Source organism: Thioalkalivibrio sp. AKL17 (assembly GCF_000377885.1).
GTDB classification, from domain to species: Bacteria; Pseudomonadota; Gammaproteobacteria; order Ectothiorhodospirales; family Ectothiorhodospiraceae; genus Thioalkalivibrio; species Thioalkalivibrio halophilus.
In genome coordinates, this window is sequence record NZ_KB898766.1 from 1 (window position 1) to 55,444 (window position 55,444).

Below are 55,444 nucleotides of genomic sequence, written 5' to 3' on the forward strand. Positions count from 1 at the left end.
GGGTCGGTCCCGGCCGTCGGGGCAGCGGTTGGGCTTGATCGGCCAGGGGGCTGGCCTCCTACGGGGGTTGGGAAACGGTAGGAGACCGGCCCCGGTGGGGTAAAGCCGTTCAGGGCGCTGCAGTCACGCCGCAGTCGTCGATCGGGTCGCCGATGTCACCGGAGGAAGCGGTGGTCAGACTGAAGGCTTCTCCGGACCCGTCAGCCGCGATGTTGAACTGACTGCCATCCCAGTCGTCGACCAGGCCCGTTGCATCGCCACATGCAGTGATCGTTACACACTGATCGTTCTCCATCGCGCAGGCCCCGACGTTGATCGTGTTGGCCGAACTCAGGTTGCTGGCCTGGGCCTGGAGCGTGCGCTCTTCGGCCTCGTCGGAAAAATCGATGAAGCGCGGGGCGGCGACGGCGGCCAGTACGCCGATGATGATCAGCACGATGACCAGTTCGATCAGGGTAAAGCCGCGGGAATGGCGGGCCTGCGAAAGGCGGGCGGGGTTATGCATGGTGCTTCTCCCTGGAAAAATGTCCTTGCATGGGCAGCGCGGCGGTCTCCGCACCGTTCGTTCATTGGAAAGCTAACATCGAATGTGACGCAGTTCCAGAAATCGACTTGACACGCATCAACAGTCCCGGTCAAAGGGCTGCGCCGGCCAGGTCCCACATGGGCAGGAAGATCGCAAGCGCGAGCACCAGCACCATCGCGCCCACGATGCTGATGAGGATCGGCTCGAGGGCGCTGGAGAGGTTCTTCAGTTCGTAGTCGACCTCCTGCTCGTAGAAGCGGGCGACCTCCTCCATCATGTCGTCGACCTGGCCGGTCTCCTCGCCGACCGCGATCATCTGCAGCACCAGCGGGGTGAACAGGCCGGTGCCGGCGGCCGCCTGGCCCAGGGACTCGCCGCGCTCCAGGGCCTCGCGCATGTGGACCACGCGATCGGCGACCCAGGCGTTGTCCACGGCGCGGCCGATGGAGTCCAGGCCCTCCAGGATTGGCACGCCGGAGCGTGTGGCCATGGTCAGGGCGCGGGCGAAACGCGCCAGCAGGGCCCGTTCCAGGATGGACCCGATCACCGGCAGGCGCAGCTTGATCCGGTCCCACCACAGGCGGCCGTCACCGCTGCGGGTGTACTGGCGGAACCCGAGGACCGCGGCCACCATGCCCCCGAGCATCCACGCCCAGTAGTCCAGGGTGAACGCCGAGGTGGCCATCAGGATGCGGGTGGGCAGCGGCAGCTCGGCATCGAAGCGCTCGAACATGCCGGCGAAGGCGGGGATGACCACCACGTTGATGATCGCAATGGCGGCGAGGATGGCGGTCAGCACGAAGATCGGGTAGCGGGTGGCCTGCTTGATCTGCTGGCGGGTCTCGCGTTCGCGTTCCAGGTAGAAGCTGAGCTGCTCGAAGGTCTCTTCCATGCGCCCGGTGTCCTCGCCCATGCGCACCATGTTGATCAGCAGCGCGGGGAAGACGGCGGAATGCTCGCGCATGGCCGCGTGTAGTTCACGGCCGGCCTCCAGCGATTCGGCGATGCCGCGCAGGGCGGCGGAGAGGCGGGCGTTGTGGGTGGTCTCGGCGATGCCCTGCAGCCCCCGGACGATGGGCACGCCGGCGCGGGTCAGGCTGTGCATCTGACGACAGAAGAGTTCCAGATCCTCGTGGCGCGGGCGCCCGCCCCGCATGCGCAGGCCCGCGCCTGTCCCTTCGCCGGAGGGATCGGTGACCGATTCGATCCCTACCGGCGGGGTGCCGCCGGCGTTCAGCCGCCGGGCCAGTGCGGCGGCGTTCTCCGCCTCTGCCCGTCCGCTTTCGGTGCGGCCGTCCGGCGTACGGATGCGGTAGTCGAACAGGGGCATGGCGGCTCACTCCCGCAGCGGGGCGTCCGGCAGGACCAGGCCCGGATCGTCGTCGCCGAAGTCGGGGCCTTCCTCGGTCGGCGGGGCCGGGGTGTCCGTCTCCGGTTCCGTGCCCTGCGCGGCCCCCGTGGCCCCCGGGTTGCCGATGTCATCATCCAGGCGGGCGGATTCGCCGGCGATGCGCAGCACCTCGTCCAGCGGGATCAGTCCCTGGCGGGCATAGTCCAGGGCCACCTGCCCCAGCGGGCGGAAACCGCGCGCCAGGCGCGCGGCGTCGGCGAAGCCCTGATGGTCGTTGGTGCGCAGCGCGGCGGCCATGTCGCCGTCGATTTCCAGCAGTTCGTAGATGCCGATCCGGCCGGAAACCCCGGTGTTGTTGCAGCGGTTGCAGCCGGTGCCGCGCTGCCAGCGCGCGGGGGCCTGCGGGCGGTCGTCCAGCGGTTCCAGCGCGGCCAGCATGCGCGGGTCCGGTTCGTGGGGCTCGGCGCACTCCGGGCAGACCCGGCGCGCCAGGCGCTGGGCCAGCACGCCGATGACCGAGGGCGCCAGCAGGTACCCTTCCACGCCCATGTCCAGCAGGCGGATAGGAGTGGAGATGGCGTCGTTGGTGTGCAGTGTGGACAGCACCAGATGGCCGGTGAGCGCCGCGCGTACGCCGATCTCCGCGGTCTCCTGGTCGCGCATCTCGCCGACCAGCACGATGTCCGGGTCCTGGCGCAGGGCGGTGCGCAGGACGCGGGGGAAGTCCAGCCCGATACGCGCGTTCACCTGCACCTGGCAGATCCGGGGCAGGCGATATTCCACCGGGTCCTCGACGGTGATGATCTTCTTCTCCGGATCGTTGAGCTCGCGCAGGGCGGAGTACAGCGTGGTGGTCTTGCCGGAACCGGTGGGGCCGGTTACCAGGATCACCCCGTGCGGGTCGCGCAGCAGGCGCCGCAGCGGTTCCAGCACGTGCTCCGGCATGCCCAGGCTGTCCAGTGACAGCACGCCGGTGGACTGGTCGAGCAGGCGCATGACCACGGATTCGCCGTTCTGCAGCGGCAGGGTGGACACGCGGACGTCGATGGAACGGTCGCGCACGCGGATGTTGAAGCGGCCGTCCTGTGGCAGGCGCCGCTCGGAGATGTTGAGCCCGGCCATGATCTTCAGGCGCGAGACCAGGGCCCCGGCGATCTGGCGCTCCTTGAACTCGTGTTCGTGCAGCACGCCGTCGATGCGCTGGCGCACGCGCAGCACCCGGTCGTCGGGTTCGATGTGGATGTCCGAGGCGCCGGTCTGGATGGCGTCCTCGAACAGGGTCTGCAGCAGGCGGACCACCGGGGCGTCCACCTTCATCTCCGCCTCCACCAGCTGGTCGAGGTCGTAGTCGCTGCGCGAGAGCTCCTCGGACAGCTCCTCGGCGACCCGCGAGATCGCCTCGGTATGGCGGAAGACCCGGTCCAGGGTGGCCAGCAGGTCGTCTTCGGCGACCACCGCGATCTGCGGGCGCTGGCCGAGCTGGCGGGTGATTTCGTCCTGGGCGAACAGGTCGGTGGGATCGGCCATGGCCACCAGGATGCCGTCGCGACCCTCGGACAAGGGCAGGGCGCGCAGGCGTCGAGCCAGGGTCTCGGGAAGCTTGCGCGCGACTTCCGGGTCGAACTGGTAGCGCCGCAGGTCGACCTGCGGGACCTGCAGCTGGTCGGCCAGCACCTCGACGATCCGGTGACGGTCGACCAGTTCCATGTCCACCAGCACCTGCCCCAGCTTGCGTCCGCTCTCCTTCTGCCGCTTGAGCGCCTGTTCCAGCTGGCTCTCGTCGATGTACCCGTAGTCGATCAGCAGATCACCGATGCGGATGCGGCGCATCTGTTCCTGCAGCGCCCCGGCAATGTCCTCCTGGGTGCAAAGACCCATGTCCGTGAGGACACGCCCCAGCTTGCGGCCGGAATCGCGCTGTTCGTCCAGGGCCTGCTGCAGCTGTTCCTCGGTGATGACCCCGGTATCGACCAGGGTCTCGCCCAGGCTGCGCGTGCGGCGAGGGGCCGGCGCCCTGGTCGCCGCTCCGGTGTCGGAGGGCGTGTCGGATTCGCGGGGCGGCCGGTCCTGGTCGCCGGATTCCGGCTTGCGGAAAAAACGCATGGAGCTTCCTCGTAAGGCCGCCCGGTGCGGCATTGGGACGGCGAATCCGTGACAGGTTGCCCAAACCCGGGCGCTGCGACAACCTTGCGGTCTCCCGGGAGTGACCTCCTCCGTGGCCTCCGGCGTGCGCGCCTGTCGGCTATTCTCCTGTTATATTCCGAGATATCCGTCGCAATTCGAGTCTTGCATGAGCCCGCGTCCGCCGCCCGCCCCGATGGCCGGATTCACCCTGTTCGAGCTGGTGCTCGTGCTGCTGGTGCTCGGCGTGCTGGCCGTGGTGGCCATCCCGCGGATCCCGGCCGGCTTGCTGGGGTCCGCGCCCGACCTGCAGGCCGCGGAGGACCAGCTGGTCGGCGATCTGCGCCAGGCGCGCGCCGGAGCCATGGTCTGCGGGCATAACCGGGCCGTGGCGGTGGATTTCAACGGGGGGCAGTGGACCATGGACGGCGCCCGTAACTGTCTGGTCGCCAGCCTGAGCGGCCCGCGCAATATCTCGGGCGTGTCCGTCTCGGGTTCCGGCTTCGAGTTTCGCTATCCCTTCGGTGCGCTGGATCCGGACGCTGACGTGCCTCTGAGCCTCGCCGGTGGCGGGGAATCGCGCACGGTTTGTGTGCGGGCGCTCACCGGGGCCGTCGAACGAGGGGGGTGCTGAATGATCGATCGACCGGGGACCGGAGCGCGCGCCGCCGGACATCGCTTCCGCGGCCTGACCCTGATCGAGCTCGTGGTGGCGCTGGTGATCATCGCGGTGGCGATGGCCGGGCTGGCCGGGACCTTCGCCCTGCTGACCGGCGTGGCGGGCACCGAGGACGCGGAGCAGTACGCGCGCGAGGCACGCGGCTGCGGCGAGGCCCTGCTGGCGGTCCACGATGGACCGGGGCTGGATCTGCAGACGCAGTGCGGAATCAGCGATGACCCGGATGCCTGGGCCGAGGAGGATTCCGCGGGGGCCGACGTGCTGGCCGGCGCCTGTCGGGACGACGTGGACCTGGAGGTTTCATGTCGGGTGATACCCGCGGCGGATGTCCCGGAGGACAACCCGCTCAGCCAGGTCGAGATCCGCCGGGCCGGCGGCGGCATGCCCGTGCTGTTCCTGCAGTTCCCGCGCGAGGACGATGGATGATGCGCCGCCGCGGGTTCACGCTGCTGGAGCTGGTGCTGGTGCTGATCATCCTCGGGGTGATCGGCGTGGCCGCCGCGCGCTTCCTGGGCGGGGCCGTGGAGGCGATCTTCGTCACGCGCGAGCTGACCGATACCCAGATGGAGTCCGGAGCGGCGCTGGATCGTATGGCGCGGGATCTTCGCGGAGCAGTGAGCGTGGATGATTGCGCGGCAGGTTCTTTGACCCTCAATGGCGGCGACCTCGAATACGTGCGAACCAACGGGCGGCTGGAGCTGAACGGCGTGCTGCTGGCGGGCACCCCCGAGGATCCTGTGGACCGGTTCGACTGCACGCCGACCGATGTCGGCCGCCTGTACGCCCTGGAACTGGAGACCGAGAGTGGCTATGTCGCGCAGACCCATGCCTATCACCGGCGCTGAAAACGCGCCCGCGATCCCGCGCGGCCAGCGCGGCAGCCTGCTGCTGGTGGCCCTGCTGCTGGTGGTGCTGGTGGCCGCCATCGCCGTGGGGGCCGCGTCGCTGGTGGGTTCCGGTGCGGCCACCGGCGCCGACCGCGTGCTGGGGGAAAAGGCCCTGTTCGCGGCCCAGAGCGGGATCCTGCGCATCAGCGAGGGCGGGCTTTCGTGTGACGAGGCCCCGTCCGGGGCCGGGGAAGGGGCATGGTTTTACTGCACCCCGCCCGGCGACGCCGGATGCGGGGGGGACAATCGTTCCCGGGTGCGCGGCTGGGCCGGCGCCGAAGTCGAGGAAGATGCCCCCGCCGTGCACAACATCTGCGTAAACCTCGCTGCGGCCGGAGGCGCGGGTCCGCCCTCCGAATGCGCCGAGGACCATGAGGATGCAGGTGAATGGGACTGTGCATTTGATGACGATGACATTGATCCGGGACAAGGTGGTGCCACGTTTCAGAACATGTATGTGGGCGAGAACGTGCGGCTGACAGGGGTCGGGAACTGGACCATTGAAGGCGAGGTATGTCTTGCTGATGGCGTATCCCTGCAAGGGACACCTGATTTCAGAGGGAACGTGTACTGGGAGTCGGCGGAAGACACCAGCGGGCAGGCTCGCGACTACGACGCCTGCGTCTACGTAGCGGGTGCGCTGGATGAAGATCTCAGCAGCGATGACTGTGACGGGGAGTCGACGCTGGATGCCTGGTGCCCCCATGCCGAAGAAGGCGGCTCCGGCTGGGGGTATTCCGACTGAGGGTTGTTACATCTCCAGGGTGCGGTGGTCCACGCCTTCCCAGTCGCGCATACGCTCGCGGCTGCGCCGGATCTCGTCTTCCCAGGCCTCGCCGTCGTCGTCGACCACCACGGGGCGCAGCAGGATGACCAGTTCGTTCTTGCGCTGCTCCTGGCGGGTGTGGCGGAACAGGCCCCCCAGTACCGGCAGGTCGCTCAGCAGGGGCGTGCTGGCGATGATCTCCTCGGTGGTGTCCTGCATCAGCCCGCCGATCACGATGACCTGACCGTTCTCGGCGCGCACCACGCTGTCCGATTCGCGGATGGACGAGCTGGCCAGCGGGAACGAGTATTCCCGGCCGTCGAAGCGGAAGCTGGTGACCTGTTCGCGCACCTCGCTGACGCTCGGCTGGACGTGGAGGATGACGTCGCCGCTGCCGGCGACCTGGGGCGTGACGTCCAGGGCCACGCCGTCGAACAGCGGGGAGAACGTGGGATCCGGAAGCAGGCGGTCGGTGCGGGCGTCGCCGGTCCCCGTGCTCTCGGTACGCAGCTGGAAATCGGTGATGTAGGTGCTGTCGTCCCCGACCTTGATCACCGCCTTCTGGTTGTTGACGGTGGAGACCCGCGGGCTGGACAGGACGGTGAGGTCCCCCTGGGTTTCCAGCAGGTCGAGAAAGGCGTTGAACCCGGTACCGCTGTAGGCCGCGGTCAGGATACCGCCCAGGGCCTCGAACTGGCCTCCGGTGACCTCGCCGATGGTCCCGATGTCGCCCTCGATCGGCGTCCGCCGCGAATCCGCCAGGGATCCGGGGCTGGCCTGCCCGATCCGCAGTTCGCCGCCGGCGATCTGGTTGAGGCGTGACCAGTTGATCCCGGCCTCGAATTCCGATCCGAGCGCCACTTCGACGATCTTGGCCTCGAGGATGACCTGACGCTGCGCGGATTCCTGCACGGCGTCGAGGAACCCGGCCACGTCGCGGAGTTCGTCCGGGCGCGCACGCACGGCGATCACGCCAGTGTTGGGGCTGGCCACCACCCGGCGGCCCTCGCGGTCGTTGCCTTCTTCGCCCAGCACCAGCATCTCCAGGGAGTCACGCAGGTCACCCCAGAAATGCGATTCGGAACTGGTGCGGATGGTCGTCCCCGAGGTCTCCGGCTCGTCCTCGTCGGCGGCGAGCTGTCCGGCGCTGACTTGCAGACCGGTCTGACCCTCGCGGTTGACGTTCAGGTAGTCCACGAAAAAGGTGCGGGTCTGCAGGCCGGCGGGCCCGACGCGAAAGGTGGAGCCGCGGCGGGTGATCGCGTAGCCGTGGGTCTCCTCGACGATCTCCAGGATCTCCGGCACGGTCACGGCATTGAGCTGCAGGCTGATGCGGCCCTCCACGTCGGGGTGCACGACCATGCCGTAGGCGGTGTCCTCCACCAGCGTGTAGAAGAATCCGCGGGCCTCGGCATCCTCCACGCGCAGGTCGAACACCGGCTCGTCGGGGGGGATGTCGGGCTCCGCGAGCGGCGGCTCCCCGGTGTCGCGGGCCGCCGGTTCCGGGGGCGGTGTCGGGATGGGCCGGGGCACCGGCCGTTCCATGTCCTCCAGGCTCTGCTGGGTGCGATCGCGTGCATCCGAGCCCAGTTCGCCGGGGGCGGCGCAGCCGCCGAGGAAGGCGATGGCGGGGGTGAGCAGCAGCCAGGGCAGGGCCGGGAGCCGGATCATGGGTGTCTCCTGAGTTCCATTTCGACAGGGGGGGTAACGGACAGACGGTGCTCTTCGCCATCGGTGGTGCGAACCACGATACCCCGGGGTTCGATGTGCAGGATCTCGGCGCGGTCGACCGTATCGCCGATATGCACCTCACTCTCGCGGCCATCCGGGTCTTGAACCCGGGCCACGTTCCGGTCGCCCTGCAGCCGCACCATGATGACACGGAGCTCCGCGAGGCGGGTGTCGGGTTCTTCGCGGGCTTCGGCGGCGTCGGGAGCGGGGTCCGGGACGGCAGCCGGCTCGGGCGCGGTGAGTACTGCGGGCAGTCGGGTGGGGTCGGCCAGTTCTTCCGCCACAGCGGAAGAGGCCCCCCAGGCCGGGAAAAGCCCGCAGGCGAGGATCGCCGGCATCAGGAGGGAGCACCGATTCATGGCGTGTCCTCCAGCCCGTCCAGGTCCATGGCGTCCATTGCTAGGCGCAGCCGGGGCGTGCCATCCACCAGGGTCAGTTCGGTGTCGCCCCACAGCCACAGCACCGGCATTGCCTCCAGATGGCGTATGTAACGCAGGAGGCTCAGGTAGTCGCCGGTCATCGCCAGCTCGATGCGGTGGCTGCGGATGCGGATGCCGGAATCCTCTCCGCGCGTCATGGTTTCGGGACTGCGGCGAACCAGGGTGTCCAGCCGGATGTTCCCGCGCTCCGCCAGCAGTTCGCGCAGCAGTCGTGCGGTGCGGTCGGGGCCGAGGAGATCCTGCGCGGCGGTCTGCAGGCGCTGTTCGATCTCCGCAGCCTGTTCCCGTGCCTCGCGTTCGCGTTGCCGGAACATCTGCAGCGGGTCGTCCTGTACGGCGATCTCGCCGGTCTGTTCCAGCAGGGTCCGGGTGTCGGTACGGGTCTGTTCGATGCGCTCGTCGAGCTCTGCCAGGCGCTGCTCCTGAGGGACCACCGCGAACTGAAAGATCAGCAGGAACGGCGTCAGCAGCACGGCGCCGTAAAGCAGCAGGCGTTCGCGCCCGGAGAGCGCGCGAACGCGTGTATCCAGCGACTCCAGGGCGGCTGCGACGGGCATCTTCAACGGGGTGTCCTCCCGGGCCGGAAGACGAACCTCAGCGTGTCTTCCCCGGCGTGCAGTTCGAACTCGGGCTCGCCCTCGTGTGCGCCCGTTTCTCCGAGTACTTCCAGATAGGGCGGCAGGTCATCGGCCCGCAGGGCGCGGCCCTCGATCGCGAGTTCGCCGGTGTCGCCGTCGATATGCATGCGCTCGATCCAGATGTTCGTGGCCTCGGGGCGGGCCGCCGCCCGGGCCAGACCGGTCAGGGGTTCCGCCGGGGCGGAGGCACGGGCCTGGTCCAGACGGGCCTGCAGCAGCGCCTCGGCTTCCGCCAGTTGTTCGCGGCGAAGTTCGGCCCGTTCCGCGGCGGCCTGTTCCGAACGAACCTCGGGTGTGTCGCGCAGGTCCCGGAGTTCCATCAGGCGTTCCTCGGCCGCCTGCTGTTCTGCGCGTGCCGAGGCCAGCTCCTCGGCGCGTTCCTGTGCCGCCCGGTATTCCACTGTCCACAGGAACAGACCCAGCAGCAGCGAGACCGCGAACAGGAGCAGCAGGCGCCAACGCGGTGGCCATTCGCGGCGGAGGTCGAGTTCTTCCCGATACAGGTCGAGGCTCTGGTGCATGTCAGCCGCCTCCGGCAGCGTTTTCCGGGGGCGGGGCGGGAGATGGCCCCGGTGGGCCGAACGCCGCGCCCAGTGCGCGGGCGCAGCCGGCTCCGCCTGCCGGCAGGCCCTCCGCAAAGCGGCTCAGCGGGATCCAGCGGGCTTCCATCCGGAGCTGGCTGCTCAGGTAACCGAGGGCCTCGTCCTCCACCGGCATGTCCCCCATCACCGCCAGGTTCCGGATCGGCGGCAGGGCGAAGTGGCCGTCGTAGTAGTCCAGCGCACGCTGGATCTCCAGCAGCAGCGTGTCCGGGCCGCCAGCGCCGTCGTCATCGATGGCCACGTCCACGTGCCGCGCCACGAACAGGTGGGTGCCGTACACCAGCAGGATGGTGGCGGAGCGGGCTCGCGCGTACAGGAGCACCAGGCCGCTGACTGCCTCGGGCAGTCGTGCCGCAAGATTGCGCAGGGCGAGTTCCGGGAGCCCGACGCTGGCCACGCGCAGGCCGGCCCGGCGCACCGAGTGAATGGCCCGGCGCACGTGGTCCGCCGGGGCTACGGCCGCGAACACCATGGGTTTTCCGTGGTGGCTGACCCCGTCGCCCATCGGGCAGAAATCGATGACCGCGTGGGTGACGTCGAAGTCGACCAGGTCCGCGACCTGCCAGCGGATCGCTTCGCGCCGTTCTGCTTCCGGGACATCGGGCTGCTCCGTGGGCAACAGACGGAAGGTCCCCTCGTCCAGGACGAGATGCGCGGAATGGCGGCCCAGCCGCTGGCGGCGGACGGTCTGTTCCAGGGCGTCCGGGTCCTCGTGGGTGTCGCAGTACGCCGCATCCGGTTCGACCCGCGCGAGCCCGAAGCCCCGGTCGTGGCAGGCAAGACCCAGGCATCGGGGGGTGCGGTCCCGGAAGCGGCCGAGCAGTCCTTTCATGTGTGGGTGTCCGATCGGGTAATGGGCCCGTTGCGCCGGTCGCGGACGGCGACTGGCCACAATTATGTGACGCAGTTTGCAGTATTTCGAGGGTGCTTGTCTTCCCTGCGGGCCGGGATCCCGGGGCGGATCGGCAGGAGGCCAGCCCCCCGGCCGATGTCGGCGGTGGGCCGGTCCCGGTCGTCGGGGCATCGGTTGGGCCGGATCGGCGAGGGGGCTCGCCTCCTACAAGGGGGGTGTCGATGGGTGCCCGGTTGGTAGGAGGCCGGCCCTCCGGCCGATGTCGGCGGTGGGCCGGCCCCCGGTCGTCGGGGCACCGGATGGCCTGGTCGGTGCGCTACCCGGAAGCGGGGCTATTGCAGCACTTCCTCCTGGAAGCCCTTGAAACCGCCTTCCATGAAGTAGTAATCCTCGATCCCGTATTCTTCCAGGGTGTACTGGAACGCCTTGATTTCGTGCCCGGTGATGTCATACACGAGCAGCGGGGCGTCGGAGTCGCGGGCCTGTTCCAGGTAATCCTCCAGGGCTTCGGTGTCCCCCGCCGGGATGTTGGTCTCGGAATTGAGGAACAGACCGACCTGGTCCTGTTCGAACGGGCGCCGGATGTCCAGCACCCGGGCATTGTCGCGCTGCGCGCGCTCGGAGAACTCCATCGGCGGCAACAGGCGCTCGCGGAATTCGTTGAAATCGATCAGATCGGCCCGTTCGATCGGCGCCTCCCCGAACAGGGCGGTGTCCTCGGGGTAATTCTCGGCCCAGTCGAAGATGCCGTAATCCATGGCCATGGCGTCGTCGAAGCCGGCGGCCTTCATGCGTTCCACGGCCTGGTAGCTCATGAAGCAGGTATGGCCCCGGCAGTAGAAGGCGACCGGCTTGTCCGGGTCCTCTTCGTGGATCTCGAGCACCTTGTCGACGAAGTCCTCGTCGTCGATGCTCACGTGCCGTGCGCCGTCGATACGCAGGGTGTCGTATTCGTAGCGCGTGCGTACGTCGATGACGTGGATCTCGTCGCGGGCGTATTTCGCCGCCAGTTCCTCGAGATCCAGGGCGTCCACGTAGAAATAGATGGAGCGTCCCGGCGGTTCGTACCCCTCGGCCTCGGGATCGAGTTCCATGTCACCGGGCTCTGCGGTGTCTCCGGTGCTGGCGGCAGCCTGACCGGAGAGTGCCAGCAGGCCGGCGGAGAACAGGGCGAGAGTAAGGCGAGAGGGCTTGAAAAACATGGCGAACTGCTCCATGAAAGGTCGACTGCTCCCACTCTAGACACTTCAGCGTGTGGTTTCTACTCCGGGCCGTTTCCTTTGCGTGGCTGGAATGCCAGGACCGCGGAATTGATGCAGTAGCGCAGTCCCGTGGGCGGCGGACCGTCCGGAAAGACATGCCCCAGGTGCGAGTCGCAGGCGGCGCAGCGTACTTCGGTCCGTTCCATGCCCAGCGAGGCGTCGCGGTGTTCGGAAACGGCCTCGGCGGTGACCGGCGCGGTGTAGCTGGGCCACCCGCTGCCGGAATCGAATTTCGTCGTGCTGTCGAACAGCGCAGCGCCGCACACCGCGCAGTGATAACGACCGGAGGCCTTGTGGTCGTGGTATTCGCCGGTGAACGGCGGCTCGGTGCCCGCCTGGCGGGCGATGCGATACTGCTCCGGGGTGAGGCGCCGGCGCAGTTCGTCTTCGTCGACGGGGGTGTCGGGATGCGGGTGGTCGGTCATGTCGGTGCCTCCGCGGAAATTAGTGTTATCTTGCGAGCCGGTTCCACCAGCGAAGCGAATGGCCACGGGCGAGGAGACCATATTGAGCTGTCCGGACTGTGAACGCATCAACGTCCTTCCGACCGGTGCGGGGACTCTCTACCTTGCGCCGGTGCTGGCGCATACCCGTGCCACTCTGCGCCAGCGGCTGATCGAGGAGCGCTTCCCCTGCAGCGAACCGGCTTCGGGGATCCTGGCGGTGGCCGTGGATCCGGAGCACGACCTGGGGGCGACCCTGTCGCGTCTCGACGAGGCCCTGAGCCATTCGGAGCAGAACGGGTGCCGCGCGACCTTCGTCCCCGACGGCGAACGCTTCGGCGTGGAGCACCTGCAGGATACGCATCTGCTGTCCACGCTGATCGCCCGGCACAATGCGCGCGATCTGGCGGCCATACTCGCCAGCGATGCCCTGGACTTTCATTTTCAGCCCATCGTGCATGCGGCCCGGCCGGATCAGGTGTTCGCCTGGGAGGCGCTGGTGCGGGCCAGCTCGCCGGCGGGGGGGGTGATCCCGCCGAACATCCTGTTCGATCAGGCACGGGCGGCGGAGATGATGTTCCATCTCGATCGCGCGGCGCGTATCAATGCGATCCGCCGTGCGACCGAGCGCGGAATCCGCGACCAGCTGTTCATCAACTTCAATCCCACCGCGATCTACGACCCGGCGTTCTGCCTCGAAACGACGGTGCGCGAGATCCGCGGCATCGCACCGGATGTACCCGCCCCCGCGGGCTTCGTGTTCGAGGTGATCGAGAGTGACCAGATTACCGACACCGAACACCTGCGGCGCATTATCGATCGCTATCGCAACGCCGGTTTCCGGGTCGCCCTGGATGATCTCGGCGCGGGCTATGCGTCGCTCAACCTGCTGTCGCAGCTGCGACCGGACTTCGTGAAGATCGACCGCGAGCTGGTCCGCGGCATCGACGCCGACGAATATCAGCAGAAGATCCTCGGCAAGATCATCGAACTGGCGCGCGAGCTGGACATCCGTATCGTGGCCGAAGGGGTCGAGACTGCGGGTGAATGGCGCTGGCTGCGTGATCGGGTCGATTACTGTCAGGGCTTTCTGTTCGCGCGCCCGGCGGCCGAGCCACCGGCACCGGTGCATCCCGATCCCGAGGTGCCGTAGGAGGCCGGCCCTCTCGCCGATCAGGCCCATCCGGTGCCTCGACGGCTGAGGCCGACCTCCCGCCGACATCGGCCGGAGGGCCGGCCTCCTACGGGGTGTCGATGGGTGTCCGCTCGGCAGGGGGCCGACCTCCTGCGGGTTGTGGAGGCGTCCATGTGCACATTGGACCGGGCTTCACTAAACTGAGGACCATGACGACTCTGCCGCATGATGCCCGCAATCCCACGCTGGAAGCGGCCGCCCAGCTGCTGCGCGATGCCGAGGTGCGCTATCAGGGGCGCACCGTTGGCACGGTGGCCAGCCTCGACAGCCGCGCCCCGGCGGAAAACTATGCCGACTGCTTCATCCGCGACTTCGTGCCATCCGGGCTGGTGTATCTGCTGCACGACGAACCCGAGGTGGTGCGCGATTTCCTCGGCCTGATCCTGCGCATCCGCGATACCCAGGAGGAGATCGAGGGTCACCGGCGCCTGCCGCGGGTGATGCCGGCCAGCTTCCGCGTGGTGACCGACCCGAAGGGGCGCGAGACCCTGGCCGCCGATTTTGGTGACCGCGCGATCGGCCGCGTGGCTCCGGTAGACTCGATGATGTGGTGGGTGCTGCTGGCGCGGGCCTACCAGAACCGGACCGGTGACCACGAGTTCATCAAGTCGCCGGACGTGCAGCGCGGCATCCGGTTGATCCTCAGCATCTGCCTGCAGGACCGCTTCGAGGTCTTCCCGACCCTGCTGGTGCCGGACGGCAGTTTCATGATCGACCGGCGCATGGGGGTCTACGGGCATCCGCTGGAGATCCAGGCGCTGTTCTACGGCATGCTCAAGGCCGCGCTGGCGATGCTGGAGCCCTGCGATACCGATTCCGAGCAGCTGTGTGAACAGTCCGCGATCCGTGCCCGCCAGCTGGCCGACTATATCCGCCACTACTACTGGCTGGACCTGGAGCGGCTGAACGCCATCCATCGCTATCGCACCGAGCATTTCGGCCACGAATCCGAGAACGCGCTCAACATCTATCCCGAGAGCATCCCCGACTGGCTGGTGGACTGGATCCCCTCGGAGAGTGGTTATCTGGTCGGCAACCTGGGGCCGGGGCGCATGGATTTCCGTTTCTTCAGTTTCGGCAATCTGCTGGCGGTGCTGTTCGGGCTGGCGGACGAACACGAGTCACGCCTGATCATGCAGACCTTCGAGCAGCGGTTCGAGGACCTGATCGGTACCATGCCGGTCAAGATCTGCTACCCCGCGATGATGGGCGAGGAATGGCGCCTGCTCACCGGGTCCGACCCGAAGAATACCCCCTGGTCGTATCACAACGGCGGCAACTGGCCGGCGCTGCTGTGGGCCTTTACCGGGGCGGCGATGCGCGTCGGGCGGCCGGATCTCGCCCGCAGCGTGCATGCGGTGGCGGCCGAGCGGCTCCACCGGGATGACTGGCCGGAATACTATGACGGGCGCCATGGCCGCCTGATCGGGCGCCGGGCGAACTATCGCCAGACCTGGTCGGCGACCGCGGTGCTGCTGTCCCAGGCGATGATCGATAACCCCGAAACCCTGTCACTGTTCGACAGTCCGGAGCCGGAGACCCCATGAAAAAGACTCAGAGCAAGGCCCGTCAGGGCGAAGGCCTTTATCTTGTTCTGATCAGCGTGCATGGCCTCATCCGGGGCGAAAACCTGGAACTCGGACGCGACGCCGATACCGGCGGCCAGACCCTTTACGTGGTCGAGCTTGCCCGCGCCCTGGCGCGGCACCCGCAGGTGGGGCGGGTGGACCTGCTGACCCGGCGCGTGGTCGACAGCCGGGTCGACGATGACTATGCCGAACCGGTGGAGGATCTGGGCGATGGTGCCCATATCGTGCGCCTGGACAGCGGCCCGAAGCGCTACCTGCGCAAGGAAAAGCTCTGGCCGTATCTCGACTGCTTCGCCGACAACGCCCTGGCGCACATCCGGCGGGTCGGGCTGCGCCCGGACGTGATCCACGGTCATTATGCCGATGCCGGGCAAGTCGCGGTGCGGCTGTCCAATCTGCTGGGCGTGCCCATGCTGCAGACCGGGCACTCGCTGGGGCGGGTCAAGCGGGAGCGCCTGCGCGAGAGCGGCCTGTCCGAGAAGGACATCGAATCACGCTACAACATCTCCACCCGTATCCATGCCGAGGAGGAGGCCCTGGCGCACGCCCACCGGGTGATCGCCAGCACCCGCCAGGAGGTGGACGAGCAGTACGCCACCTACGACAACTACCAGCCCGAGCGCATGGAGGTGATCCCGCCGGGGACCGACCTCGAACGCTTCCACCCGCCGAAACGCGGTGAGCGCAAACCGCCGATCTGGCCCGAGATCCGGCGTTTCCTGCAAAAGCCCGACCGGCCGCTGATCATGGCGCTGTCGCGCGCCGACGAGCGCAAGAACATCCGCGGCCTGGTGGATGCCTATGCCGGTAACGAATGGCTGCGCGAGAACGCCAATCTGCTGATCGTGGCCGGTAACCGCGACGACATCCGCGATCTGGAAAAGGGCGCGCGTGAGGTCCTGACCGATCTCCTGCTGCGCATCGACCGCCACGACCTGTATGGCAAGGTGGCCTGTCCCAAGCACCACGGATCGGATGACGTGCCGGATCTCTATCGCCTGGTCGCGTCCACCCGCGGGGTGTTCGTGAACCCGGCGCTGACCGAGCCGTTCGGCCTGACCCTGATCGAGGCGGCGGCCAGCGGTGCGCCCATCGTGGCCACCAACGACGGCGGCCCGGAGGAGATTATCTCGCGCTGCCACAACGGACTGCTGATCGACCCGCAGGATCCCGAAGGCATCGCCGACGCCATCCAGGCGATCCTGGCCGACCGGCCGCGCTGGCAGCGCTACTCGCGGGACGGGCTCAAGGGCGTGCGCAAGCACTATTCCTGGGACGGCCATGCGGAGAAATACGTTCGCCTGCTGCGCTCGCTGTCGCGCGAGGTGCGCCAGGTGCGGCACGAACAGCGCCAGGTATCCGGCCGGCTGGCGAACGTGGACCGCGCGGTGATTACCGATATCGACAACACCCTGCTGGGCGACACGAAGGCGACCCGGGCCTTTGTCGCCTGGCTGCGGCGCAACCGCAAGCGGGTCGCCTTCGGCGTGGCCACCGGGCGCCGCATCGATTCCGCCGCCGCGGTGCTGGAGGAACACGGCGTGCCGATGCCCGACGTCTGGATCACCTCGGTGGGCAGCGAGATCCACTACGGGTCCGAACAGACCCCGGATCGTGGCTGGGCCCGGCATATCAGCCATCGCTGGGAACCCGATCGCCTGCGCGAGGAACTGGACGGCGAGCCCGGGCTGGTGCCCCAGCCGGACATTGACCAGCGCTCGCACAAGGTCAGCTATTTCGTCGAACCGCCCGGCACCCTCGACGTGGAAACCATCGAGACCCGGTTGTACCGGGCCGATCTGCATGCCCACGTGATCTATTCCCACGAGCGCTTCCTGGATCTGCTGCCGGTGCGGGCCTCCAAGGGCCTGGCGGTGCGCTACTTCGCCGACAAGTGGGGCATCCCGCTGGAGCATGTACTGGTCGCCGGCGATTCGGGCAACGACGAGGACATGCTGCGCGGGCGCCTGCTGGGCGTGGTGGTGGGTAACCACCAGCCCGAACTGCAGTCTCTGCGTGGCTTCAAGCGGATCTGCTTTGCCCGCGCCACGCACGCGCGCGGCATCCTCGAGGGGATCGAGCACTTCGATCTGCTCAATCGCTGCGATGTCCCCACGGGTGACGGCAGCGGCTGAGGTTACGGGACTGGCAGCAGCAGTGCGATGCCGGTGAGGACCGTGACCACCTCGAACGCGCGTTTGACCAGGCGGTTGCCGTAGCGGATCGCCAGCGTGGCGCCCAGATAGCCGCCGATGAAGCTGCCCACCAGCAGCGCCGGCAGCCAGTCCCACTGCACCGTGCCGAAGGTGCCCAGCATCAGCGCGCCGGCACCATTCCACACCAGACCCACCAGGACCATGGTGTAGCCGACGGCCTCGGTGTAGCTCATGCCGTACCAGCGCACCAGCCACAGCGTGACCATCAGGCCGGTGCCCGAGGCCAGCGAACCGTTGAGGATGCCGATCACGAACAGCCCGGCGGCACCGATCAGCGCGTGATTGAGGCTGTCGGAGGTGATCCGGCGCGTCTGTCCCAGCTGCGGGCGCCGCCAGGAATACCAGCCCAGGGCGACGGTCAGCAGGCCCAGGGCGATCTCCCCGGCGCGTGGCGGGATCTCCAGCACCAGCCAGGCCCCCAGCAGTACGCCCGGTACGCCGGCCCCCAGGATGACCCCTAGTCGAGCCGGGGAAAATGTGCTTTCCTTCACATGTCGCAGGCCAGCGCCCGCCCCCAGGGCCACCGTGGCGATCTTGTGAGTCGCCAGGGCCACCGGGTAGGGCAGGCCGAGGAAGATCAGGGCCGGGAGCTGCAAGAGCCCCGCGCCGCCGCCCGCCAGCGCGGAGAAGCCGTTGGCGATGAGGGCCACGAGCGCGAGCCCGAGATGCTCGAGGATGGACATGAGAGTAAGCGGACCAATGTACGGGAACGGGATGGGTGTCGGGGTGCTGCTCGGCGCGCTGGTCATGCTGCTGGCCATGCCGGTGGCACCGGCGGTGGCCGGCGACATCCATCGCTGGGTGGATGATGACGGCACGGTGCATTTCTCGAACACCCCGCAGCCGGAGGCCAGCGACCGCGAGCGGCAAGTGTACGACCGCCAGGGCTTCGTGCGCGAGGTGGTGCCGGCCCCGCCCACCGCCGAGGAACGCGAGGCCGTGGCCGAGGAACGCCGGCGCGCCGAGCAGGCGCAGGAGTCGGGTGAGGGTAATGCCAGCAGCCAGGCGGCCCGCAAGCGCCAGCTGGAGCGGGCCTACGATTCGCTCGACGAGATCGAACGCCAGCGTGAACGGCGTGTACAGGCGCTGGAGAACAACATCCGCCTGAGTGAACGTCAGGCCGAGCGGCTGGAGCGTGAGCGGGACCGCATCGAGGAACAGAAGAGCCGCAATCGGGATGATCCCGGCCTCCAGCAGCGCTATTCCAGCGAGCTGGAGGACGTTCGCGGGCGTCTGGAGCGCGAACGTTCCTACCTGGATCGCCAGCAGGCCCGTATCGACGATATGAACGTGCAGTTCGACGCGGACGCCGAGGATTTCCGCGAGCTGGTCCTGGAGGAGGACTGAGCGCACCCCGCCGCGCCGTGCCCGGGCGGCGGGTCAGCGGCTGATCAGGGTGCCCACGCCCTCGTCGGTCAGCAGTTCCAGCAGGACCGCGTGTTCCACCCGGCCGTCGACGATGTGGGTGGCGTTCACGCCGCTGCGCACCGCATCCAGGGCACAGCGGATCTTGGGGATCATGCCGCCATGGATGGTCCCGTCACGGATCATCTCGTCCACCTGCGGCGCGGCGAGCTTCGGCAGCAGCGTGCCGGCGCCGTCCAGCACCCCGGGGGTGTTGGTCAGCAGGAACAGCTTCTCCGCGTCCAGCACTACCGCGAGCTTTTCCGCCGCGGTATCGGCGTTGATGTTGTAGGCGCGCCCCTCGCGGTCGAAGCCGATGGGGGCGATCACCGGGATGAAGCTGCTGTGGTCGAGGGTATGCACGATGGCCGGATCCACGCCTTCCACCTGACCGACATGGCCCAGATCCACGTCGGGATCCTCGCCGCGCAGCGGCGTGGCGCGGATCATCTGCCCGTCCTTGCCGGTCAGGCCCACCGCGCGGCCGCCGTAACGGTTGATCAGGGACACGATCTCCTGGTTGACGATCCCGCCGAGGACCATCTGCACCACGTCCATGGTCTCGCGGTCGGTCACCCGCAGGCCGTCGACGAACTCCGATTTCTTGCCGAGGCGGTCCAGCAGGTCACCGATCTGCGGGCCTCCACCATGGACCACCACCGGGTTTACGCCCACCTGCTTGAGCAGCACGATGTCGCGCGCGAAGCTCGCCTTCAGGTGGTCCTCGGTCATCGCGTTGCCGCCGTACTTGATGACGATGGTCTTGCCTGCGAAACGCTGGATGTAGGGCAGCGCCTCGATCAGGACATGGGCGACGGAATGGGCGGTGTCGGTGTCCATGGCTGGGGGTCCGGTTGACGTTCGGGGGCGGAGTTTATCACCCGGCGCGGGGCCGCGGTGCGGGCGAACGGCGTCAGCGCTGGCCGGATGAACCGAAGCCGCCGGCACCGCGCTCGCTTTGCTCGAAGTCATCCACCACGCGGAACCGCGGCTGCAGTACCGGCACGATGACCAGCTGCGCGATGCGGTCGCCGACGTCGATGGAGATCGGTGCATCACTGCGGTTCCAGGCGGAGACCATCAGCGGGCCCTGGTAGTCGGCGTCGATCAGTCCGACCAGGTTGCCCAGCACCAGGCCCTTCTTGTGGCCCAGGCCCGAGCGCGGGAGGATCATGCCGGCGTAGCCCGGGTCGGCGATGTGCACCGCCAGTCCGGTGGGCAGCAGCTCGGCTTCGCCGGGGGCCAGGTTCAGCGGTTCTTCCAGCATGGCGCGCAGATCCACGCCGGCGGAGCCCTCGGTGGCGGGCGCGGGAAGCGGGAAGTCCGTGCCCATGCGCGGATCAAGGACCTTCAGATCGATTTCCGGGGCGGGCATGCGTCAGTTTCCTTGGGTCGGAGAGGGGTTGGCCGGGTGCGTCTGCAGGCGCTCGGCGATCAGGTTGATCAGTTCGCGGGCCAGGCGGTCCTTGGGCTGGCGTGGCAGTTCGCGTTCGCCGTCGGGCCACAGGCACAGCAGGCTGTTGTCGCCGTGGCCGAAGCCCCGGCCGCCGTCCACGCGGTTGGCGGCGACCAGATCCAGGCCCTTGGCGACGAGCTTGTCGCGGGCGTATTCCCGCAGATTGCCGGTCTCGGCGGCGAATCCGACCAGCAGCGGCCGCGCTGCAAGTCCGTCGACCCGCCGGGCGACGTCGGCGAGGATGTCCGGGGTGCGTTCCAGTTCCAGCGTCAGGTCTTCGCGGGTCTTTTTCAGCTTCTGCGCGGCCGGGGTGGCGGGCCGGTAGTCGGCCACCGCGGCGGTGGCGATGAACACCTCCGTGCCGTCCAGCGCCTCCAGTACGGCCGCATGCATCTCCGCCGCCGTTTCCACCGCATGCGCCTGCACGCCGGGCGGTACCGCCAGCTCGCAGGGTCCGTGCACCAGGGTGACCCGGGCGCCGGCATCGCGCGCGGCGGCGGCCACGGCAAACCCCATGCGTCCGGAGCTGCGGTTGCCGAGGTAGCGCACCGGGTCCACCGGTTCGCGGGTCGGCCCGGCGGTGATCAGGATACGGCGGCCCTGCAGCGGGCCGGGGGTTGTATCCAGCAGGGCGGAAGTAATGTTCGCCGGTTCCGCCATGCGTCCGGCGCCCTGCTCGCCACAGGCCTGCTCGCCGCTGTCCGGCCCGACGAACCGCACGCCGCGCTCGCGCAGGGTGGTGTGGTTGGCACGGGTCGCCGGGTGCTCCCACATGCGGTGGTTCATCGCCGGGGCCAGGGTGACCGGGGCGGTGGTGGCCAGCAGCAGGGTGGTCAGCAGGTCGTCGGCCAGCCCCTGGGCCATGCGCGCCATCAGGTCCGCGCTGGCGGGGGCGACCACGATGTGGTCGGCCCAGCGCGCCAGGGCGATGTGGTCCATCCCGGATTCCGCTTCGGCGTCCAGCAGATGGGTGCGCACCGGCTCGCCGGACAGCGCCTGGAAGGTCAGCGGGGTGACGAAGGCCTGCGCCCCCGCGGTCATCACCACGCGCACCGCGCAGCCGCGGCGGCGCAGTTCGCGCACCAGCTCGCAGGCCTTGTACGCCGCGATGCCGCCGCTGACCCCCACCAGGATGCGTGGCCCGCCGGAGTCCCCGTCGCTGCAGGTCGTTTGGTTCATCGGGGAGATTCTAACAGCGGGCCCGCCGTCGCGGCTTGCGCGCGTCGGGCGGGCGGGGCAGGATCGAACCGGATACGGACCACAGGGAGGTGGATATGGCCATCACGGACTGGCCGGCGGGCGAGCGCCCGCGCGAGAAACTGCTGGAGCGCGGTGCCGCCGCGCTGTCGGATGCCGAACTGCTGGCGATCTTTCTGCGCACCGGCGTGACCGGCAAGAGTGCGGTGGATGTCGCGCGCGACCTGCTGTCCCGCTTCGGCGGGCTGCGCCCGCTGCTGCAGGCCGACGAGGCCGGGTTCTGTGCGGCGCCCGGTCTGGGACAGGCCAAGTACGCCCAGCTGCAGGCCGTGCTGGAAATGGGCCGCCGCCACCTGGAGGCGGACCTGGAGCGCGGCGAGGCGCTGACCTCGCCGGCGGCCACCCGCCGGTTTCTGAGTGCGCGCCTGCGCGACTACCCGTTCGAAGTCTTCGGCGTGCTGTTCCTCGACAATCGCCACCGGGTGCTGGCGTTCGAGGAACTGTTCCGCGGCACCATCGACGGCGCCAGCGTGCACCCGCGCGAGGTGGTGCGGCGGGTACTGCACCACAACGCCGCCGCGGTCATCCTCGCCCACAACCATCCTTCCGGCGTGGCCGAGCCCTCGCGCTCGGATGCGCTGATCACCCGGCGCCTGAGCGAGGCGCTGTCGCTGATCGACGTGCGCCTGGTGGATCACCTGATCATCGGCGATACCGCCGTGTCGCTGGCCGAACGCGGCGAGCTGTGAGCGCTCGCGCGCACGGCCGGAATCAGTCCTTCAGCGCCCAGCTGCCTTCCTCGTCGGGACAGGCGGTGCCGGTGTGCCGTTCTCCGTCGATGGTCATCTCGAACGGGCGGCACCCTTGCGATCGGGTTTCGCCGGGCGTGAAATGGACCTTCTCGCCCTGATCGGTTTCCCAGCGGACGTCCTGCCCGCTGTCGGCCAGTTCGAGGGCATGCCCCATGCAGGCCTGGTCGCGGCCGTCCAGTTCGCGGCCGATCAGCCCGCCCAGCAGGGCCCCGCCGGCCGCCCCGATGAGTACCGCCACGGTATCGCCGTCACCCACGCGGTGGCCGATGATGGCGCCCGCGCCGCCGCCGATGGCCGCGCCGATGCGGTCCCGGTTGCAGCGGCCTTCAAGGATGCCCCAGTGGTCATCCCAGCGGTCGCGGGTGTGGCCATGGTAGCCGGCATAGCCGGGATCGTTCTGGGCGCGCCAGCCGTGCGCGGGCGCATGCGGTGGCGGCTGTGCCACCGCATCGGCCGCGAAGCCGGCCAGCATTGCCGTCGCGAGGATTTTGGGTATGAGTCGGTTACGTCGCATGTTTCCGGCCCTCCGTGCGTGCGTTTGGAGAAAACGTGCCACGGGGCGCTGAACCGACGGTGAATCGCGACGCTGGAACGGGAAGTCGTTCACGTTCCTGCTGTCTGCGAGGTCTCAGTTTGCGGATTCGGCCCGCAGGGCGCGCTCGAGTGCGTTCAGCAGGGCGTCGACCTGGGCTTCGCTGTGGGCGGCGGACAGGGTGATGCGCAGACGGGCCTGGCCCTCGGGGACCGTGGGCGGGCGGATGGCGGGAACCAGGAAGCCGGCCTGCTGCAGGCGCTCGGCGATGGCCGTGGTGTGCGCCGCATCGCCCAGGATCACCGGCTGGATGGGCGTGTCCGGCGGCGGGTGAGGCAGGCCCAGGGCATCCAGCCCGGCGCCCAGGCGCCGGATCAGGGCGCGCAGGTGTTCGCGGCGGTCGCCGGCGGCCTCGGCGATGCGGACGGACGCCAGGGTGGCGGCGGCCAGCGCGGCGGGCATCGCCGTGGTGTAGATATACGGGCGTGCGGTCTGGATCAGGGCCTCGATCAGCGCCTCACTGCCGGCAACGAAGGCCCCGGCGGTGCCGAAGCCCTTGCCCAGGGTGCCCATCAGGATCGGTACGTCGCCGGCATCCAGGCCGAAATGCTGGCAGCTGCCGCCCCCGGTCTCGCCCAGCACCGTGAAACCGTGGGCGTCGTCCACCATCAGCCAGGCGTCGAACTCGCGGGCCAGCGCGGCCAGCTGTGGCAGCGGCGCGATGTCGCCGTCCATGGAGAAGACCCCGTCGGTGACGATCAGCCGGTGGCCGTTGGCAGGCGCGCGCTCCAGACGCTGGCGCAGATGTTCGGGGTCGGCGTGGCGGTAGCGCTGGCTGCGCGCGCCGGACAGGCGCACGGCGTCGATCAGCGAGGCGTGGTTCCAGCGGTCCTCGAACACCGTGTCGTGACGCCCGACCAGGGTCTGTACCAGCGCGAGGTTGGCCATGTAACCGGTGGAGAAGACCAGTGCCCGCTCGCGCCCGGTGAAACGCGCCAGCGCCTGTTCCAGCTCGGCATGGGCCCGGGTGTGGCCGTTGATCAGGTGGGCGGCCCCGGCGCCGGTGGCGTATGCGTCCAGGGCCTCGCGGGCGGCCGCGCTGACCGCCGGATCGGCGGCCAGGCCGAGATAGTCGTTGGAACAGAAGGCGACGACCGGCTTCCCGTCGATGATCTGCTCCGGCTGCTGCGGCCCGTCCAGCGTGCGCAGGCGGCGCCACAGTCCGGCCTCGCGGACGGTCTCGAGGCGCTGCTGGAGGAAGCGTTGCAGGGAGTCGCTCATGCCTGGCCGGGGATGGTGGCAGGCGGGAGGCGTCCGCCCCGGGGTGCCGGGCGGACGCCTGGCCTCACGCGCTGCGCGCGGCGGGTTCGGCGGTGCCCTCGCCGGTGTGCCCGTCGGCGGTTTCCGGCTGCAGGCCCAGGCGCTCGAACAGCGCGAGGTCGTGGTTCTCGCCGGGGTTCGGCGTGGTCAGCAGGGTGTCGCCATAGAACAGCGAGTTGGCTCCGGCGAGAAAGCACAGGGCCTGCATCTCGTCGGACATCTCGGTGCGCCCGGCGGACAGGCGCACGTAGGAGGCGGGCATCACGATGCGCGCGACCGCGATGCTCCGCACGAACTCCAGCGGATCGATGTTCTCCACGTCCTGCAGCGGGGTGCCCTCGACCTGGATCAGCTGATTGATCGGCACCGACTCTGGGTGCTTCGGCAGGTTGCCCATCTGCTGCAGCATCCGCGCGCGGTCACGGCGCGTCTCGCCCATGCCGAGGATGCCGCCGCAGCAGACGTTCATGCCGGCCTCGCGCACGTGCTCCAGGGTCTCCAGCCGGTCCTGGTAGGTGCGGGTGGAGATGATGTGGCCGTAGAACTCCGGCGAGGTGTCGAGGTTGTGGTTGTAGTAGTCCAGCCCCGCTTCGGACAGGCGCCGGGCCTGCTCCGCCTTCAGCATGCCGAGGGTCATGCAGGTCTCCAGTCCCTCGTCCTTGACCGCGCGCACCATCTCGATCACGCGCTCGAGATTCTTGTCGGTGGGGTTGCGCCAGGCCGCGCCCATGCAGAAGCGGGTCGCGCCCTGGGCGCGGGCGTTGCGCGCGGCCTCGACGACCTCCTCCACTGGCAGCAGGCGCTCGCGTTCCAGTTCGACCTCGTGGTGGGCGCTCTGCGGGCAGTAGGCGCAGTCCTCCGGGCAGGCCCCGGTCTTGATCGACAGCAGCGTGCTGACCTGCACCGCGTTGGGGTCGAAATATTCCCGATGGGCGGTCTGCGCGCGGAAGATCAGGTCGTTCAGCGGCAGATCCAGCAGGGTTTCGACTTCCTCGGTGGTCCAGTCGTGGCGCAGCTCGCTCATAGGTGGTGCTCCTGGTCGGCCTCGGCCGGGACATCGATGTCCGACCATGGCTCGCGATAGATGGTGTAGAGGGCATACAGCGACCACGGCAGCAGGATCACCGCGGCCACGGCCCAGTAGGCGCGATAGTAGTCGATGTCGGGCGGGAAGAAGGTTGCCACCACGATCAGCGCGCCCATCAGGCCGTACAGCCGGTAGGCGGCCCACTGGGTGTGGTGCCCCACGCGCGGGTCGGGGTGATGCTTGTTCAGGGCATAGACGACCATGGATCCCCCGAACCACAGGATCAGCGGGACGATCCCCACGATCGCCGCGATGATGAAGCCCACGCCGACCCCGTCGCCGCCGACGAGGAACAGGGGGATACCGGCCACGCTGATGACGATGACGTTCCCGATATCGAACAGCGATGCCGCCCGCCGCGATCGGCGTCCGGAGATGGTCTTCGTTTCCATGAGCTATCCTGCCGGTAAAAGGTCGGAGTTTAGCATCATGGCATGCGGCCCTTCATGGATGACGGGGAGAGCGGGAATGCGGGTACGGCGCTGGCTGGAGGGGCCGTTTCCGTCGGCCTGCGGGCTTTGCGGGGCCGGCGTTGGTCCGGGCGATGCCCTGTGCGCGGGCTGTCTGGCGGAACTGGAACGGGTGGTGTCCCCCTGTCCGCGCTGTGGCGAGCCGGACGCCGTGGCGGGTCCGTGTCCCCGGTGCCGGGATCGCGAGCCGCGGCTGGCGGCACTGCATGCCCCGTGGCGCTATAGCTGGCCGCTGGATCGCCTGATCCTCGCACGCAAGCATGCCGATGACGCCACCGCGGCACGCGTGCTCCGGGAGCTGGCCCGGCGCGCGGCGGGCGAGCTGGCGGATGCGCGGCGCGCCGTGCAGCAGGGGCCGGATTGCGTGGTCCCGGTGCCGCTGCACCCCGAGCGTTACCGCGAGCGTGGCTTCAACCAGGCGCTGGAACTGGCGCGCGAAGTGGCGCGGGTGCTGGAGGCGCCGCTGGCGTCGCGGCTGGTGGTCCGGGTGCGCGCGACCGAGTCGCAGCAGGGGCTGGGGCGGCGCGAACGCCGTCGCAACGTCGCACGTGCCTTTGCCCTGAAACCCGGTGCGGAATTCCCGGAGGCTGCCCGTGTGCTGCTGGTGGATGACGTGGCGACCACCGGGGCCACGCTGGATGCACTGGCGGAGGCCCTGTATGCGGCGGGGGCGGCGCGGGTGGAGGCGCTGACGCTCGCGCGGGCCTGAGGTGCGTTGTTCGCGGGGCGCGGTTGGCGGCTCAGGCGGCCGCGCGCCACAGGTGGTCGCCGATCATCGCCAGCATCACCACCGCGCCGAGATAATGATTGTTCCTGAACGCCCGCAGGCAGTCGGCCGGCTCGCGTTCGGCGATCAGGAACTGCTGGTAGAACATCAGCGCGGCGACCACCGCCAGCCCGGCCATGTAGACCCCGCCGAACTCCAGATTGCGTCCCAGCAGGAACAGGCCGATCCAGACCATCACCTGGAGCGCCCCGGTGATGGCGCGGTCCAGCTCGCCGAAGGCGATGGCGGTGGATTTCACCCCGATCTTGAGGTCGTCCTCGCGGTCGACCATGCCGTAGAAGGTGTCGTAGACCGTGGTCCATGCGAGGGTGATCACGAACAGCAGCCAGGCCTCCGGCGGCGGCAGTTCGTTGTTGACCGCGGTAAAGGCCATGGGCACCGCCCAGGCGAACGCCGCGCCCAGATGCACCTGCGGGAAATGATGGAAACGCTTGGAGAACGGATAGGTGCCCGCCAGCAGCACCGCCACCACCGAGAACGCGATGGTCAGCGGGTTGGTGAACAGCACCAGCACGAAGGCCGCCAGGCACAGCGCCGCGAACACCGCCAGGGCCTCGCGCGGGGTGATGCTGCCGATCGCCAGCGGGCGGTCGCGGGTGCGCGTGACATGGGCGTCGAAATGGCGGTCGGCATAGTCGTTGATCGCGCAGCCGGCCGAGCGCATCAGGGTGACCCCGGCGACGAAGATGAACAGCAGATGCCAGGGTGGCAGGCCGTCGGCGGCGATCCACAACGCCCACAGCGTCGGCCACAGCAGCAGGTAGATGCCCACCGGCCGGTCCAGCCGGGTCAGGCGGGCGTACTCGTACAGGCGCTCGCGCGGGGTCATGGCTGGGGCGGGTCAGTCGGCGGCTTCGTGGCGCAGGGTCGCCAGTACCGGTCCGGTTTCGGGGTGTACCCCGCGCCAGATGGCGAAGGCCTCGGCGGCCTGTTCCACCAGCATGCCCAGACCGTCGCTGCTGAGCGCGCAGCCGGCCGCCTCGGCCCAGTCGAGAAAGCGCAGGGCGGCCGGGCCGTAGACCAGGTCGTAGGCCGTGGTCCGCGGACCGACCAGACCGGCGGGCAGCTCCAGGGCATCCTCGGACAGCCCGGCGGCGGTTGCGTTGAGGATCAGATCGAACGGGCCGTCGGGCAGGGCGTCCAGCGCGCAGGCCTCCAGGTGGGTGTCGCCGGCGAGATCGGCGAAGTCGCGGGCGAGGCCCTCGGCCCGGGCCGGGGTGCGGTTGGCGACGACCAGCTCGGCGGGCGTGCGTTCCAGCAGCGGCTGCAGGATGCCGCGGGTGGCGCCGCCGGCCCCCAGGATCAGGATGCGGCGGCCGTTCAGGTCGCAGCCGAGGCGGTCTTCCAGATCGCGCAGCAGGCCGACGCCGTCGGTGTTGTCGCCATGGATGCGGCTGTTGTCGCCGGTCCACAGGGTGTTGGCGGCCCCGGCGCGGCGGGCCCGGTCGGAGAGCACGGCCGCGAGCTGGCAGGCATCCTCCTTGAACGGCACGGTCACGTTCACGCCGCGCAGTTCCCCGGCCAGCCAGCCGCCGACCTCTTCGGCGAACTGCCCCGGGGTGCCGCGGCGCGCCTCGTAGGTCATCGCCTGCCCGGTCTGCTCGGCGAACAGGGTGTGGATGCGCGGCGACAGGGAATGATGGATCGGGTTGCCCACCACCGCGTAGCGATCGGGACGGCTCATGATGTGGCGTCCTCCGCCAGCCATTCGGCCGCCGCCCGGGCGTAATAGGTGAGGATGCCGTCCGCCCCGGCGCGCTTCATGCCGGTCAGGGCCTCCAGCACGCAGGCGCGCTCGTCCAGCCAGCCGCGTTCGGCGGCGGCCTTGAGCATCGCGTATTCGCCGGAGACGTGGTAGACAAAGGTCGGGCGCTGAAAGCGCTCGCGGATGCGGTGGACCACGTCGAGATACGGCATGCCCGGCTTGATCATCACCATATCGGCACCCTCCGCCAGATCGGCGGCCACCTCGTGGATCGCCTCCTCGCCGTTGGCCGGATCCATCTGGTAGGTCTCCTTGCTGCCGCGGCCGAGGTTGCCGGCCGAGCCCACCGCGTCGCGGAACGGGCCGTAGAAGGCCGAGGCGTACTTCGCCGAGTAGGCGAGGATGCGCGTGTGGACCTGGCCGTCGTCTTCCAGCGCGCTACGGATGGCGCCGATGCGTCCGTCCATCATGTCCGAGGGCGCGACCACGTCGGCGCCGGCCGCGGCATGCGAACGTGCCTGACGCACCAGGGCCTCCACAGTGATGTCGTTCACCACATAGCCGTCGTCATCGATGATGCCGTCCTGGCCGTGGGTGGTGAACGGGTCCAGCGCGACGTCGGTGATCACGCCCAGATCCGGAAGCTCGGCCTTCAGCGCGCGCACCGCGCGCTGGGCGAGGCCCTCCGGGTTCCATGCCTCGGCGGCGTCCAGGCTCTTCTTCTCCGCCGGGACCACCGGAAACAGGGCCAGGGCCGGGATGCCCAGGCGGTGGCCGGCGGCCGCGTCGATCAGCAGCTGGTCAATGGAGACCCGCTCCACGCCGGGCATCGAGGGCACCGGTTCGCGCACCCCTTCGCCTTCGGTCACGAACACCGGCAGGATCAGGTCGTCGGCGCTCAGGCGATGCTCGCGCATCAGCCGCCGGGAGAAGGCATCCCGGCGCATGCGGCGTGGACGGCTGGCAGGATAGGGGGCGATGGGGGCGGTCATATGTGCGCGTCCTCGATCGGGTTTTCTCAGTCAGCCTCGGCCAGCCAGTCGCGGGGCACCAGGTAGCGCTCGTAGAGTTCGGCCTCCGGGGTGCCGGCTTCCGGCCGGTAGTTGTATTCCCAGCGCACCAGCGGGGGCAGCGACATCAGGATCGACTCGGTGCGCCCGCCGGACTGCAGGCCGAACAGGGTACCCCGGTCGTAGACCAGATTGAACTCCACGTAGCGCCCGCGGCGGTAGAGCTGGAACTGGCGTTCACGCTCGCCCCATTCGAGATCGCGGCGGCGGCGCACGATGGGGGCATAGGCCTCGAGGTAGGCGTCCCCCACGCTCTTCATGTAGCCGAAGGCGTGTTCGAAGCCGCCCTCGTTGAAGTCGTCGAAGAACAGCCCGCCGATGCCGCGCGGTTCCCCGCGGTGCTTGAGGAAGAAGTAGTCGTCGCACCACTTCTTGTGCTCGGGGTAGAGGTGCTCGCCGAACGGCCGGCAGGCGGCCTCGGCGGTGCGGTGCCAGTGGATGCAGTCCTCGTCGAAGCCGTAGTAGGGCGTCAGGTCGAAGCCGCCGCCGAACCACCACACCGGGTCCTCGCCCGGTTTCTCCGCGACGAAGATCCGCACGTTGGCGTGCGAGGTGGGCACATAGGGGTTGTGCGGGTGGATCACCAGCGAGACCCCGGCGGCCTGGAACGAGCGCCCGGCGAGTTCCGGGCGGTGGGCGGTGGCCGAGGCCGGCAGGGTGTCGCCCATCACGTGCGAGAAGTTGACCCCGGCCTGCTCGAAGGTCGCGCCGCCGGACAGCACCCGGGTGCGCCCGCCGCCGCCGGCCGGGCGGTCCCAGGCGTCCTCGTGGAAACCGGCCTCGCCGTCGAGTTCCTCGATGCCGGCACAGATGCGGTCCTGCAGCCCCCGCAGGTATTCGGTCACGCGATCGATGGAGACGTCGTCTTCACGGGCCATGTCGGCTCCTCTCAATGGTCCGGTTCGGGTTCGGGGTCGCCGCCGCCGCGCAGCCACGCGCCGGTACGCGCGTCGCGGATGGCGGTGGGGCCGGGGAGGTCGCCGCAGGCGGCCTGCAGGATGGCATCCACCCCGTCGCCGAAGCGATGTTCCACGCAGGACCAGTCGGTACAGGGCGCCTCTCCGGCGGGATTGGCGCTGGTGGAGACCAGAGCGCTCTCGGCGGCTGCACACAGTGCGCGGGCCGGAGGATGCGCGGTCACACGTACCGCCAGGGTCTCGTGCTCGCCGCGCAGCAGGGCCGGACACTCGGGGGCGGCCGGCCACAGCCAGGTGACTGGCCCCGGCCAGCTGGCCTCCACCCGGGCGCGCGCCTCGGCATCCAGGGGTGCCAGCCACCCGACAAGACGCTCCAGGCGGTCGCTGATCAGGATCAGGCCCTTGGTGCCGGGGCGGCCCTTCAGGGTGAGGATGCGTTCCACCGCGGCGGGCTCGTCCGGCCGGCAGCCCAGGCCGAACACCCCCTCGGTGGGGTAGGCCACCACACCACCGGCGCGCAGGATGCGCGCCACGGACTCGATGGATGTCGTGCCCCGCCCGGGGGTGGACGCGTCAGTCGGAACCACGGCCGCTGGCGGTAACGGTCTCGTCGCTGGGGGATTTTTCCGTGGAGTCGCCGTCGCTTCCGGCCTTGCCACCCGATTTCTTGCTGGTGGCCTTGCCGGTGGATTTCCCGCTGCCCGATGCACTCGATTTCGTGCCGGTGGACTTCGAACCCGAGGCCTTCGAACCCGAGGCCTTTGAGCCCGTGGATTTCGTTCCCGAGCTCTTCGTGCCTTTTTGGGTTGATGCTTTCGACCCCGTGGACTTTGACTTCGACGCGGTGGATTTCGAAGTGGTCGACCTGGTCGTGGAGGCCTTCTTCGTGCCGCCCGACTTGCTGGCCGCGGCCTTGCCGCCCTTGCGGCCGCGGCCCTTGCGCTCGGGGGCGTTCGCGATCAGCTCCTGGCACTGCTCCAGGGTCAGGGACTTGGGATCGGTCTCCTTGGGCACCTTGGCGTTCTTGTTGCCGTCGGTGACATAGGGGCCGTAGCGACCGTTCAGCACCTGGATGCCTTCTTCGTCGAAGCTCTTGATGAAGCGTTCGGCGTCCTTTTTCTTCTTCTCCGCCACCAGTTCCAGGGCGCGCGGCAGCTCGATGGTCCAGACGTCGTCGTCCGGGCCCAGGGAGACGTACCTGGAACCGTACTTCACATATGGTCCGAAGCGCCCGATGTTCACCATCACCGGTTCGCCCTCGGGGGTCTCGCCCAGCTCGCGCGGCAGCTTGAACAGCTCCAGTGCCTCCTCGAGGGTGATCTTGTCCATCTTCTGCCCGGGCAGCAGCCCCGCGAAGCGCGGCTTCTCCTCGTCGTCCTTGGTGCCGATCTGCACGATCGGCCCGAAACGGCCCAGGCGAACGCTGACGGGCCGCCCGCTCTTCGGGTCGGTGCCCAGCTCGCGCGACTGCACCGCCTCGGCGCGGGTGACGTTCTCTTCCTTTTCCTTGACCCGGTCGCGGAAATCGCCCCAGAAGTCCTCCAGCACCGGGACCCAGTCCTTTTCCCCGCGCGAGATCGCGTCCAGCTCGTCTTCCAGGTTCGCGGTGAAGTCGTAGTCGACGTAGCGATCGAAATGCTGGGTCAGGAAGCTGTTCACGATCCGGCCGGTGTCGGTCGGGATGAAGCGCTTGCCGTCCATCTCCACGTATTCGCGCGACTGCAGGGTCGAGATGATGCTGGCATAGGTCGACGGGCGGCCGATGCCGTATTCCTCGAGGGTCTTCACCAGGCTGGCCTCGGTGTAGCGCGGCGGCGGCTCGGTGAAGTGCTGGTCGGCGGTGACCTCGTGCAGCGCGACGGTGTCGCCCTCGGCCATCTCCGGCAGGCGCTTGTCCTCGTCGTCGTCCGCGCTGTCGTCGCGGCCCTCCTGGTAGACCGCGATGAAGCCGGCGTGGCGCAGGGTGGAGCCGGTGGCGCGGAAGCGGTGGTCGGTGTCACCCGGGACCAGATCGGCGGCCACGGTGTCGAAGGTCGCGTGGATCATCTGGCAGGCCACGGTACGCTTCCAGATCAGGTCGTACAGCCGGGCCTGGTCGCTGGTCAGGCGGTTGCGGACCTCGTCGGGGATGCGCCGCACCGACGTCGGACGGATCGCCTCGTGGGCCTCCTGCGCGTTCTTCGACTTGGTCTTGTACTGGCGCGGGCTGTCCGGGAGGTTGTCGGCCCCGTAGCGCTCTTCGATCAGGCCGCGGGCCTCGCCGATCGCCTCGCCGGCCAGCGCGACCGAGTCGGTTCGCATGTAGGTGATCAGGCCTTCCGCGCCGGAGCCCAGGTCGATGCCCTCGTACAGCTGCTGGGCGGTGCGCATGGTGCGGCTGGCATTGAAGCCCAGCTTGCGCGAGGCCTCCTGCTGCAGGGTCGAGGTGGTGAACGGCGCGGCCGGATTGCGGCGGCGCTGTTTCTTTTCGACCTTCGCCACGCGCAGTTCACCGTTCGCGGCCTCGTTCAGGCGGCCCTGCGCATCGTGGGCGAGCTCGGCGCTGTTGAGGTCGAACTGGTTGAGTTTGTTGCCGTCCAGGTGGGTCAGCCGCGCGGTGAACGGCTGGCCCTCGCGTTCGGCCTTCGCGTCCAGGGTCCAGTATTCCTGCGGGACGAAGGCCTCGATCTCGTTCTCGCGCTCGCAGATCATGCGCAGCGCCGGGCTCTGCACGCGTCCGGCGGACAGGCCGCGCTTGATCTTGCGCCACAGCAGCGGCGAGAGGTTGAAGCCGACCAGGTAGTCCAGCGCGCGGCGCGCCTGCTGGGCGTCGATCAGCGGCTGGGCGAGTTCGCGGGGCTGTTCGATCGCCTCCTGGATGGCCTTCTTCGTGATCTCGTGGAACACCACGCGGTAGACGTTGCGGCTCTCGAGCAGGCCGCGTTCGCGCAGGACCTCGTAGAGGTGCCAGGAGATCGCCTCGCCTTCGCGGTCGGGGTCAGTCGCGAGGATCAGGTCGTCGGATTTCTTCAGGGCCTTCGCGATCGCCTCGATCTGCTTTTCGCTGCGCTCGATCACGTCGTAGCGCATGCGGAACCCGTCCTCCGGATCCACCGCTCCTTCCTTGGGCACGAGATCGCGCACATGGCCATAGGAGGCCATGACCTGATACTCGGGGCCGAGGTATTTCTCGATGGTCTTCCCCTTGGCGGGGGACTCAACAATAACGAGGTGCTTGCTCATGGGGACTCGGGACCGTCTCGGTGGCGGCGGGTTCCGTGGGAGGCGGTGACGCCGGGATCAGTGCAGATAATCCATCTCGGTGGGGCCGAGGTGGTCGCGCATGACCTCATCGAGCCGGGAGTAGGCCACGGCGTCGTCCGGCTGGTTGAACAGGACCATCAACACCACCCAGCGAAGCTGGTCGAGGTCGATCTCCTCGGCGTCCAGTTCCATCACGCGGTCCATCACCAGTTCGCGGGTGCCGGCGGTGAGCAGACCGTTCTGTTCCAGATTGAGGAGGAAGCCGCGGCTTTCCATGTTCAGGCGCTGGCGTTCCTCGGGGGCGAACACGCGGCAGGCTGCGCTGTCACCACCGCGGCTGGCCAGCGGGGCCTCGCTCATCAGTCGGTCCAGCCAGCCCAGGGCGCGCTCGATCTCCCCGGACGCAAAACCGGCTTCGACCAGCTGCCGCTGCAGCTCGCCGCGATCGGGTTCGGCCTCGGATTCTTCGTCGAGGGTGTGCTCGAACAGATACATGAGCACGTCCAGCACGCTTTCGTTCATGATTCGGGGGATCCTGCGTCGAGGCGCTGATAGCGCCCGTGATCGAGGGCGGCCACGCGGCCATTGAGTTCCAGTAAAACGAGAATGGATGAAAGCGTGTCGATGGTCAATTGAGTCCGGCTGCGCAGGGTTTCCATGTCCACCGGGTCGAAACCCATCGCCTGCAGGACCCTTTCGTGCTCCGGATCCACCGGCTCGGCGGGCGCCGGCCCCGGGGGTTGCGGGGCGGGCGGGACGCCCAGCCAGTCGGCCAGGTCGTCGAGGATCTCGCCGGCGGTCTCGACCAGTTGCGCCCCTTCGCGGATCAACCGGTGGCAGCCCCGGCTGACCGGGCTGAACACCGAGCCCGGGACGGCGTAGACCTGCCGGCCCTGTTCTCCGGCGAGCCGCGCGGTAATCAGCGAGCCGCTGTTGTCGCCCGCTTCCACCACCAGGGTCGCGAGGGCGAGCCCGCTGATCACGCGGTTGCGCTGCGGGAAGTGCCCGGCCTGGGCCTGGGTGCCCGTGGGCCAGAGCGACACGATCAGGCCGTGATCGGCGATGCGGTGCCCCAGCCGCCGGTGCGCGGCCGGATAGATGCGGTCGGGCCCCGTCGCGACCACGGCAGTGGTGCGCCCCTGCGGGGCATCCAGTGCGCCCTGATGGGCGGCGCCGTCGATCCCGCGCGCCAGACCCGAGGTGATGGTGACCCCGGCGCTCGCCAGCTCGCGAGCGAACTCGCGGGCCAGCTTGAGTCCCTGCGGAGTCGCGTCGCGGCTGCCGATGATGGCCACCTGCGGTGCGGTCAGCAGGGCCGGGTCGCCGTTGAGGAACAGCACCGGCGGGGGGTCGGGCAGTTGCGTCAGCAGCGGCGGATAGTCGGGGTCGTCGCGACACAGGATGCGGTGACGCGCGTCCGCGCGCTCCCAGGCCAGGTCGGCCGCCACGCCGGGGTGGTCATCGTCGGGGTTTTCTGGCGGGGCCACGCCGACGTCGGCGTCCCTCCACTGCCGGGCGGGCGCGGCCAGCGCGGCCTGTGGCGAGCCGAAGGCCTCCAGCAGGCGCTGGATGCGCCGTGGCCCCAGTCCGGGGGTATGCAAAAGACGCAGCCACGGCCCGGGGTCGACCCCGGCCGTGGCTGCGTCGTTGCGGGACTCGCGTTCCATCGCGGAATCCGCCCTGGTGGTCATGGCTTACGGATGGCGGACGGTGTACCCCTCGCGCAGCGTGCGCTCGGATTCGGTCACCAGCACGTAGGAGACCTTCTCGAAGGTCTTGAAGACCATCACCTCGCCGACCCGTTCTTCGGGCAGGTCCACGGACTCGTTGGTCCCGGCGATCGGATCGCGGACCGTCCGGCCGGCGGTGTAGGCGGCGAACACGTGGCCGTTCTCGATGCCGTCGCGCTCGCCGCGGTTGATCACCGCGGCCTGGTAGCGGCCGATCTGGCTGATCGCATCGAACAGCTTGATGACCTGGCCGTCGATGTCTTCCGGCGGGCGGCCGATCTCGAACAGCAAGTCCTGTTCTTCCGCGAACGGAACCAGGCGGTCGCCGCGGATGGTCTCGCGTTCGCCACGGCGGATGTTGGCACGCGCCACGTGCCCGGGTTCGACGATCTCGGCTTCACCCACCGGGATGGTGGCGACGCCCAGTTCCTCGCCGGTGTCCGGATCCAGCAGCATCTCGTCGCGCCGGACGATGTGGTAGATCTCGTATTCTTCCGTGTCCTCGGCATTGCGGACATAAACCCGGTCGCCCGGGCCGTAGATCACGCGATCGTCGTCCGCGGCCACGATGTAGGGCGCCTGTTCCAGGGTCTCCTCGTCGAGGACCTGCGGCTGGAACATGAACGACTGCAGCGTGGAGATCGGCGGGGTGTCGTCGTCGAGCTCCTCCACGCGGACCTCCGGCGAGAGGCGCTTGGTCGGCCGCACGCGCGGGCCGCCGTCGACCGTGATGCGCGGTTCGCCGTCCACGTAGTGGATGCTCAGGACATCGCCCGGATAGATCAGGTGCGGGTTCTCGATCTCCGGATTCACCGCCCAGATCTCCGGCCAGTACCAGGGTTCGTCGAGGTACATTGCGGAGATGTCCCAGAGGGTGTCGCCCTTCTTGACGACGTAGCGCTCCGGTGCCGAGTCCCGGATCTCCGGGGTTTCCTCGGTGGCGGAGCCGCTGGCCTCCTGGCGTTCCCCGTTGTCCGGGGTGGCGGTTTCGGCAGTCCGGTTCTCGGGATCTTCCGTGCCGCTGCCGGTGTCGGTGTCTCCGGTGGCCGCGCAGCCCCCCAGAAACAGCGTTACACTGAACAGTACGCCCGGCAGCACGAAAGAGGTCGTGGTCGCTCTGGTTTTCAACATCATGATTTCCCCTGTCAGGTCCGCACTCCCCGGGGCCATCCTGTGGCCCGGTCCGAATTCGGTGACGCTTCGGCGGATGATGCGGTCCAACGTTAGCAGAATTGACGGGACTGTACAGCACAAAGATTGAGGTTTTTCATGGCGAAGCGAGAAATTCTCCACTTTCCCGATCCCCGGTTGCGGCAGAAGGCCGAACCGGTCACCGAGGTGGACGACTCCATCCGCACACTGGTGGACGACATGTTCGAGACCATGTACGCGGCACCGGGCATCGGCCTGGCGGCGGTGCAGGTGAACGTCCACAAGCGTGTCCTGGTGGCCGACGTCTCCGAGGACCAGAGCCAGCCCCGGGCCCTGATCAATCCGGAGATCCTCGAGACCCGGGGCGAGGAAGAGATGGACGAGGGCTGCCTGTCGGTGCCCGGTTACTACGAGAAGGTGCGGCGCGCGGACTGGATCTGCTTCCGCGCGCTGGGCCGCGACGGCCAGCCGTTCGAGGCCGAGGCCGACGGGCTGCTGGCGGTGTGCATCCAGCACGAGATCGATCATCTCGACGGCAAGCTGTTCGTGGATTACCTGTCCAGTCTCAAGCGTGGCCGTATCCGCAAGAAGCTGGAGAAGCAGGGCGCGCGCGCCGGTGGTTCCGGCAAGGCCGCGGTGCCCGCGGTCTGATGGCGGCTGCCGACAGGGACGCCCCGGCGCCGCGCATCGTGTACGCGGGAACCCCCGACTTCGCGGTTCCCGCGCTGGAGGCCCTGATCGCGGCGGGTCACCCGCCGGTCGCGGTCTATACCCAGCCGGACCGCCCGGCGGGCCGGGGCCGCAAGCTGCGTCCGGGGCCGGTGAAGCAGGCCGCGACGGCCGCCGGGATCCCGGTGGAGCAGCCGGAATCGCTGCGGGATCCGCAGGCGCGGGCGCGGCTGGCCGAATGGCAGCCGGACCTGCTGGTGGTCGCGGCCTACGGGCTGATCCTGCCGCGCGCGGTGCTGGAGATCCCGCCTCTGGGCGGGGTGAATATCCACGCCTCGCTGCTGCCGCGCTGGCGCGGGGCGGCACCCATCCATCGCGCGATCCTCGCCGGCGACGACGAGACCGGCGTGTGCCTGATGCAGATGGCCCCGGGGCTGGATACCGGCCCGGTGCACGCCTGCTGGCGCCTGCCGCTGGGGCCGCGTGTGACCACCGGCGAGGTCCACGACGCCCTCGCGCGGATGGGGGCGGAACTGCTGGTGGAGCGCCTGCCGGCGATCGCGCGTGGCGAGTCGGTGCCCGAGCCGCAGGACGACGCCCGGGCGACCTATGCCGACAAGCTCGAGAAGGACGAGGCGCGACTGGACTGGGATCAGCCGGCCGGCGAGCTGGACCGCCGCGTGCGCGCCTTCGACCCCTGGCCGGTCGCCTGGACCCGCATGCCGGACGGCGAGGCGGTCCTGCGCATCCATGCCGCCCGGCCCGTTGAGGCGGCGCAAGCGGCGACCATGACGCCCGCCGATGCCGGGCCGGGCACCATCGTCGCCGCGGGCGGCGAGGGCGTGGACGTCGTTACCGGCGACGGTCTCCTGCGTCTGGAGCGCGTGCAGTTGCCCGGCCGGCGGCCGGTGAGTGCCGGCGACTGGGCCAATACCGGTGATCTGACCGGTCAGCGACTCGGAGGTGACGCCTGATGGCCCGCCAGCTTTCTCCCCGCCAGTGCGCCGTGGAGGCCACCGAGCAGGTGGTGCTGCACGGGGCTTCGCTCAACAGCGTGCTGGAACCCGCGGTGGCGGATCTCCCGGTGCGCGAGGCGGCCTGGACCCGCGCCCTGGTGTACACCACCCTGCGCTGGTATCCGCAGCTGGAGGTGCTGGTGCGTGAAAGCCTGGACCGGCCACTGCGGCGCAAGGACGGCGTGATCGGCGTGCTGCTGGCCCAGGGGCTGGCGGAGATCCTGCATTTCTCCACCCGCGATCACGCGGCGGTGCGCGAGACCGCCGAGACCGCGCGCCGCATCCACCGACCCGGAGCCGTGGGGCTGATCAACGCGATCCTGCGTCGCGCGTTGCGCGAGACCGACGCGCTGGAGGCCCGCATCGCCGAGGACCCGGTGTTGCGGCATGCCTGCCCGGCGTGGCTGATCGAGGCGATCGAGGCCGCGTGGCCCGAGCGCGCGGAGGCCGTGCTGGGCGAGTTGCTGCGCGAGGCCCCGCTGACCCTGCGGGTCAATACCCGTCGCTGGAGCCCGGCCGATGCGCTGGCGGCGCTGCGCGAGGCGGGCTTCGGGGCGCGGCTGCACGACGTGCCCGAGGGTGCTCTGACGCTCGAGGCGGCCACCGACGTAACCGCGTTGCCGGGATTCAGTGACGGCCGGCTGTCGGTTCAGGATGTTTCCGCGCAGTGGGCCGCGCATCTGCTGGCGCCGCGCCCGGGCGAGCGGGTGCTGGATGCCTGCGCCGCTCCGGGCGGCAAGACCGGGCATCTGCTGGAGCGTGCCGGCGGCGAGCTGGATCTGGTGGCCCTGGACAACGACGCCACGCGCCTGGAACAGGTGCGCGAGAACCTGGACCGGCTGCAGCTGGACGCCACGCTGACCGTGGCGGATCTGGGTGACACCGACGCCTGGTGGGACGGACGGCCGTTCGACGCGATCCTGCTGGATGTGCCCTGTTCCGCCACCGGCGTGATCCGCCGGCATCCGGACATCAAGACCCTGCGCCGCGCGGACGACATCCCGCGTCTGGCCGCCGAACAGGTCCGTCTGCTGCGCGCGGCCTGGGACCTGCTGCGTCCGGGCGGGCGGCTGCTGTATGCGACCTGTTCCCTGCTGGACGCGGAAAACCAGGAAGTCGTGACCCCGTTCGTCGAGGCGACCGGTGACGCGTGTGCCGTGGAGACGGGCGCGGAAGGCCCGATTCCCGGGGCGTTGTCCCGTTCCTCCGGGGTTTCCATCCCGCCGGGGCTGGCCGGAGGCGACGGCTTCTACTATGCCCTGCTGGAGAAGGTCGGCGACTGATGCCGCGGATCCCGTGGCTGCTGGTGCTGCTGCTGGTGCCGGGGGTGGCCCCGGCACTCGAGATCCGCGACGCCAGCCACCTGTGGCTGGATGACACCACGCTGCTGGCGCGCCTGGATCTGCACATGAACCTGCCCGAAGTCCTAGTGGACGCGCTGGAGAACGGCGTGATCCTGGGGTTTCGGCTGGAGGCGCAGGCGGAGCCCGACCGCATGCTGCCGGGGAGACCGCTGGTACGCGCGGAGAACCGCGTGCAGCTGCGCTACTACCCCCTCAACCGGCATTATCTGGTGACCTCGCGGGATGGCGAGCGCATGGAGCTGCGCCCCACCCTGGGGGATGCTCTGGAGCAGAGCGCCCGCCGTCTGGGGCGGATCCGGCTGGAGGACGTCCCCGAGGCGCTGCGCGAGGCCCCGGATGACTACCGCCTGAACGCCCGGCTGTCGCTGGACTACACCGCACTGCCGCTGCCGTTGCAGCTGGACGCCGGCCTGCGCGGCGAACTCACGGCCCGTCAGGAGTGGTACGGATGGTCGCTCGACTGAAGAGCCTGCCCTGGGGGCTGCTGGGGATGATCCTGCTGTTCGTCCTCCTGCTGGCCTCGCTGCTGGTGATGGGGGACGCGGCCCAGCACCAGGCGCGTTTCGAACAGCTGTTCATCTGGCTGCTGGTGTTCCACGCCGGGGTGCTGATCGTGCTGGCCGGCCTGATCATCTATCAGGTGGTGCGCATGTTCTGGCAGTACCGCCACGGGGTGCCGGGCAGCCGCCTGACCCTGCGCCTGGTCGGCGGGTTCATGCTGGTCGCGGTGCTGCCGGTCTCGGTGGTGTACTACTTCTCCTACGAATTCCTCAGCGAAGGCGTGGACTCGTGGTTCGACGTGCGCGTGGATTCGGCGCTGGAAGACGCGCTGGAGCTGTCGCGCTCCTCGCTGGACCTGCGCGTGCGGCAGCTGGCCGAGGAGACCCAGGAGATCATGGAAGACCTGGAAGGTGTCTCCGAGGGCCTGATGGGGCTGACCCTCAACGATTACCGGCGCAGTCTGGGGGCCCAGGAGCTGACCCTGGTGGGCGCCAACAACCGCATCATCGCGTCGAGCACCGACAGCCCCATCCGCCAGCTGCCGTCACCGCCAAGCTCCGACATCCTGATGCGCGTGCGGCCGGGCCAGCCCTACTCGCGTCTGGAGCCGCGCCCCGATGACCAGCTGGTGATCCGTGTGGTGGCGACCACGGCCTCGCGCCGACCCGGCACCGACAACCGCATCCTGCAGGCCGTGTACCCCGTGGATCCGCGCATGAGCGCCCTGTCCCTGCGGGTGCAGGACGCGTTCGCCGATTACCGCGAGTTCGCCTATCTGCGCGGGCCGATCACCCAGGGCTTCATCTTCACCATGTCGCTGGCGCTGGCGATCTCGCTGATGGCCGCGCTGTGGGCCGGGCTGGTGGTCGCACGGCGGCTGGTGCAGCCGGTGTCCGATCTGGTGCAGGGCACGCGCATGGTCGCCGCCGGGGACTACAACACCCGGCTGGAGGTGCGGCGGGCGGACGAACTGGGTTTTCTGGTGCAGTCCTTCAACGCGATGACCCGCACCCTCAGCGAGGCGCGCAACGAGGCCGAGCGCAACCGCCGGCTGCTGGACGCCGAGCGGGCCTATCTGGAGAGCGTGCTCAAGCACCTGCGTTCGGGCGTGCTGGCGCTGGACGGCAGCCTGCGCCTGCGCACCGCCAACGACGCCGCCGGCCAGATCCTCGAATGCGACCTGCCGGGCGCGCGCACCCGGGACATCGCCGAGGTCGGCCGCGAGTGCCCGCTGGTGCACCAGTTCTTCGAGGCCATCCGCGATCCGCTGGCCGGGCACGAGGCGGAATGGTCGCGCCAGGTGGTGGTGTTCACCCGCAGCGGGCGCAAGGTGCTGATGACGCGCGCGGTCTGGCTGCCGACCCCGGGCTCGGGGCGCGGGCTGCACGCGATCGTGTTCGATGACATGACGGAGTTCCTGAAGGCCCAGCGCGATGCGGCCTGGGGCGAGGTGGCGCGGCGCCTGGCCCACGAGATCAAGAACCCGTTGACGCCCATCCAGCTGTCCGCCGAACGTCTCTCGCGCCGGCTGGGCCGGGTGCTGGAGGGGGCCGACCACGAGGTACTGGAACGCGCCACTGGCACCATCATCCAGCAGGTGGAGGCGATGAAGACCCTGGTCAACGCCTTCCGCGACTACGCCCAGGCGCCCAAACTGGAACTCGGCCACACCGACGTGAACCAGCTGGTGCGCGACGTCTCCGAGCTGTATCTGGGCGCGGACGGCAGCTCGCGGGTGCATCTGGATCTGGGCGAGGGAATGCCGCTGATCCGTGCCGACGGCGGTCGCCTGCGTCAGTTGCTGCACAACCTGGTTCGTAACGCCATGGAGGCGGCCGAGGAGCAGGAGCGCGGCGACGACCTGGAGGTGTACGTCTCCACCGACCATGTCGAAAGCGCCTCCGGAAACTGGATCGAACTGCGTGTCCGGGATAACGGTCCCGGGATCCGGCCGGAGCTGCTGGAGCGCATCTTCGAGCCCTACACGACGCACAAGCCGCGTGGAACCGGGCTTGGACTGGCGGTGGCGCAGAAGATCGTCGAGGAGCACGGGGGTATCATCGAGTGCCATAATGATGATTCCGGGGCGGGCGGCGCGGTCTTCGTGATCCGCATCCCGGTGGACGAGGGCGGCCCGTCCGGGGCGTCCGCTGCCGAGGAGGAACAGCCGCAATGAGCGACGCCTACATTCTCGTGGTCGACGACGAGCCCGACATCCGCATGCTGCTGCGCGACGTGCTGGAGGACGAGGGCTACCAGGTGGCGCTCGCGGGCTCGGTGGCCGAGGCCAAGGCACAGCGGCGCAGTCGGCGGCCGGACGCCATCCTGCTGGACGTATGGATGCCCGACGGCGACGGGGTCTCCCTGCTCAAGGAATGGCAGGAGGACGAGGGGGCGATGTGCCCGGTGGTGATGATCTCCGGCCACGGCAATGTCGAAAGCGCGGTGGATGCGACCCGCCTGGGCGCCTACGACTTCATCGAAAAGCCGCTGACCATCGACAAGCTGCTGATCACCCTGAACAACGCGCTGGAGGCCGCGCGCCTGCAGCGGGAAAACACCGGCCTGCGGCGCCAGGTGGCCCCGGTGGCGGACCCGGTGGGCAGCAGCGCGGTGATGGTGAACCTGCGCGACCAGGTGCAGCGCATGGCCCAGCACGATACCTGGGTGCTGATCACCGGCGAGCCCGGAGCCGGCAAGCAGACCTTCGCGCGCATGCTGCATGCGCGCAGCGCGCGGCGCGAAAGCCCGTTCATCGTGGTATCGGTGGGCTCGATGTCGGGCGACGAGGCCGTCGCCGAGCTGTTCGGCAGCGAGCAGGGCGAGCGGGTGCGCTATGGCCTGCTGGAGCAGGCCTCCGGCGGGGTGCTGTACCTCGACGAGGTTGCGGAGATGGACCTGCAGACCCAGGCACGCCTGCTGCATGCCCTGGACACCGGTCGCATCACGCGCATCGGCGGGGACCAGCCGATCAGCGTGAACGTGCGCGTGGTGGCGGCCACCCAGCACGATCTGGGCGAGGCGGTGGAGCAGGGGCTGTTCCGCGAGGATCTCTATTACCGCCTCAACGTCCTGCCGCTGAACGTGCCGCCGCTGCGCGAGCACGCCGAGGACATCCCCGAACTGCTGGACTACCATATGCGCCAGCTGCATCAGCAGGAGGGCCTGCCGCAGCGCACGTTCCAGCGCCCGGCCCTGGAGTGCCTGCAGCAGTACCCGTGGCCGGGGAACGTGCGCGAACTGCGCAACCTGGTCCAGCGCCTGATGATCCTGGGCTCCGGCGACGAGATCACCCGTGATGAGGTGGACCGCACCCTGTCGGGGCAGCCGCGGCGGGCGGAAGAGGAGAGCGCCGAGGGGGTGGTGACCATCCCCGACCTGCCCCTGCGCGAGGCGCGCGAACAGTTCGAACGGGAATACCTGATGCAGCAGCTGGAACGCTCCGAGGGCAACATGACCCGACTGGCCGAGCGGGTCGGTCTGGAGCGGACCCATCTTTACCGCAAATTCAAGGCGCTGGGCATCGATCCGCGCCGCGTGAAATCCGACGGCTGACGCATGAAACAGATCATCATCCTGGGGGCCGGTCAGGTCGGTCAGTCCCTGGCCGAGGCCCTGAGTGCCGACGGGATCGACATCACCGTCGTCGACAACCGTGCCGAACGCCTGGCCGAGCTGGAAGATCAGTTCGATCTCAAGACGATCCACGGCTTCGGGGCCCATCCGTCGGTACTGGATGCGGCCGGGGCGCGCGACGCGTCCATGCTGGTGGCGGTGACCGACTCCGACGAGGTCAACATGCTGGCCTGTCAGATCGGCTCCACGCTGTTCAACATCGAGACCAAGATCGCCCGGGTACGGGCCCGCGACTATCACGAGACCCCGGAACTGTTCGCCCAGGATGCGATCCCGGTGGACATGCTGATCTCGCCCGAGGCGATCGTGACCAGCCATATCCAGCGCCTGATCGAGCATCCCGGCTCGCTGCAGGTCCTGGAGTTCGCCGAGGGACGGGTGTCGCTGGTGGGGGTGCGCGCCTACTACGGCGGGCCGCTGGTGGGCCACGAGCTGAAGAATCTGCGCTACGACATGCCGGGGGTCCATACCCGGGTCGCGGCGATCTTCCGTCAGGACCGTTCCATCCAGCCGGACGGCAACACGGTGGTGGAAGCCGATGACGAGGTGTTCTTCGTCGCGGCGAAGAAGAACATCCGTGCCGTCACCTCCGAGCTGCGCAAGCTGGAGAAGCCCTACAAGCGGATCATGATCGCCGGCGGCGGCAACATCGGCCGGCGGCTGGCCGAGGCCCTGAGCAAGCGCTATCGGGTGAAGGTGATCGAGCGCGATGCGGAGCGGGCGGACCAGCTCGCCCGGGAACTGCCCGGCAACGTGCTGGTGCTGCAGGGCGACAGCGCCGACGACCGCTTCCTGGAGGCGGTCAACGTCGAGCACAGCGACGTCTTCTGCGCGGTGACCAACGACGATCAGGCCAACATCTTCGCCGGGATGCTGGCCAAGCGTTACGGCGTGCGCAAGGTAATGTCGCTGATCAACCGCCCGAGTTACGTGGATCTGCTGCAGAGCGGGACCATCGACGTTGCGCTGTCGCCGCAGCAGGCCACGGTGAGCGCCCTGCTGGCCCGGGTGCGCGAGGGCGGGACCGCCACCGTGCATACCCTGCGCCGCGGCGCGGCCGAGGCGATTGAAACCGTAGTCAGCGGCGATTCGCGCACCTCGCAGGTGGTGGACCGCCGGATCGACGAGATCAACCTTCCGGAGGGGGCCAGCGTCGGCGCCGTGGTGCGCGACGACGAGGTCATCATTCCGCACCACGACACGGTGATCCATTCGGGGGATCACGTCATCCTGTTCCTCACCGACCGTGGCAAGGTGAAGCAGGTTCAGCGCCTGTTCCAGCCCAGCCCGCTGTTCTTCTGAGCCGTCCGCCGTGCTCCATCTCGCCTCCACCGCGCGCCTGCTGGGGATCCTGCTCACGCTGTTCAGCCTGAGCATGCTGCCGCCCGCACTCGTCGGGTACATCTACGACGAGTCCACCGCGTACGTGTTCATGCAGGCGTTCATGGTGCTGCTGCTGGTCGGCGGGATGCTCTGGGGGCCGCTGTATCGCGCGCATCGCGAACTGCAGCCGCGCGACGGGTTCATCCTGGTGGTGATGTTCTGGCTGGGTCTGGGCCTGGCCGGGGCGACGCCGATGGTGCTCGACCCGCATCTGAACGTCAGTTTCACCGATGCGGCCTTCGAGTCGATGTCGGGGCTGACCACCACTGGCGCCACCGTGCTGACCGGGCTGGACGACATGCCGAAGGCGTTGCTGTGGTATCGCCAGCAGCTTCAATGGATGGGCGGCATGGGCATCATCGTGCTGGCAGTGGCCATCCTGCCGCTGCTGGGCGTGGGCGGCATGCAGCTGTTCAAGGCCGAAACCCCGGGCCCGATCCGCGACAACAAGCTGACCCCGCGCATCGCCGAGACCGCGCGCAACCTGTGGTACATCTACCTCGGCCTGACGGTGGCCTGTGCGGTGGCCTACTGGGTCGCCGGGATGGAGGTCTTCGACGCGATCGCGCATTCCTTCACCACCGTGGCGATCGGCGGGTTCTCCACCTACGACGCCAGCCTGGGCCACTTCGATTCCGCCGCCATCGAGGGCGTGGCGATCGTCTTCATGCTGATCGCCGGGATGAACTTCGCGGTGCATTTCCTCGCCCTGCATCGTGCGTCGGTCGCGCCCTATCGGCGTGACGAGGAGCTGCGCACCTACCTGATCCTGATGGCCTCGGCGGTGGCCGTGGTGGTGGCCTACATGCTGGTGACCGGCTTTGCCGCGGACGGCGCGGACGCCTTCCGCCGGGCCGCGTTCCACGTGGTGTCCATCGGCACCACCACCGGTTACGCCACCGACGACTTCTACCTCTGGCCGGGGTTTCTGCCGGTGCTGCTGATCTTCCTGTCGTTCGTCGGTGGCTGCACCGGATCCACCGGTGGCGGCATCAAGGTGGTGCGCGTGCTGCTGCTGATGAAGCAGGGCATGCGCGAGGTGAAGCGCCTGATCCATCCGCATGCGCGCATCGCCGTGAAGGTCAACGGCAAGGAGGCCCCGGACCGCGTGGTGCAGGCGGTGTGGGGTTTTCTCGCGGCCTATGTGATGGTGTTCGTGGTGATGATGCTGGCGGTGATGGCATCCGGACTGGATCAGGTCACGGCCTTCTCGGCGGTGGCGGCCACCCTCAACAACCTCGGCCCCGGCCTGGGCGAGGTGGGGCCGAACTTCCAGTCCATCAACGACTTCAGCAAATGGGTGCTGATCCTCGCCATGCTGATGGGGCGGCTGGAAATCTTCACCGTGCTGGTGCTTCTGTCCCCGGCGTTCTGGCAGCGCTAGGGTAGGAGCGAATTCAAGGACAGGAGGTCGTCCATGTCGCAGATGGTCGAACGTTTCCAGAACATGCTGGACGGAGGCGAGGACTCCGCGATGCTGCGCTTCTCGCTGGGCAACGCCCTGGTGACCGATGGCCAGCAGGCGGCGGCGGTGGAGCACCTGGAGCGCGCGCTGGAGCTGGACGAGGGCTACTCCGCGGCGTGGAAACTGCTGGCAAAGACCCTGGTCGCCCTGGAGCGCCCGCAGCGTGCGCTGGAGGTCTGCGAGCGGGGCATGGCCATCGCCGAGGAGAAGGGCGACCTGCAGGCGGTCAAGGAAATGGAGGTCTCCGCGAAGCGCGCCCGCCGCCTGCTGGAGGCCGGAGGTGATGCGGACACATGAGCCGTGACGATGCCCCGGGGGAGGATGCGGACGTCGGTGCCTACCGGGCGCCGCTGACCGCGCGGCATTTCGCCCCCCGCTACTGGCTCACCTGGGTTGGCGTTGCGCTGGCCTGGGTGCTGCAGCAGATCCCGCGTTCGGCGGTGCAGGCGCTGGCCCGGGGCATCGGCCGCCTGCTGTACCGCCGCTCGGGGCGCAGCCGCCGGATCGCCGAACGCAACCTCGAGCTGTGCTTCCCGCAGCTGGATGCGGCCGAACGCGAAGCGCGGCTGGCCGCCTTCTACCGCTACCAGGCGCAGACCGTGCTGGACTACGGGCTCCTGTGGTTCGGCAAGCCCGGCGAGCATGCCTCGCGCATCCGGGTGGACGGGCTGGAGCACTACGAACGCGCGCGCTCCGACGGGACACCGGTGATCATCCTCGCCCCGCACTCGCTGGGGCTGGATTACGGCGGGGTGCGCATGAGCCAGATGTACGACGGGGTCTCCTTCGCCAAGCCGATGAAGAACCCCGTGCTGGAGTGGATCAACCACCGCAGCCGCACCCGCTACTCCGGGGACATCTTCGCCCGCGAGCAGGGGCTGCGCCCGGCGATTCGCCAACTGCGTCGCGGGCGGTTCTTCTATTACCTGCCGGACGAGGACCTGGGCGCCGACGGCGCGGTGTTCGTGGATTTCTTCGGTGTATCCAAGGCCACGCTGACCGCCCTGGGGCGGCTGGCGCGCATGTCGCGGGCGGTGGTGCTGCCGAGTTTCGCCTGGTACGACCTCGCCCGTGACGAATACGTGATGCGCCTGTGGCCTCCAATGGAGGGCTTCCCCTCGGGCGACGACGCGGCCGACGCACGGGCCATGAATGCCGCTATCGAACGGGGCGTGGAACAGGCCCCGGCGCAGTATCTGTGGACCCTGCGCCTGTTCCGCACCCGCCCCGAGGGCGAGCCCCCGCTCTACTGATCCATGCCCGAGGGCGACACCAATTATCGACCCGAGCCTGACGATACGCCGTGGCTGCTGCGCACCCACCTCGGGATGTGGGGCACCTGGTACGAATACGCGCGCGGAGCCGTGAACGGGGTACGGGCACACGCCGGAACCCGGAAGGCACGGTTCCGGACCAAAGAAGAAGGATTGACGGGAGGAGCATCATGATGAAACCGGTTCACGTTGTGCGTCGCAGTCTGGCCGCGCTGGCCGCCGGGAGTTTTCTCGTCGCGGGATGTTCCGGAGCCTCGGCGCCGTCGCCCGAGGCGGTGGAGGCGTCGGCCGACGGGCTGTCGGTGGAGATTCTGCACGAGGGGCTCAATCACCCATGGGCCATTGCCTTTCTGCCCGATGGCTCGGCGCTGATCAGCGAGCGCCCGGGCGCGCTGCGGCATTTCCCGGCCGGCGACCACGGCCCGGATTTTTCCGGCCGGGGTGAACTGGTGCCGGGGCTGCCGGATGACCTGCGGGCGCGCAACCAGGGCGGGTTGCTGGATCTGGCCCTGCATCCGGAATTCGCCGACAACCGCTGGCTGTACTTCACCTATGCGGCCAGCGTGGACGGCGGGCTGACCACGCGTCTGGCGCGCGGGCGTCTCGAGGACGGGGCCCTGAGCGACGTCGAGACCCTGTTCACCGCCGAGCCGGGCGTGCGGGGCGGGCGCCATTTCGGCAGCCGCATCGTGTTCGACGACGACACTCACGTGTTCATCAGCGTCGGCGACCGCGGGGACCGCCACCAGGCGCAGGATCCGTCCAACCACATCGGTACCATCATCCGCCTGCACGACGACGGCTCGGTCCCCGCGGACAACCCGTTCGTGGATGACGCCGACCGGCGTGACGAAATCTGGGCGTATGGCGTGCGCAACTCGCAGGGCATGGTGATGGACCCCGAGACCGACACCCTGTGGGAGAACCAGCACGGGCCGCAAGGGGGTGACGAGGTCAATATCATCGAGCCCGGCAACAACTACGGCTGGCCGGTCATCACCTACGGCGAGGAATACGGCGGCGGTCAGATCGGCGAGGGGATCACCGAGAAGGAGGGGATGGTGTCCCCGCTGCATCACTGGACGCCGTCGATCGCGCCTTCGGGCATGGCGATCATCCGCGATCCGGCCTTCGCCGACCGGGACGGCGACTTGCTGGCCGGTGGCCTCGCCCACCGGACCCTGCGGCGCCTGACCTTCGAGGACCGGGAACTGGTCGACGAGGTCGAGGTCCTGCCGGATCTGGACCGCCGAGTGCGCGACGTGCGGGTGCACGACGGGGCCATCTGGGTGCTGACCGACCACAATCCGGGCGAGCTGCTGAGGCTGACCCCGGCTGACTGAGCAGGAGAACATGATGTTTCGAGACTGGATGCAGCCGCAGATGGTCGATCCTGAACGCGCCCTGCCGGGGCGGGCGGAGGCCAGGCCGGTCCCGGAGCGTCATGCGGTGCTGGGAACGCCCCTGGCCCCGCCGTACCCCGACGGGATGGAGGTCATCCATTTCGGTATGGGGTGTTTCTGGGGCGCCGAGCGACTGTTCTGGCAGCTCGACGGGGTGTATTCCTCCAGCGTGGGCTACGGGGCCGGCTACACGCCCAATCCAGCCTATCGCGAGGTCTGCAGCGAGCAGACCGGGCACGCGGAGCTGGTGCGGGTGGTGTTCGACCCGCGCCGGGTCTCGCTGGAGGGGCTTTTTCGGACCTTCTGGGAAGGCCACGATCCGACCCAGGGGATGCGTCAGGGCAATGACGTCGGGACCCAGTATCGTTCCGGTATCTACACCGTGGACCCGGCGCATTACGAGGCCGCGCTGGCCAGCCGCGAGCGTTTCAACGCCGCGCTGCAGGCGGCGGGGCTGGGTCCGGTCACCACCGAGATCCGCGAGCTGGAGGCGTATTACTTCGCCGAGGACTATCACCAGCAGTATCTGGCGAAGGTTCCGGACGGCTATTGCGGCCTGGGTGGCCTGCGCGTCGCCTATCCGTCCCCGGTCTGAGCGCGCTCGCGCATGTCGCGCAGCACGATGCGCGCACCGGTGACGCGACCTTCGACCATCTCGGGTACCCCGCTGGCCTCGGCGGGGATTTCCGTGCCGTCCGGGATCCGCAGCCGGATGCGGCCTTCACTGAGGGGGGCCCCCTTCAGGAGTGACTCCAGGGCCTGGTGGCCGCCTTCATCGTCGGGCGGGGCCGGGATCAGTTCGCGAAGGTCCGGTGATTCCAGGTCCTCAAGGGCGGATCCCAGCCGCTCGTGGGCTGTCCGGTTGAGTTCGCGGATTCGGCCCTGTGGGTCCAGCAGCAGGATGATGTGCGGGGCCTCGTCGAACAGCCGGCGGAAATGCAGCTGGGATGCCTCCAGCGCCCGTTGCGTGTCCTTCAGGTGGGTGACGTCCACCAGGCTCATCACCACCGAGGAGGTGTACTCGGATCCGACCTGATAGGGGTGCATGGTCAGCAGATACCAGCGGCCCCGTCCCAGGTGTACTTCACGTTCCGCCGGCTGCCGCTCGCGCTGCACCTGGCATGCGAGTTCCGGCAGGTCCTGCGGTCCCAGCCGCCGACAGACCTCCGCCAGATGGCCCCCGATGTCGCCGTCGGTGATCTGGCAGACCTCCGTCAGGGCCGGGGTGTAGCGCCGGATTCGCAGCTGGCTGTCGAGGAACAGGGAGGCAATGCCATTGGCCGAAAGGAGGTTGTCGAGATCGTTGTTGAGCTCGTAGAGCTCGCTGATCTTGCTCTGGTATTCGGCGTTGACGGTGTGCAGTTCCTCGTTGACCGACTGCAGCTCCTCGTTGGTGCTCTGCAGCTCTTCGTTCGACGCCTGCAGTTCTTCATTGGATGCCTGGAGTTCTTCGTTGGCGGTTTCCAGCTCCTCCACCGTGGCCTGCAGGTTCTCCCGCGTGAACTGCAGCTCCGCTTCCAGGTCGGCGATGCGCTGCTGGGTCTCCTGGTCAAGGTCGTAGACGACGGCTTCGTCGCTGGAAGAGGCCTGCTGGTGCTGCGGCCGGATGACCACCGCAGCCAGCGGTGTCTGGCCCTTGTGTGTCGGCAGCGGGAGCATGCGCAGCTCCACGACCTGTTTCTCTTCGCGCAGGCGCAGATGAACGTTGCTGTAGCTGGTGCGTTCACCGGTTTTGAACACTTTCTGCAGCCCGGTGGCCAGCGGGGTGGCCAGGTCCGCGGTTGCCAGGCGGGTAATGTCGTGGTGCACGCGGCCCGTGGGCATGTGGAGATAACCCTCGGGGTTGCCGACCACATGGCGCAGTTCCAGGTCCTGGCTGACGACCAGAATCAGGGGCAGGATCTCTTCGCCCAGGGTTTCTACCAGGCGTCCGAGCAGTCGTTCTTCCTCGTGTTCCTGGCGGGCGGCGCGACCGGACGGCCCGGAGGGGGTCGGCCCCGTGCGCATGCCATGTTCGCGCGATTCCTGGTTGGCGGGCAGGCGGCGCTTGCCCCGGGTCCGGAAGATCCGCAGTTTCTGGTCGACGGGTTCGTAGGTATCGGGCGCGTCACCCACGGTCTCGCTGTTGCCGAGGACGAGGACACCGTCCGGGCTCAGGGAGAAGTTGAACAGGTCCAGGACCTTTTTCTGCAGCACGGGCTGCAGATAGATCAGCAGATTGCGGCATGACACCAGCTGGATGTTGGTGAACGGGGGGTCCCGCAACAGGTCGTGCGGGGCGAACACCACCATCTCGCGGATCCGGCGGGCAATCTGGAACTGCTCGTCCTGGCGCTGGAAGTACTTGGCCAGCAGATCCGGGGGCAGATCGGCGACGATGCTCTCCGGATAGATCCCGCTGCCGGCGTTCTGCACGGCATTGCGGTCCACGTCGGTCGCGAAGATCTTGACGTCCACGGTGAGGCCGAGGCGGTCCATGACCTCGCGGGTGATGATGGCCAGGCTATACGCCTCCTCGCCGGTGGAACAGCCGGCCACCCAGAAGCGCAGGCCGTTTTTGCCACTGTTCTCGATCAGCCCCGGCAGCACCGATTGCTCCAGATACTCCCAGACCTCGCGGTCGCGGAAAAAGCTGGTGACACCGATCAGGAGTTCACGCCGCAGGGTGTTGACCTCATCGCGATGGCGCTCGAGATAGCGGGCATAGTCCCGCAGTTCGCCGATTTCGTTGACGGTCATCCGGCGCTCGATGCGGCGCACAACGGTGCTGGATTTGTAGAAGGTGAAGTCGATGCTGGAATCCTCGCGCAGCAGCGCGAAGATCCGGGTGAGGGCATCCTCGTCGGTGACGATGACACCGGGGCCCTCGGCCTTGGCGGAATGCGGATGCTGCACGAAAGACTGCAGCAGGCGTGGCATCTCCTCCGGTGGCAGCACGAAGTCCGGGAGGCCAGTGGCCGCGGCGCTGCGCGGCATGCCGTCGAACTTGGCGGAATCGGCGGACTGCGCCATGATCATCCCGCCCTGCTCCTTGATGGCGCGGATGCCGCGGGTGCCGTCGGATCCGGTGCCGGACAGGATGACGGCGATCGCGCGTTCGCCCTGATCTTCCGCGAGGGAACGGAGGAAGACATCGATGGGAAGATTCACGCCACGGCTCGCATCCTGCTCGCTGAGGATCAGCTTGCCGTGGAACAGCGTCAGGTTCTTGCGCGGCGGGATCAGATACACCTGGTTGGCGGCCACGGTTTCGCCGTCTTCGGCACGCTGTACCGGCATCTCCGTGTGCCGCGACAGCAGTTCGGCCATCAGGCTCTTGTAGTCGGGCGACAGGTGCTGAACCACGACGAAGCTCAGGCCGCTGTCGGGCGGCATCTGCTGGAAAAACGCATCCAGGGCTTCCAGCCCGCCTGCGGAGGCGCCGATCCCGACGATGTAATCGGGTGTGCTCACGTGGGATCTCCGCATTGCGAGGGCAAGGATGGCCCGTCCCGGTGGAATTCTTCGCACCAGCGGGCACAGTCGCTGGCAGGGAGCGGGGGAATGTAGACGTACCCCTGAATCAGGTCGCAGCCCTGATCCCGCAGAAGTCCCAGTTGTTCGCAGGTTTCCACGCCCTCGGCGAGGAAGTGCATGTCCAGATGCCGGGCCATGGTCATCACCGTGTTGACGATCGCCAGGTCACAGGTGTCCTCCGGCAGGCCGCGGACAAAGCTGCGGTCCAGCTTGATGATATCGATCGGCATGTGGCGCAGCCTCCCCAGCGACGAATGGCCGGTCCCGAAGTCGTCCAGGGCGACCCGCACCCCCAGGCTGCGCAGATCGTGGAGGGTGGAGATGACGGAGCTCGCATCGTCCCGGAAATGGTCCTCGGTCGCTTCCACGACCACCCGACTCGGTTCTACCCCGGTCTTCGCGAAGGTGTCGCGGAGATCCCCCGCGGTCAGGCCGTGGAGCTGTCGGGGAGAGAAATTCACGGCCAGCCACAGCTCTTCGGCACCGGGGAATGTCCAGTCGCGCAGGGCATTGCAGGCCTGCTCCAGGGTCCAGCGGGCCACTTCCGCACCGAGGCCGAGGTTCTCGAGGATCGGGATGAACTCCAGGGGCGAGATCGAGCCGTCGAAGCCGTCCCAGCGCATCAGGGCCTCCACACCCGCCACGCGTCCCTGCCGGGCATCCACCACCGGCTGGAAGGCGAGGCTCAGTTCGTTGCGTTCCAGAGCGTGCCGGAGCTGGTTCTCGAGCGATACCCGGCGTTCGAGCTGGCGATTCATCTCGGGGGCGAAAAAGGCGTAGCCCTGCCCCCCGCCCTCCTTGGCCTGATACATCGCGATGTCGGCATGCTTGGCGAGTTCGCTGCAGGTCGAGCCGTCCCGCGGGAACAGGGCGATGCCGATGCTTCCCCCGGAGATGACTTCGTTACCGTTAATGTGGAACGGGCGCCGCAGGGCCGCGAGGATGTCGCCGGCCACCCGTCGGGCGGTCTGCATCGCCGTCTCCTCGTCGTCCAGTTCGCACAGCACTACGGTGAACTCGTCGCCGCCCAGCCGCGCGACCGTATCGGAGGGGCGGATGACTTTCTGCAGCCGTTCCGCTGCCTGCTGCAGCAGCTGATCTCCGGCCTGATGACCCAGGGTGTCGTTGAGGGTCTTGAAGCCGTCCAGGTCCAGGTAGAAGACGCCCACCATCCTGCCGTCGCGTTTGGAGCGCATCAGGCCGTGCTTGAGGCGTTCGTGCAGCAGGGTCCGGTTGGGGAGTCCGGTGAGTGCGTCATAGAAAGCAAAGCGTTCGACATCCTGTCCCGTCTGGCCGTGATCACCGATGTCGGAAAAGATCCCGACGTAATGCCGGATGTTCCCGTCCCGGTCGGTGACCGCGTTGATCTTCAGCCACTCCGGGTAGATCTCGCCGTTCTTGCGCCGGTTCCAGACCTCTCCCATCCAGTGGCCTTCCTCCTGGAGCCGGTTCCACATGTGCTCGTAGAAGCTGCGGTCATGGCGCCCCGACGAGAGCAGACCCGGAGTACGGCCGACGACTTCGTCTTCCTGATATCCGGTGACGATGGTGAATGCATGATTGACCCGCTGGATGCGGGCACGGGCGTCGGTCACGATGATGCCTTCGTTGCTTTCCTCGAACACCGTGGCGGCCAGACGCTGATGCTGCTCGGCGCGCTTGCGGGCCGTGACATCCACCATGGCCAGACGGAAACGCAGACCCGCCGGGTCGTGATCCGGGGAAAGGCTGACCTGCACGTGCAGTTCCGATTGCTCGGGCGTGTTGAGTACCAGCTCGAAATCCTCCGGCGGGGTGCCGTGTCCGGCGGCGGCCAGAAGCTGGTGGAACGGCTCGCGGCTGGAGGTGTCGAGAAACCGCCGCAGTGGCTGCTGCAGCAGATGGCTGCGTGGCAGTCCCAGCATGCGCGTCGCGGTGCGATTGACTTCCACCGTTTCCCCGTTGGCATCGAGAACCAGGAATGCCACGGGGGCAAAGTCGAACAGATCCTGATAGCGCTGACTGGCCTGAGCCAGGGCCTGCTGCGTCTGCCGCAGTTCCTCGTTCTGGGCGTGCAGCTCCTCCTGATGCAGTTGAAGTTCTTCCAGCGTTTGCCGGGCATCTTCGCGGGATGCCTCGAGTTCCCGGATGCGCTCCCGGGCCTGCTCCAGGGCTTCCCGAAGCGCCGGTTCCTCTTGCGGTTGTTGCTCTTGGGTCATCGGAGCGTACCCGGATCGCGGACCGTCCGCAGGACGCCAGGATCGTTCCCTGATCGCCACGGGTGGTCCGGGTGGTTGTGCGACGATCGTCGGTCGGATGGATGTTTCACCCGCGCCGGAAAGCCTCCTGAACAGTGCGGTCAAGCTAGATGTTTTCCCCAGAGTTCGCAAGTGATTGTCGGGAGCGGTGTCCCGGTCACTGCACCTCGTGGTGGTCGACGGCGGCGTGGACCACCGCCCGGAACAGGCGCTGGTGGCGGGTCTTCTGCGGCAGGTATTCGGGGTGCCACTGCACGCCGATGCAGAAATCGGGCCCGTCGGCCTCGATGGCCTGGACCACGCGTGAGGGCTCGCGCCCGGCGATGGTCAGGCCCCGTCCGAGGCGGTCGACGGCCTGGCTGTGCAGGGCATTCACGTGCAGTGCGGCATCTCCGAGGATGATGGACAGCCGCGAGTGCGGATCCAGCCGTACCCGCTTCACGGGCAGCAGGCTGCGGGCGTTGGGGGTCTCCACGTAGAAGGCGGCGAGGTCGCGGTGCAGGCTGCCGCCGCGCACCACGTTGATCAGCTGCATCCCGCGGCAGATGCCGAGGATTGGCAGGTGTTCGTCCAGGGCGTGGTGAATCAGGGATTTCTCCAGCCGATCGCGCTCCGGATCCAGCGATGGTCTTTTCGACTGGAACAGCCGGCGCAGCAACCACAGCGCGGGATAGAAGGCGTAGCCGATCAGGCGCTGCGACAGGCGTTGCTCCGCCCGGCGGATGGCAGTGGTGTCAGGGCCCTCGGGCAGGGTTTCGCCATAAAGTTCGGGATCCACGTCGGCCCCGCCACCGACGAT

52 protein-coding genes (1 of these 52 cut by a window edge) are annotated in these 55,444 nt (G+C 68.5%); 22 read left to right on the top strand and 30 right to left on the bottom strand.

Going from position 1 to position 55,444, the window contains the following annotated elements; genetic code table 11:
• Window positions 1-109 precede the first annotated feature (109 nt).
• The 3 genes from D577_RS0106080 to D577_RS0106090 all read right to left on the bottom strand — a co-directional run bounded on the left by D577_RS0106080 (window position 110) and on the right by D577_RS0106090 (window position 3,980).
• Entirely contained in the window at window positions 110-505 is a 396-nt protein-coding gene (locus tag D577_RS0106080; RefSeq protein ID WP_018946639.1) for a prepilin-type N-terminal cleavage/methylation domain-containing protein, read from the bottom strand.
• Between the two features lie 130 nt (window positions 506-635).
• Window positions 636-1,856, bottom strand: a complete 1,221-nt coding sequence (locus D577_RS0106085) for a type II secretion system F family protein (protein ID WP_018946640.1) — start codon at window positions 1,854-1,856, stop codon at window positions 636-638.
• Window positions 1,857-1,862: 6 nt separating this feature from the next.
• Entirely contained in the window at window positions 1,863-3,980 is a 2,118-nt protein-coding gene (locus D577_RS0106090; RefSeq protein ID WP_018946641.1) for a GspE/PulE family protein, read from the bottom strand.
• A 187-nt stretch (window positions 3,981-4,167) separates the two neighbouring features.
• Between D577_RS0106090 and D577_RS0106095 the strand changes: the two genes are divergently transcribed.
• The 4 genes from D577_RS0106095 to D577_RS14390 are packed head-to-tail and all read left to right on the top strand — an operon-like array spanning window position 4,168 to window position 6,309.
• Window positions 4,168-4,632, top strand: coding sequence for a prepilin-type N-terminal cleavage/methylation domain-containing protein (locus D577_RS0106095; protein WP_026288933.1), 465 nt, complete (start codon window positions 4,168-4,170; stop codon window positions 4,630-4,632).
• Window positions 4,633-5,103, top strand: coding sequence for a prepilin-type N-terminal cleavage/methylation domain-containing protein (locus D577_RS0106100; RefSeq protein ID WP_018946643.1), 471 nt, complete (start codon window positions 4,633-4,635; stop codon window positions 5,101-5,103).
• Window positions 5,100-5,522 (top strand): prepilin-type N-terminal cleavage/methylation domain-containing protein, encoded by a 423-nt coding sequence (locus tag D577_RS0106105; protein ID WP_026288934.1) that lies wholly within the window; start codon window positions 5,100-5,102, stop codon window positions 5,520-5,522. The genes D577_RS0106100 and D577_RS0106105 overlap by 4 nt, the downstream gene beginning before the upstream one ends.
• Window positions 5,503-6,309 carry a hypothetical protein gene (locus D577_RS14390; RefSeq protein ID WP_018946645.1) on the top strand — a complete coding sequence of 269 codons (807 nt, stop codon included), beginning with the start codon at window positions 5,503-5,505 and terminating at the stop codon, window positions 6,307-6,309. Before D577_RS0106105 ends, D577_RS14390 begins: the two co-directional genes overlap by 20 nt.
• 6 nt (window positions 6,310-6,315) lie before the next feature.
• Here the strand turns inward: D577_RS14390 and mshL are convergent, their stop codons facing one another.
• From mshL to msrB, 7 genes are all read right to left on the bottom strand, one after another.
• Window positions 6,316-8,001: a pilus (MSHA type) biogenesis protein MshL gene (gene mshL, locus D577_RS0106115; RefSeq protein WP_018946646.1), complete on the bottom strand. Its 1,686-nt coding sequence runs from the start codon at window positions 7,999-8,001 to the stop codon at window positions 6,316-6,318.
• Window positions 7,998-8,420, bottom strand: a complete 423-nt coding sequence (locus tag D577_RS0106120; protein WP_018946647.1) for a hypothetical protein — start codon at window positions 8,418-8,420, stop codon at window positions 7,998-8,000. The genes mshL and D577_RS0106120 overlap by 4 nt, the downstream gene beginning before the upstream one ends.
• Window positions 8,417-9,058, bottom strand: a complete 642-nt coding sequence (locus tag D577_RS0106125) for a hypothetical protein (protein ID WP_038036088.1) — start codon at window positions 9,056-9,058, stop codon at window positions 8,417-8,419. Before D577_RS0106125 ends, D577_RS0106120 begins: the two co-directional genes overlap by 4 nt.
• A gap of 2 nt (window positions 9,059-9,060) precedes the next feature.
• Window positions 9,061-9,660, bottom strand: a complete 600-nt coding sequence (locus tag D577_RS0106130) for a hypothetical protein (RefSeq protein ID WP_018946649.1) — start codon at window positions 9,658-9,660, stop codon at window positions 9,061-9,063.
• A gap of 1 nt (window position 9,661) precedes the next feature.
• Window positions 9,662-10,573, bottom strand: a complete 912-nt coding sequence (gene pilM, locus D577_RS0106135; protein WP_018946650.1) for a type IV pilus biogenesis protein PilM — start codon at window positions 10,571-10,573, stop codon at window positions 9,662-9,664.
• A gap of 353 nt (window positions 10,574-10,926) precedes the next feature.
• Entirely contained in the window at window positions 10,927-11,811 is an 885-nt protein-coding gene (locus D577_RS0106140) for a rhodanese-like domain-containing protein (RefSeq protein WP_018946651.1), read from the bottom strand.
• Between the two features lie 44 nt (window positions 11,812-11,855).
• The gene (gene msrB, locus D577_RS0106145) at window positions 11,856-12,281 is read right to left on the bottom strand and encodes a peptide-methionine (R)-S-oxide reductase MsrB (protein WP_018946652.1); all 426 of its coding nucleotides are present in this window, start codon (window positions 12,279-12,281) and stop codon (window positions 11,856-11,858) included.
• An 82-nt stretch (window positions 12,282-12,363) separates the two neighbouring features.
• On the opposite strand from msrB, the gene D577_RS0106150 reads away from it, so the two are divergent.
• The 3 genes from D577_RS0106150 (at window position 12,364) to D577_RS0106160 (ending at window position 17,218) form a co-directional block, all read left to right on the top strand.
• Window positions 12,364-13,452, top strand: a complete 1,089-nt coding sequence (locus D577_RS0106150; protein ID WP_018946653.1) for an EAL domain-containing protein — start codon at window positions 12,364-12,366, stop codon at window positions 13,450-13,452.
• A 191-nt stretch (window positions 13,453-13,643) separates the two neighbouring features.
• On the top strand, window positions 13,644-15,041 hold the full coding sequence (locus tag D577_RS0106155) for a glycoside hydrolase 100 family protein (RefSeq protein WP_018946654.1): 1,398 nt from the start codon (window positions 13,644-13,646) through the stop codon (window positions 15,039-15,041).
• Window positions 15,038-17,218, top strand: a complete 2,181-nt coding sequence (locus D577_RS0106160; protein WP_018946655.1) for an HAD-IIB family hydrolase — start codon at window positions 15,038-15,040, stop codon at window positions 17,216-17,218. The genes D577_RS0106155 and D577_RS0106160 overlap by 4 nt, the downstream gene beginning before the upstream one ends.
• A 2-nt stretch (window positions 17,219-17,220) precedes the next feature.
• Here D577_RS0106160 and D577_RS0106165 read toward each other — a convergent pair whose 3' ends face one another.
• Window positions 17,221-17,982, bottom strand: a complete 762-nt coding sequence (locus D577_RS0106165; RefSeq protein WP_018946656.1) for a sulfite exporter TauE/SafE family protein — start codon at window positions 17,980-17,982, stop codon at window positions 17,221-17,223.
• Between the two features lie 16 nt (window positions 17,983-17,998).
• On the opposite strand from D577_RS0106165, the gene D577_RS0106170 reads away from it, so the two are divergent.
• A complete protein-coding gene (locus D577_RS0106170) occupies window positions 17,999-18,646 on the top strand; it encodes a DUF4124 domain-containing protein (RefSeq protein WP_018946657.1) in 648 nt (215 codons plus the stop codon).
• A 33-nt stretch (window positions 18,647-18,679) separates the two neighbouring features.
• Here D577_RS0106170 and argB read toward each other — a convergent pair whose 3' ends face one another.
• The 3 genes from argB to coaBC all read right to left on the bottom strand — a co-directional run bounded on the left by argB (window position 18,680) and on the right by coaBC (window position 21,338).
• A complete protein-coding gene (gene argB, locus D577_RS0106175) occupies window positions 18,680-19,543 on the bottom strand; it encodes an acetylglutamate kinase (protein ID WP_018946658.1) in 864 nt (287 codons plus the stop codon).
• A 73-nt stretch (window positions 19,544-19,616) separates the two neighbouring features.
• The gene (dut, locus tag D577_RS0106180; RefSeq protein ID WP_018946659.1) at window positions 19,617-20,078 is read right to left on the bottom strand and encodes a dUTP diphosphatase; all 462 of its coding nucleotides are present in this window, start codon (window positions 20,076-20,078) and stop codon (window positions 19,617-19,619) included.
• 3 nt (window positions 20,079-20,081) lie between these two features.
• On the bottom strand, window positions 20,082-21,338 hold the full coding sequence (coaBC, locus tag D577_RS0106185; protein WP_018946660.1) for a bifunctional phosphopantothenoylcysteine decarboxylase/phosphopantothenate--cysteine ligase CoaBC: 1,257 nt from the start codon (window positions 21,336-21,338) through the stop codon (window positions 20,082-20,084).
• A 95-nt stretch (window positions 21,339-21,433) separates the two neighbouring features.
• Here coaBC and radC point away from each other — a divergent pair, with 95 nt between their 5' ends.
• On the top strand, window positions 21,434-22,105 hold the full coding sequence (gene radC / locus D577_RS0106190) for a DNA repair protein RadC (protein WP_018946661.1): 672 nt from the start codon (window positions 21,434-21,436) through the stop codon (window positions 22,103-22,105).
• Between the two features lie 22 nt (window positions 22,106-22,127).
• Here radC and D577_RS0106195 read toward each other — a convergent pair whose 3' ends face one another.
• The 4 genes from D577_RS0106195 to D577_RS0106210 form a co-directional block, all read right to left on the bottom strand.
• A complete protein-coding gene (locus D577_RS0106195; protein ID WP_026288935.1) occupies window positions 22,128-22,682 on the bottom strand; it encodes a YMGG-like glycine zipper-containing protein in 555 nt (184 codons plus the stop codon).
• Window positions 22,683-22,796: 114 nt separating this feature from the next.
• Window positions 22,797-23,981 carry an 8-amino-7-oxononanoate synthase gene (gene bioF, locus D577_RS0106200; protein ID WP_018946663.1) on the bottom strand — a complete coding sequence of 395 codons (1,185 nt, stop codon included), beginning with the start codon at window positions 23,979-23,981 and terminating at the stop codon, window positions 22,797-22,799.
• A gap of 64 nt (window positions 23,982-24,045) precedes the next feature.
• On the bottom strand, window positions 24,046-25,044 hold the full coding sequence (bioB, locus tag D577_RS0106205; protein ID WP_018946664.1) for a biotin synthase BioB: 999 nt from the start codon (window positions 25,042-25,044) through the stop codon (window positions 24,046-24,048).
• On the bottom strand, window positions 25,041-25,499 hold the full coding sequence (locus tag D577_RS0106210) for a hypothetical protein (RefSeq protein WP_018946665.1): 459 nt from the start codon (window positions 25,497-25,499) through the stop codon (window positions 25,041-25,043). Before D577_RS0106210 ends, bioB begins: the two co-directional genes overlap by 4 nt.
• Before the next feature lie 76 nt (window positions 25,500-25,575).
• Here D577_RS0106210 and D577_RS0106215 point away from each other — a divergent pair, with 76 nt between their 5' ends.
• Entirely contained in the window at window positions 25,576-26,286 is a 711-nt protein-coding gene (locus D577_RS0106215) for a ComF family protein (RefSeq protein ID WP_018946666.1), read from the top strand.
• Window positions 26,287-26,317: 31 nt separating this feature from the next.
• Here the strand turns inward: D577_RS0106215 and ubiA are convergent, their stop codons facing one another.
• From ubiA to D577_RS0106260, 9 genes are read right to left on the bottom strand one after another with little or no spacing between them, the layout of a single operon-like run.
• Complete coding sequence (gene ubiA / locus D577_RS0106220) at window positions 26,318-27,193, bottom strand: 4-hydroxybenzoate octaprenyltransferase (protein WP_018946667.1); 876 nt, start codon at window positions 27,191-27,193, stop codon at window positions 26,318-26,320.
• A 12-nt stretch (window positions 27,194-27,205) separates the two neighbouring features.
• Window positions 27,206-28,048 carry a shikimate dehydrogenase gene (gene aroE, locus D577_RS0106225; protein WP_018946668.1) on the bottom strand — a complete coding sequence of 281 codons (843 nt, stop codon included), beginning with the start codon at window positions 28,046-28,048 and terminating at the stop codon, window positions 27,206-27,208.
• Entirely contained in the window at window positions 28,045-29,061 is a 1,017-nt protein-coding gene (hemB, locus tag D577_RS0106230) for a porphobilinogen synthase (protein WP_018946669.1), read from the bottom strand. The genes aroE and hemB overlap by 4 nt, the downstream gene beginning before the upstream one ends.
• A 26-nt stretch (window positions 29,062-29,087) precedes the next feature.
• Window positions 29,088-30,017, bottom strand: coding sequence for an oxygen-dependent coproporphyrinogen oxidase (hemF, locus tag D577_RS0106235; RefSeq protein WP_018869173.1), 930 nt, complete (start codon window positions 30,015-30,017; stop codon window positions 29,088-29,090).
• Window positions 30,018-30,028: 11 nt separating this feature from the next.
• Window positions 30,029-30,598: an L-threonylcarbamoyladenylate synthase gene (locus D577_RS0106240; protein WP_026288936.1), complete on the bottom strand. Its 570-nt coding sequence runs from the start codon at window positions 30,596-30,598 to the stop codon at window positions 30,029-30,031.
• Window positions 30,599-30,629: 31 nt separating this feature from the next.
• Window positions 30,630-33,278, bottom strand: coding sequence for a DNA topoisomerase I (locus D577_RS0106245; protein ID WP_018946671.1), 2,649 nt, complete (start codon window positions 33,276-33,278; stop codon window positions 30,630-30,632).
• 57 nt (window positions 33,279-33,335) lie between these two features.
• Complete coding sequence (locus tag D577_RS0106250; RefSeq protein WP_018946672.1) at window positions 33,336-33,821, bottom strand: DUF494 family protein; 486 nt, start codon at window positions 33,819-33,821, stop codon at window positions 33,336-33,338.
• Window positions 33,818-34,966: a DNA-processing protein DprA gene (dprA, locus tag D577_RS0106255; RefSeq protein ID WP_018946673.1), complete on the bottom strand. Its 1,149-nt coding sequence runs from the start codon at window positions 34,964-34,966 to the stop codon at window positions 33,818-33,820. Before dprA ends, D577_RS0106250 begins: the two co-directional genes overlap by 4 nt.
• Before the next feature lie 27 nt (window positions 34,967-34,993).
• A complete protein-coding gene (locus tag D577_RS0106260; protein WP_018946674.1) occupies window positions 34,994-36,160 on the bottom strand; it encodes a LysM peptidoglycan-binding domain-containing protein in 1,167 nt (388 codons plus the stop codon).
• A 138-nt stretch (window positions 36,161-36,298) separates the two neighbouring features.
• Between D577_RS0106260 and def the strand changes: the two genes are divergently transcribed.
• From def to msrA, 12 genes are all read left to right on the top strand, one after another.
• Window positions 36,299-36,832: a peptide deformylase gene (gene def / locus D577_RS0106265; RefSeq protein ID WP_026288937.1), complete on the top strand. Its 534-nt coding sequence runs from the start codon at window positions 36,299-36,301 to the stop codon at window positions 36,830-36,832.
• The gene (gene fmt / locus D577_RS0106270) at window positions 36,832-37,824 is read left to right on the top strand and encodes a methionyl-tRNA formyltransferase (RefSeq protein WP_018946676.1); all 993 of its coding nucleotides are present in this window, start codon (window positions 36,832-36,834) and stop codon (window positions 37,822-37,824) included. The genes def and fmt overlap by 1 nt, the downstream gene beginning before the upstream one ends.
• Window positions 37,824-39,149 carry a 16S rRNA (cytosine(967)-C(5))-methyltransferase RsmB gene (rsmB, locus tag D577_RS0106275; protein ID WP_018946677.1) on the top strand — a complete coding sequence of 442 codons (1,326 nt, stop codon included), beginning with the start codon at window positions 37,824-37,826 and terminating at the stop codon, window positions 39,147-39,149. Before fmt ends, rsmB begins: the two co-directional genes overlap by 1 nt.
• Window positions 39,149-39,694 (top strand): DUF4390 domain-containing protein, encoded by a 546-nt coding sequence (locus D577_RS0106280; protein ID WP_018946678.1) that lies wholly within the window; start codon window positions 39,149-39,151, stop codon window positions 39,692-39,694. Before rsmB ends, D577_RS0106280 begins: the two co-directional genes overlap by 1 nt.
• Window positions 39,679-41,907 carry an ATP-binding protein gene (locus D577_RS0106285; RefSeq protein ID WP_018946679.1) on the top strand — a complete coding sequence of 743 codons (2,229 nt, stop codon included), beginning with the start codon at window positions 39,679-39,681 and terminating at the stop codon, window positions 41,905-41,907. The genes D577_RS0106280 and D577_RS0106285 overlap by 16 nt, the downstream gene beginning before the upstream one ends.
• Entirely contained in the window at window positions 41,904-43,286 is a 1,383-nt protein-coding gene (locus tag D577_RS0106290; protein ID WP_018946680.1) for a sigma-54 dependent transcriptional regulator, read from the top strand. Before D577_RS0106285 ends, D577_RS0106290 begins: the two co-directional genes overlap by 4 nt.
• Window positions 43,287-43,289: 3 nt before the next feature.
• Window positions 43,290-44,669 (top strand): Trk system potassium transporter TrkA, encoded by a 1,380-nt coding sequence (gene trkA, locus D577_RS0106295; RefSeq protein WP_018946681.1) that lies wholly within the window; start codon window positions 43,290-43,292, stop codon window positions 44,667-44,669.
• A gap of 10 nt (window positions 44,670-44,679) precedes the next feature.
• Window positions 44,680-46,134, top strand: coding sequence for a TrkH family potassium uptake protein (locus tag D577_RS0106300; RefSeq protein ID WP_018946682.1), 1,455 nt, complete (start codon window positions 44,680-44,682; stop codon window positions 46,132-46,134).
• A 33-nt stretch (window positions 46,135-46,167) separates the two neighbouring features.
• Complete coding sequence (locus D577_RS0106305; RefSeq protein WP_018946683.1) at window positions 46,168-46,512, top strand: tetratricopeptide repeat protein; 345 nt, start codon at window positions 46,168-46,170, stop codon at window positions 46,510-46,512.
• Window positions 46,509-47,468, top strand: a complete 960-nt coding sequence (locus tag D577_RS0106310; RefSeq protein WP_018946684.1) for a lysophospholipid acyltransferase family protein — start codon at window positions 46,509-46,511, stop codon at window positions 47,466-47,468. Before D577_RS0106305 ends, D577_RS0106310 begins: the two co-directional genes overlap by 4 nt.
• Window positions 47,469-47,659: 191 nt before the next feature.
• Entirely contained in the window at window positions 47,660-48,832 is a 1,173-nt protein-coding gene (locus D577_RS0106315; protein ID WP_026288938.1) for a PQQ-dependent sugar dehydrogenase, read from the top strand.
• Window positions 48,833-48,845: 13 nt separating this feature from the next.
• Window positions 48,846-49,487: a peptide-methionine (S)-S-oxide reductase MsrA gene (gene msrA, locus D577_RS0106320; RefSeq protein WP_018946686.1), complete on the top strand. Its 642-nt coding sequence runs from the start codon at window positions 48,846-48,848 to the stop codon at window positions 49,485-49,487.
• On the opposite strand, the gene D577_RS0106325 is transcribed toward msrA, so the two are convergent.
• From D577_RS0106325 to D577_RS0106335, 3 genes are all read right to left on the bottom strand, one after another.
• Window positions 49,469-52,345 (bottom strand): chemotaxis protein CheB, encoded by a 2,877-nt coding sequence (locus tag D577_RS0106325; protein WP_018946687.1) that lies wholly within the window; start codon window positions 52,343-52,345, stop codon window positions 49,469-49,471. The genes msrA and D577_RS0106325 overlap by 19 nt on opposite strands.
• Entirely contained in the window at window positions 52,342-54,606 is a 2,265-nt protein-coding gene (locus D577_RS13600; protein ID WP_018946688.1) for a GGDEF and EAL domain-containing protein, read from the bottom strand. Before D577_RS13600 ends, D577_RS0106325 begins: the two co-directional genes overlap by 4 nt.
• Before the next feature lie 196 nt (window positions 54,607-54,802).
• Window positions 54,803-55,444 carry the 3' portion of a gamma-glutamyl-gamma-aminobutyrate hydrolase family protein gene (locus D577_RS0106335; protein ID WP_018946689.1) on the bottom strand. It continues 138 nt past the right edge of the window, so the window shows 642 of its 780 coding nt (coding positions 139-780); the start codon falls outside the window, past its right edge — the gene reads right to left on this strand; the stop codon is at window positions 54,803-54,805.

Excerpts from the sequence above, each read along its gene's own strand:
- D577_RS0106080 (WP_018946639.1), bottom strand. The coding sequence starts at position 505 with ATGCATAACCCCGCCCGCCTTTCGCAGGCCCGCCATTCCCGCGGCTTT.
- D577_RS0106085 (WP_018946640.1), bottom strand. The coding sequence starts at position 1,856 with ATGCCCCTGTTCGACTACCGCATCCGTACGCCGGACGGCCGCACCGAA.
- D577_RS0106090 (WP_018946641.1), bottom strand. The coding sequence starts at position 3,980 with ATGCGTTTTTTCCGCAAGCCGGAATCCGGCGACCAGGACCGGCCGCCC.
- D577_RS0106095 (WP_026288933.1), top strand. The coding sequence starts at position 4,168 with ATGAGCCCGCGTCCGCCGCCCGCCCCGATGGCCGGATTCACCCTGTTC.
- D577_RS0106100 (WP_018946643.1), top strand. The coding sequence starts at position 4,633 with ATGATCGATCGACCGGGGACCGGAGCGCGCGCCGCCGGACATCGCTTC.
- D577_RS0106105 (WP_026288934.1), top strand. The coding sequence starts at position 5,100 with ATGATGCGCCGCCGCGGGTTCACGCTGCTGGAGCTGGTGCTGGTGCTG.
- D577_RS14390 (WP_018946645.1), top strand. The coding sequence starts at position 5,503 with ATGCCTATCACCGGCGCTGAAAACGCGCCCGCGATCCCGCGCGGCCAG.
- mshL (WP_018946646.1), bottom strand. The coding sequence starts at position 8,001 with ATGATCCGGCTCCCGGCCCTGCCCTGGCTGCTGCTCACCCCCGCCATC.
- D577_RS0106120 (WP_018946647.1), bottom strand. The coding sequence starts at position 8,420 with ATGAATCGGTGCTCCCTCCTGATGCCGGCGATCCTCGCCTGCGGGCTT.
- D577_RS0106125 (WP_038036088.1), bottom strand. The coding sequence starts at position 9,058 with ATGCCCGTCGCAGCCGCCCTGGAGTCGCTGGATACACGCGTTCGCGCG.
- D577_RS0106130 (WP_018946649.1), bottom strand. The coding sequence starts at position 9,660 with ATGCACCAGAGCCTCGACCTGTATCGGGAAGAACTCGACCTCCGCCGC.
- pilM (WP_018946650.1), bottom strand. The coding sequence starts at position 10,573 with ATGAAAGGACTGCTCGGCCGCTTCCGGGACCGCACCCCCCGATGCCTG.
- D577_RS0106140 (WP_018946651.1), bottom strand. The coding sequence starts at position 11,811 with ATGGAGCAGTTCGCCATGTTTTTCAAGCCCTCTCGCCTTACTCTCGCC.
- msrB (WP_018946652.1), bottom strand. The coding sequence starts at position 12,281 with ATGACCGACCACCCGCATCCCGACACCCCCGTCGACGAAGACGAACTG.
- D577_RS0106155 (WP_018946654.1), top strand. The coding sequence starts at position 13,644 with ATGACGACTCTGCCGCATGATGCCCGCAATCCCACGCTGGAAGCGGCC.
- D577_RS0106160 (WP_018946655.1), top strand. The coding sequence starts at position 15,038 with ATGAAAAAGACTCAGAGCAAGGCCCGTCAGGGCGAAGGCCTTTATCTT.
- D577_RS0106165 (WP_018946656.1), bottom strand. The coding sequence starts at position 17,982 with ATGTCCATCCTCGAGCATCTCGGGCTCGCGCTCGTGGCCCTCATCGCC.
- D577_RS0106170 (WP_018946657.1), top strand. The coding sequence starts at position 17,999 with ATGTACGGGAACGGGATGGGTGTCGGGGTGCTGCTCGGCGCGCTGGTC.
- argB (WP_018946658.1), bottom strand. The coding sequence starts at position 19,543 with ATGGACACCGACACCGCCCATTCCGTCGCCCATGTCCTGATCGAGGCG.
- dut (WP_018946659.1), bottom strand. The coding sequence starts at position 20,078 with ATGCCCGCCCCGGAAATCGATCTGAAGGTCCTTGATCCGCGCATGGGC.
- coaBC (WP_018946660.1), bottom strand. The coding sequence starts at position 21,338 with ATGAACCAAACGACCTGCAGCGACGGGGACTCCGGCGGGCCACGCATC.
- radC (WP_018946661.1), top strand. The coding sequence starts at position 21,434 with ATGGCCATCACGGACTGGCCGGCGGGCGAGCGCCCGCGCGAGAAACTG.
- D577_RS0106195 (WP_026288935.1), bottom strand. The coding sequence starts at position 22,682 with ATGCGACGTAACCGACTCATACCCAAAATCCTCGCGACGGCAATGCTG.
- bioF (WP_018946663.1), bottom strand. The coding sequence starts at position 23,981 with ATGAGCGACTCCCTGCAACGCTTCCTCCAGCAGCGCCTCGAGACCGTC.
- bioB (WP_018946664.1), bottom strand. The coding sequence starts at position 25,044 with ATGAGCGAGCTGCGCCACGACTGGACCACCGAGGAAGTCGAAACCCTG.
- D577_RS0106210 (WP_018946665.1), bottom strand. The coding sequence starts at position 25,499 with ATGGAAACGAAGACCATCTCCGGACGCCGATCGCGGCGGGCGGCATCG.
- D577_RS0106215 (WP_018946666.1), top strand. The coding sequence starts at position 25,576 with ATGCGGGTACGGCGCTGGCTGGAGGGGCCGTTTCCGTCGGCCTGCGGG.
- ubiA (WP_018946667.1), bottom strand. The coding sequence starts at position 27,193 with ATGACCCCGCGCGAGCGCCTGTACGAGTACGCCCGCCTGACCCGGCTG.
- aroE (WP_018946668.1), bottom strand. The coding sequence starts at position 28,048 with ATGAGCCGTCCCGATCGCTACGCGGTGGTGGGCAACCCGATCCATCAT.
- hemB (WP_018946669.1), bottom strand. The coding sequence starts at position 29,061 with ATGACCGCCCCCATCGCCCCCTATCCTGCCAGCCGTCCACGCCGCATG.
- hemF (WP_018869173.1), bottom strand. The coding sequence starts at position 30,017 with ATGGCCCGTGAAGACGACGTCTCCATCGATCGCGTGACCGAATACCTG.
- D577_RS0106245 (WP_018946671.1), bottom strand. The coding sequence starts at position 33,278 with ATGAGCAAGCACCTCGTTATTGTTGAGTCCCCCGCCAAGGGGAAGACC.
- D577_RS0106250 (WP_018946672.1), bottom strand. The coding sequence starts at position 33,821 with ATGAACGAAAGCGTGCTGGACGTGCTCATGTATCTGTTCGAGCACACC.
- dprA (WP_018946673.1), bottom strand. The coding sequence starts at position 34,966 with ATGGAACGCGAGTCCCGCAACGACGCAGCCACGGCCGGGGTCGACCCC.
- D577_RS0106260 (WP_018946674.1), bottom strand. The coding sequence starts at position 36,160 with ATGTTGAAAACCAGAGCGACCACGACCTCTTTCGTGCTGCCGGGCGTA.
- def (WP_026288937.1), top strand. The coding sequence starts at position 36,299 with ATGGCGAAGCGAGAAATTCTCCACTTTCCCGATCCCCGGTTGCGGCAG.
- fmt (WP_018946676.1), top strand. The coding sequence starts at position 36,832 with ATGGCGGCTGCCGACAGGGACGCCCCGGCGCCGCGCATCGTGTACGCG.
- rsmB (WP_018946677.1), top strand. The coding sequence starts at position 37,824 with ATGGCCCGCCAGCTTTCTCCCCGCCAGTGCGCCGTGGAGGCCACCGAG.
- D577_RS0106280 (WP_018946678.1), top strand. The coding sequence starts at position 39,149 with ATGCCGCGGATCCCGTGGCTGCTGGTGCTGCTGCTGGTGCCGGGGGTG.
- D577_RS0106285 (WP_018946679.1), top strand. The coding sequence starts at position 39,679 with ATGGTCGCTCGACTGAAGAGCCTGCCCTGGGGGCTGCTGGGGATGATC.
- D577_RS0106290 (WP_018946680.1), top strand. The coding sequence starts at position 41,904 with ATGAGCGACGCCTACATTCTCGTGGTCGACGACGAGCCCGACATCCGC.
- trkA (WP_018946681.1), top strand. The coding sequence starts at position 43,290 with ATGAAACAGATCATCATCCTGGGGGCCGGTCAGGTCGGTCAGTCCCTG.
- D577_RS0106305 (WP_018946683.1), top strand. The coding sequence starts at position 46,168 with ATGTCGCAGATGGTCGAACGTTTCCAGAACATGCTGGACGGAGGCGAG.
- D577_RS0106310 (WP_018946684.1), top strand. The coding sequence starts at position 46,509 with ATGAGCCGTGACGATGCCCCGGGGGAGGATGCGGACGTCGGTGCCTAC.
- D577_RS0106315 (WP_026288938.1), top strand. The coding sequence starts at position 47,660 with ATGATGAAACCGGTTCACGTTGTGCGTCGCAGTCTGGCCGCGCTGGCC.
- msrA (WP_018946686.1), top strand. The coding sequence starts at position 48,846 with ATGTTTCGAGACTGGATGCAGCCGCAGATGGTCGATCCTGAACGCGCC.
- D577_RS13600 (WP_018946688.1), bottom strand. The coding sequence starts at position 54,606 with ATGACCCAAGAGCAACAACCGCAAGAGGAACCGGCGCTTCGGGAAGCC.